Genomic DNA, 57,671 nt, shown 5'->3' with positions numbered 1-57,671 from the left:
CTCCACTGGTACTACATTAATCAATTCAATTGGCCCGCCATTGAAGCCGCCAAACATCATGATATGGGTGTATTTATCATTAGCCCATCAGATAAAGGTGGTATGCTTTATAAGCCTCCACAAAAGTTATTAGACTTGTGCTATCCTCTTAGCCCGATGGTATTTAACGATCTGTTTTGTTTGAGCCATACTCAAGTACATACTCTCAGTTTGGGTGCATCTAAACCATCAGATTTTGACGAACACTTGAAGGTTATAGAACTTTTAGAGCAAGCAGATGAAATTTTACCGCCAATTTTAAACCGTTTAGAGAAAGCAGCGATCGCCACATTAGGACAAGACTGGTATCGTACCTGGCACACTGGTTTACCCGCTTATAAAGAAACCCCTGGTGAGATTAATATTCCAGTTATTTTGTGGTTGCGAAATTTAGCGATCGCTTTTGATATGTATGAATATGCCAAAAGGCGTTACAACCATTTAAATACTGCCGATCCTTGGTTTCCTGGTTTGACAGCAGAAAAAGTTAGACAATTCGATCTAAGTGATTGTCTGCGTCATAGTCCACATGCTGATAAAATACCAGCATTATTAGAAGATGCCCATAGGTTGTTATCTCAATCTAGTTAAGGATATATTGCGGAGTAGTTTCACGATGTCGGATTATAAGTTATTAAGAAATGATAAAAAATATACTTTAATTCGTCATCGTTGGCTAGTAATTTTGCTAGCTTTTGTAACTGCGATCGCAATAAGTATCTATCATCAAATTACCTTAAAAACCAACGTAATACCAACATCTGAAATTATCGTCCCTTTCCCAACTGAACCCACAACTTTCAATCCGGCTTTAATCGTAGAATCGGCTTATATTTTAAACTATACTTATGAAGGGCTAGTTAAAGAAAATGCTCGTGGAGAAATTGAACCCGATCTAGCCAAATCTTGGCAAACTTCCCAAGATAATAAAAAAGTAATTTACACCCTCAGAAAAGGGCTAAAATGGTCAGATGGGAAACCACTAACGGCTGAAGATGTCGTTTTTACCTACAATGAAATTTACCGTAATCCAGACATTCCTACTTACGCTAAAGACTTCTTCATGATTGGTAAAAATCGTACCTTCCCTACTGTGCGAAAGCTTAATAATCTGCGAGTTGAATTTACATTACCTGAACCATTTGCTCCATTTGTTCGGGCTACAAAACTAGAAATTTTACCAGCCCATGTTTTTCGGGAAAGCATCAAAACAAAAGAGCAGGATGGCATACCTAAATTTATGTCTACTTGGGGAACTGATACTCCCCCAAAAAATATTATTGTCAACGGCCCTTATACAATAGAATCTTATACTCCGAGCCAGCGAATAATTTTCCGCAAAAATCCTTATTACTGGCGTAAAGATATTCAAGGCAATTCGCAACCTTATATCGAGCGTGTGATTGGGCAAATTATTCCTAATCAAGATACTTCTTTGATCCAATTTCGTTCTGGAGGATTGGATTACATCAACGTCAATACTGATTATTTTTCATTATTAAAACATGAAGAAAGCAAAGGAAAGTTTACTATCTATAATGGCGGTCTTTTTGTTGGATCAACTGCTATTACTTTTAATCTCAATCAAGGCAGTAGGAATGGTCAACCACTGGTCGATCCCATAAAGTCTCGTTGGTTCAATACAGTGGAATTTAGACAAGCAGTTGCCTATGGAATCGATCGCCAACAAATACTCAACAATATCTATAAAGGATTGGGTAAACTGCAAAATTCGCCGATTGCTGTACAGAGCAAGTATTATTCTCCTGTGCAAACTGTCTATGAATACAATCTTCAAAAAGCGAAAAAATTACTTCTAAAAGCAGGCTTTAAATACAACAATCAAGGTCAGCTATTAGACGAGCAAGGAAATATTGTCCGCTTTAGCCTAATGACTAATAGTACCAATAATGCCTTGCAGGCGATGGGAGTACACATAAAACAAAATTTGAGTAACCTTGGCATAACTGTTGATTTTAATCCCGTAGCTGCTAGCATTTTCATCAACAAACTGACTCAAACTTTTGATTGGGAGTGTCAATTACTTGAGGTTGCTGTCGGTCAAGAACCAAATGATTGGGCTAATGTTTGGTTGCCTGAAGCTGGTTGGCACTTTTTTAATCAAGAATCCCAAGCAGGACAAATGCCGATAATAGGGCGACAGGTTGCAGATTGGGAACGAAAAATTGGTAATTTATACATTCAGGCAGCCTCTGAGGTGGATGAATCAAAGCGTAAAGCCATGTACGTAGAAACTCAACAAATTACTCAGGAGTATCTGCCATTTATTTATCTAGTTAACCCTTTCTCAATGGTAGCAGTACGAAATCGTATCCAAGGTATTGAACACTCTCCCCTACTAGGGACATTTTGGAACACTTACAACTTGAAACTGACTGAGATTAACTAAAGAGGATATCGTTTGTATGCAAATTCCTATCATTGATTTCAATCCTTTTCTTATAGGTGACTCAACCGCAAAAGAAGCTGTTGCTACACAAATTTCTCTTGCTATTCATGAGGTCGGATGTTTCTATCTGAAAAATTATGGTATTTCTCAGACTCTAATCGCTCAAGTCTTTTCACAAACCGAGTCCTTTTTTGCACTACCGGAGGATGAAAAAGAACAAGTATCTTTCTTTCCAGATCGGAATCTTCGCGGATATCATAATTTTAAAAAGAGTGAAGATAAACATAACGCCAATGAGCTAATGACTGAAGGCTTTCATTTTGGAAAGGAAATTACTCTCGATGAAGTTGGTGCAATCGAAGATCCTTTTTTTGAACCGAATAAATGGCCTAAAAATCCAATTCAGTTTCGTGAAGTGATGATGGAATTTTTCACGGGTTGTCACGAAAGCGCCCTGAAAGTATTTCAAGCTTTGGCTATTTCCCTGAGAATTCCAGAAGATTACTTTACAAATTTATATTCAGAACAAAACCACGGCATAGTTTGGCATCACTACCCATCTATATATCAGCCTCCAGAACTAGGAAAAGTTTATCTGGCAGAACATACTGACATCGGGACGCTGACATTTTTATTTCAAGATTCAGAAGGGTTAGAAGTATATACAAATACTGGAGAATGGGTTGTAGCGCCCTTCATTCCTGATGCAATTATAGTATTGGTTGCAGATTTAATGCAGCGATGGACAAACGATAAATTTCGCGCTACACCACATCGAGTTATAGTTCCAACTCAATCTCACAGTGCTAAACAAAGATACTCATGCGCCTTTTTTACAGGCCCTAATTACGATGCTCAAATTAACTCTATTAAGACTTGCTTAGACATAGATGAAGTTCCTAAGTATCCACCAATTCTTGCACAGGAATATTTCAAGCAGCCAAAATGATAGTTACTAATTCGTAGTTCGTAATTCGTAATTTTTAATTAATAGACACTTCAAAAAGGCTTGATATGGGCTGTTTTATATTTGCTAATCTCTTCCTCAGACAATACATCCTTTGCTAATTAGGTATTAGTGCAATAAATGGACAAATTACAAATTTTAGCAAAGTCAAATCCTCCAACTTGGTTAAAAATTCTGGTAATCAGCCTAATTGGGTTGGGCATTTTCTTTCGCTTTACCCATTTAGGGCAAAAAGTGTATTGGTATGATGAAATTGCTACATCGCTGGCAATATCTGGTCATACGCTAGCTGAGGTTAAACAAGAAGTTTTTAGCAATTGGAGCAATAATCAAGGCATAATTCCTGCCATCACTTTAGACAAATATCAACACATTAACCCAGATCGATCTGTGGTTGATACAGTTCGCTACTTAATAACTTCAGACCCGCAGCATCCACCTTTGTATTATGTAATGGTGAGATTGTGGGCGCAAGTCTTTGGGGATTTTCCGGCGGGAGTCAGGAGTTTATCAGCAGTCATCAGTCTGTTGATATTTCCTAGTGTGTATTGGTTGTGTTTAGAGTTATTTGAATCACCACTAGTAGGGTGGGTGGGAATGGCTGTAATGGGGATTTCTCCCTTGCAGGTTTTCTTTGCCCAAGATGCACGAGAATACGGTCTGTGGATGGCGATCATCTTAGTATCAAGTGCTGCTTTGTTGCGAGCCATTCGCCGAGAAAGTTTCTTTACCTGGGCTGTGTATGCTCTCACCCTAGCCTTAGGATTCTACACCCATTTATTAACAGTAATGGTTGCGATCGCTCATGGTATTTATATAGTTATTAGGCAAAAGTTTCGCTTTCAAAAAACCCTGCGTAATTATTTACTGAGTTCAATAGCAGCTTGCTTAATGTTTTTACCCTGGCTAACGGTGCTTATTACCAAAGCTGACACAGCAACAAATCTTTTGTCATGGATAACATTTAAAACAGATAGTCCTTTTGACCTGATTGGAATTTGGCTCAGTCGGATTAGCCGAATATTTTTTGATTTTAATTTGGCTTCTGATGATGCTTGGGTCAATAATTTAAGTTATGAAAGTCCTTTATTTTATAGTATTTTTACAATAATATTTAGTTTATTTTTAATTATTTATATTATTATTTTTTTGACCAAATCTTTATCAACTAACACTAGTTTATTTATTGCTTTATTAGGCGGATTTCCAGGTTTAACATTGCTTTTATATGACCTAGCTTTTGGGGGAATTCGCTCTATTCATTTTCGCTATCAGATACCGTTATATCTCAGCATTCAAATTGCTGTAGTCTATATTTTAGCTTTCCATCTTTTTCTAGCTAAGAGTTGGCAGAAAAACTGTTGGCAACTCATTTTGGTGGGATTACTTATCTCTGGGCTAGTTTCTGATGTCAGATTTTTTCAGGCTGAAACTTGGTGGCCACAAATAGGTGGCAAGAATTTACTAGCAATGAGTAAACGTATTAACCAATCTAATAATAATGTTTTATTAATAAGTAATAAAAATGATTATAACTTGGGAGTCATCCTCACATTAAGTCATAGTTTAGAACCAAAAATTTCCTTACTTCCCATACAAAACAACCAATTACCAATAATGCCTCAAGATTATAAATCTATCTTTTTTGTTGACGACCTAGAAAATAGTTTAGCTCATCAACTCCAGCAAGATAAAACTAACTCACTTAAATTAGTCTACCCACTTGAAGGATTTTGGCAACTCGACAAAGATCAGAAAACATAAAAAACATTAAAAAATTAGAAGTTGAATGAAGCAATATCTTGACTATTTCAATATTAATTATCTGAGAGGTAAAATCCACTTTTATCTCAATTCCGCACTTTTTAGTCGGTTTATCCGCTTTGCTGTAGTCGGTTTTAGTGGAGTATTTGTAGACTTAGGAGCATTCTATTGCTTTCATAGCTCGTTATGTTTGGCGTTAACTCCGAGTGCAATGCTTTCCACAGAAATAGCAATTATTAATAACTTTCTGTGGAATGATTTATGGACATTTGGTGATGTGTCTTTTGAGCAAAAAAACAGTCAAAAGTTGCAACGCTTTGTCAAGTTTAATCTCATTTGTTTAATTGGACTTATTTTCAATAGCCTAATTGTAAATTTGCTATTTTATCAATTTCAAGTGAATGAATACATAGCTAAATTGGTAGCGATCGCTTGTGTGACACTTTGGAATTTCTGGCTCAACCTGAAGATGAACTGGCAATTAACAAAAACAGATGTAGTTGTAGATATTTAAGAAAAAATCATGTTAAGACCATTAGTGATGTTTGGCTATAGCTTAATTTTTATTATTACTATATTTTTTTCTTCTGGATGCTTGAATCTAATTTTACCCTATTACAAGACTATCCAAAACCTTGGTGAAATCAGTGTTAAATGGCAATATTTGACTGAACACAAAGATGATTATGACGCTATTTTTCTAGGGCCAAGTACTACGTACTTTGGGGTAATCCCGAAATTGTTTGATAAATACATGACAACAGAGGGTAAAAGTGTAAAATCTTTCAACTTTGGTATTGCAGGTGCAAATGTATCAGAACTAGATTTTTACTTACAAAAAATTCTGGCTTTAGAACCAGCAAACTTAAAGTGGATATTTCTAGATTGTTCAGTTGACCTATTTACAAACATTGGTTCTACTTCCGCTCAAGAAATATATTGGCATACTCCTCAGAAAACGTTAGAAAATTTCCAATTAATTTTGGAATCATCAATTGATAGTTGGAAAGTAAAAGTTCCATATATATACGCTAACTTTCAAAGTTTTATTTACCGATGGCTAGGGATTGGTCAGCTTTCTACTTTGTGGCAGGAGAGAATATTAAATTTAGATTTATCAAATGCAGATCCATTAGCAAAAGTATCTGAGGATAGGCTCATACAAGAATCTGGATATTACGCAATAGATTGGCAAAAAAAAGCTGATAAATGGAAGACTATATTCCGAACAAATGGGTTGAATACTTATCAAAAACATCTCAAAGATGAACAAATAAAATTAGCCACTTTAAATTCAGAAAGTGTATTTAGTAATACATCTATAATATATGGAGCGAAAATGGTGAAAAATATTGCTTCCCGAATTGAACAACAGCAAATTAACAACAAGAAAATTGAAGCTGTCTTTTTTATTCCGCCACTCCTAGAGACTGATTCCAACCCATCTGCTCTTTACAAAGCATATCAATCAGGATATATCGATACCCTTTTTGCTTTTAATAATCCTAAGAAGTTTAGTAATTTATATGAAGTGGATCGCAGAATTGATAGCGCCCATCTCAATTATCAAGGCGCTCAAGAATTCACACTTTTATTGGCATCAAAATTTGCTCAATACTTAAATAATTTATGATATTTACAGAATTTCGGTTTCTATTTTTCTTTCTGATTGTTTTCTGCATCTATTGGGCTTTGGAGAAACACAATCATCGGAAATTCTGGCTACTAGTCTGTAGTTATATTTTCTATAGTGCTTGGGATTGGCGATTCCTTTTTTTGCTCTTGCTATCGACAGTCATTGATTACTTTGTCGGTTTAATGCTGTCTAGACCACAAATTAATGATTTGCAAAACGATCGCTCCGTATCAGAACCAGTAATCTCAACAAGTGATATAGTAGAGAAGAGAAAAGCTACAAGTTTTGGAAATTGGGATGCTTTGCTGAATAAGCCAATCAATCAGCAACAGCGCCAAGCATGGTTGGTACTTAGTTTAGTAGCAAATCTAGGAATATTAGGGTTTTTTAAGTACTATAACTTCTTCACTGAGTCTGCTGCAAACTTATTAGCTTTTTTGGGTTTACCTATAAGCCTTACAACCCTTAAAATTATTCTGCCAGCAGGCATTAGTTTTTACACGTTTCAAACTCTGAGTTATTCCCTTGATACGTATTTAGGTAAACTAAAACCTGTTAAAAGTTTTTGGGATTTTTCTCTATTTGTAACTTTTTTCCCTCAACTGGTTGCAGGGCCAATTGTCCGTGCATCCACCTTTTTACCTCAACTGCTAACCCCAAAAAATTTAAGCGAGATTGATTTTCGAGGATGTTTAATGCTTTTTTTCGTAGGGTATTTTAAGAAAGCCTGCATTTCTGATAATCTTTCGCCTTTAGTAGAACAGTATTTTACGAATCCAGAAAACTATACTTTCTTGAGTTGTTGGATTGCTGTTATTTCTTTCGTCATCCAGATATACTGCGATTTTTCTGGTTATTCTGATATGGCGATCGCTTCAGCCGGTTTACTTGGATACAAACTACCTTTAAACTTTAATTTTCCCTACCTTTCCGGTAATATCACTGATTTATGGCAACGTTGGCACATAACTCTCTACAGTTGGTTGCGAGACTATGTTTATATTCCTTTAATGAGAAAGCGGCCAAAAGCTGAACGCACAGAACTGTTTGGCTATAGAAATCTTCTCATTTTGATGCTTTTATCAGGACTGTGGCATGGGGCTGCTTGGCATTTTGTAGTTTGGGGTGGATTAAATGGAATCGCCTTAGTTGTTCACAAGCAATGGTCATCTCGGATTGCTCCCTATAAGGAATTAGTACCATTGAGAAAGATGCTAGGTATCCCCCTAACATTGTATTGGTTTTGTGCCTCTGCAATCTTCTTTCGGAGTAACGATCTCAGCAGTGCTGTAAAAATAGAAAAATCCTTTTTATTCTTTAATTCTCTTGGTTATGAAAACCTAAATTTCCAAATTGCATGGATTTTTCTACCTTTAATTATCCTCCACTGGGCGGCTTATAAGGGTTGGTTTGCCGATTGGTGGCGTAAAATTCCTAGTTTGAGTTTTGCTGTTTTATTTGGGGTGTTGGTTTCAACAATATTTCGGCTGACAGCAATTAGTCCTCAACCCTTTGTATACTTTCAGTTTTAGTGTGCGATCGCTCAACTTTTATAAAAAATATCTTTTAAATTACGCCATCGATTAGAGAGATATGACAACAATTTACTTACACATTGGAATGCCCAAGACCGGAACAACTTGTTTACAAAAAGCATTGTTTAACAATAGGGATAAATTTTTAGAAACCGGTTATTTGTATCCTATGTCTGGTATAAAACATAATGCCAGAGAAATAGTTAACCGTTACTGTCATAATACTTTAGCCCATTTTTTAATGGGTTTGGAAGACAAGGATAATACACTTTCAATGTCAATTTGGGAAGAACTGAAAACAGAAATAGACTTTATTAACCCTAAAAATGTGATAATTTCCGCAGAAGCTTTTACTTCTTTTGAAATCTTTTATCAACCTGAAACACTTGCAAAAATAAAAGATTTGTTAAAAGAATACGAAATTAAGGTAGTTATATATCTAAGAAAACAAGATGATTTTTTAGAATTCTCTTACTGTTACATGGTCAAATTAGGAGCATGTAGCGTAGGAATTAAAGAGTTAATAAATAATTTAAATGAAAGAGTTTTAGCTAGATTTATAAAGTTAGATGATAGTTATTGGTCAAACTATCAAAAATTTTTGAGCTTTTTATCTGATAATAAAACAATATGTAAATTAGTATCAATGCTGCCAAATGTTTTAATTGATGATCTACTTCTCTTGCCGAAAGAAAAAGAAGATATTATGAGACAATTTCAAGAATCAAATAGTCAAATAGCTTATAAGTATTTAGGGCAAAAAGATGGAGTATTATTTGGCGATTCTTCCTAGTTATATAAATAAATCTGATTTCATAACTTGAGTGTAGGAAATTAAATATCATATGGCGAACAATAAAAATTGGATAAAGAGGCGTACCTATCTTTTCAAAAATAAAATAATAGCCTTATATGAGCAAACTGCAAATAATTAAAAATAAAAATATTGAATCTATTTACCCTCTTTCTCCTATGCAGAAGGGTATGCTTTTTCATACTCTGCACGAGCCAGAATCAGGAGTATATCTTGAGCAGTTCTGTCTCACGCTCTCTGGAAATCTAGATATTACAGTACTTCAGCAGGCTTGTGTGCGAGTAGTGAAGCGTCACCCAGTTTTGCGTACTCTTGTTGTTTGGGAAAAGCAGGAAAAGCCTCTCCAGGTAGTATGTAAGCAAGTAGAGTTACCTTGGCAGAACTATGATTGGCGTTCCTTATCTGCAAAAGAACAACAAGAGCGCCTAGAAACTTTCTTACAAGCAGATCGAGTCCAAGGCTTTGTTCTTGACAAAGCTCCACTCATGCGCTTCACGTTAATTCGAGTTGCTGATGATACTTACGAATTTATCTGGAGCTTTCATCACTTGCTGATTGATGGCTGGAGTTGGCCGATTCTCTGCAAAGAGGTTTTTACTTTTTACAATGCTTTACTTAAAGGCAAATATTTATATTTAAATACTCCTCGTCCTTACCAAAATTACATAAATTGGTTACAACAACAAGATTTGAGAGCAGCAGAAGCTTTTTGGCGGCAACAACTCCAAGGATTTACTAGTCCTACCCGTTTGCTACTAAATCGGGGTGAGGTGCAAAATTCTCCACAACTAAAAACCTACCACGAACAGCACTACTGTTTATCGTTGCCCATAACTGCTGCTTTACAGTCCCAAGCACAGCAATATCATCTAACAGTTTCAACTTTCGTACAAGCAGCTTGGGCAATTTTACTCAGTCGCTACACTGATGAGTCTGAGGTAGTATTTGGCGCAACTGTGTCCGGTCGTCCTCCCACTTTATCGGGGGTGGAATCTATGGTGGGACTATTCATTAATACTCTACCAGTAAGGGTGAAAGTCCCAACAGCGACTCCTTTATGGCAATGGCTGAGGCAATTGCAGACTCAACAGGTAGAGCGATCGCAATATTCTTGGTGTCCGTTAGTCAAAATTCAGGCTATTAGTGAAATTCCCCCAGAATTACCTTTGTTTGAAAGCATCGTGGTGTTTGAGAACTATCCACAAGATACGTTTTTATCAAATCCAGGTAGCAGCATCCAGATTACTAAACGGCGAGTCATTGAACAAACTAATTATCCGCTCACAGTCATCGCTGTACCGGGACAAGAGTTATCCCTACGCATTCTTTATGATGGTAGCCGCTTTGATGGGGAAACGATTCACCGGATGATGGGGCATCTTGTGACTTTATTAGAGGGTATGGGCGCTAATATCGAGCAGACAGTAAGCGAGATACCTATGCTAACTGCTGTCGAGCAGCAACAACTTTTGGTATGGAATGATACCCAAACAGATTCTCCTCACAAATGTATTGCTCAGTTGTTTGAAGAACAGGTGGAACGGACACCGGATGCAGTAGCAGTCTCTTTCCAATCCCAACAACTGACTTACCAGCAGTTAAATTGTCAGGCTAACAAGTTAGCGCACCATCTCCAAAAACTTGGGGTAAAACCAGAAATGCGGGTAGGGATTTGCGTTGAGCGTTCTTTGTTGATGGTAGTAGGACTTTTGGCAATCCTCAAAGCTGGTGGTGCTTATGTACCTTTAGATCCGCGATCGCCCCAAGAACGCTTAAATTATATGTTGAGTGATTCTCAAGCGTCGGTGTTACTTACAGATTCATCCAATGCCTTATCCCAGCTACCATTAACAGTAGTTTGTTTAGATAAATCAGATTTCTGCCAAAACAGCGAGGAGAATCCTGTTAGTAAAGTAACACCAGAGAACTTGGCTTATGTTATTTATACTTCAGGCTCAACCGGCAAACCCAAAGGTGTAGCCATGAGTCACCGTTCTTTGGCGAACCTTTTACATTGGCAAATAGAAGAAAGTGCTTTTAGTTGTGCCAAAACTTTGCAATTTGCTTCTATCAGTTTCGATGTCTCTTTTCAGGAAATTTTCTCTACTTGGTGTAACGGCGGAACCTTAGTTTTAATCACCGAAGAAGTACAAAAGGATGCGTTCGGATTATTACAATTAATTGCTAAAGAAAAGGTAGAAAGACTGTTTTTGCCCTTCGTCGCCCTTCAGCAATTAGCTCATGCCGCTTCTATTTCTCAATCCTATCCTGCATCTTTGCGTCAAATTATCACGGCAGGAGAACAGTTACAAGTTACTCCTGTTTTAGTCAACTTTTTTAGAGAGCTTCCTGATTGTACGCTGCAAAATCAGTACGGCCCGACGGAGAGCCATGTAGTAACAAGTTTTACTCTAAACAATGCTGTCAGCAATTGGTCGCCACTTCCGCCCATTGGTCGGGCGATCGCAAATACGCAAATCTACATTCTTGACCGCAATCTGCAACCATTACCGATTGGAGTTCCCGGAGAACTGTATATTGGCGGCGTGGCGATCGCCAGAAGTTATATTAATTCCCCGGAATTGACTGCTGAGAAATTCATTACCAAGGATGGAAGTCGTTTGTATAAAACAGGCGATCGCGCTTGCTATTTACCTGATGGCAACATCGAATTTCTCGGTCGTATTGACAATCAAGTAAAGGTGCGGGGCTTTCGCATTGAACTAGGAGAAATTGAAACCGTACTCGCCGCGCACCCACAGGTAAGAGAAGCAGTAGTTATTGCAAGAGTTGAGCGATCGGGGAACAAGTGTCTAGTCGCCTACATTGTCCCCAAACAGCACCTAGATACCAGCGAACTGCTTTGTTACCTCAAACAAAAGCTACCAGAATATATGCTGCCTTCCGCTTTTGTCAAGTTGCTGGATGCTCTACCTTTAACCAGCAGTGGCAAAACAGACCGCCGCGCTTTACCAATACCTATGAGTAGGGAACGTAACATCTCTACAGACTTGATCCCACCCCGTACTGCGAGTGAAGAGGTTCTGGCAGGAATCTGGAGCGATGTTTTAGAGTTGGAACAAGTTGGTATCCATGACAACTTTTTTGCATTAGGAGGGCATTCTTTATCAGCAATGCAAGTCATTGCTCGGTTGCGAGAAACCTTCAAGATGGAGTTACCCATAAGCTGTCTGTTTGATTACCCGACAATAGTCGAACTAGATCGGCAGATTTCAGAATACCGCCAAAAAGAGGCAGGGGAGCGGGGGAGCAGGGGAGCAGGGGAGCGGGGGAGAAATAATCATTCTTTCTTATCCCCTTTTTCCCCTTTGCCTTATTGTCAAAATGAGTTGACTCTATCTCTCAAACCAGTACCTCGGAATACAAAAGAGTTGCCAATCTCTTTGACTCAGCTTGAGTTTTGGATATTAGCTCAATTAAATCCGGGCATTCCCGTCTACAATATTCCCCTGGCTTATCGCTTGACGGGTTTACTCAACGTAAATGCCTTGGTGCAAAGCCTCGTGGAAATTGTCCGTCGTCACGAAGCTTTGCGAACTACTTTTACTATTACGGATAGACAAGTTGTTCAGAAAATTATTCAGGAGCCTATCCTACCATTTTCAGTGATAGATTTGCGAAAACTTTCTGAATCTAAAACTGAGCGAAAGGCTCTGGCTCAAAGATTTGTAACTGAGGAAAAAAACCAGCCTTTCGATTTAGAACAAAGCCCATTGTTACGCATTAAACTGCTGCGGCTCTCTGATGCCGAGCATTTACTCATAGTAACTATCCATCATCTGGTTTTTGATGGTTGGTCTGTGGGTGTGTTTTTACAGGAGCTAACAAAATTATACGCAGCATTTTGTCATGGTCAGCCCTCACCACTTCCCGATTTACCCATTCAATATGCTGACTTTGCCCATTGGCAACAGCAGTGGGTTGCTCGTCCGGCTTTCGTGTCTGAGCTTGACTACTGGAAACAGCAACTAAGTAATAGTACACTTTTACTAAAGTTACCTAGCGATCGCCCGCGCTTACCAGTGCGAACTTTTCAAGGTGCAAGTCAAACTTTCATTATTTCTAAAAGCCTAACAAATGCTCTTAAACATTTGAGCCAACAGCACAATGTAACTCTATTCGTGACTCTACTAACAGCCTTCAAAATAGTGCTGTTCTATTACACCGGACAGTCAGATATTATCGTGGGCGCTCCTTTTGCCAATCGCCAGCAAGTAGAAACGAAAGGACTTATTGGATGCTTTATTAACACATTGCCAATACGTACATATCTGGATGGCGATCCAAGTTTGAGAGAATTGCTCGATCGGGTACGTGGATGTTTTTTAGCAGCCTGCGATCGCCAGCAAATTCCCTTCGTGAAGTTAGTAGAAGCACTACAGCCAAAACGAGAACCAAGCCACTCTTTGCTATATCAAGTGATGTTTAACTTCTTGCCTCCATCAGATTTAAAACTGACAAATTTAACTGTTCATCCCTGGTCAATTGAAAGTAAAACAGCAGAATTTGATTGGGATATTTATCTTCAACAAACAACATTAGGAAGTATTGAAGGAAAATGGTGCTACAAAATAGATTTGTTTGATGCTACTACTATTAGCCGTGTGGTAACTCAGTTTTTAGTGCTGCTTGAGGTACTAATTAATAATCCCGAATGCCGCCTGAGTGACCTTGGTTTACTATTTCAAAAGTATAATTCTCAATGCCGTGCGTAATTCGTAATTCGTAATTCGTAATTCGTAATTAAAAGATTTGAACAGTAAAAAGCTAGAAAATACCTGATTATGATGTCAAACGTACAAATGATAGAAAAAACAAGACTGACTGCTTTGCGGGAAATGCAACTGTTTATCATTGTTTGGATAGGACAGTTGATCGCCTTGATTGGTTCCAGTACCACTGCCTTTGCCTTAGATATCTGGGTTTATAATCGCACTGGCTCAGTCACCCAGTTTGCTTTAATTTCCCTGTTTAATACTTTACCGCTAATCTTAATTTCCCCGATAGCTGGGCCTTTGGTAGATAGGTGGGATCGCCGCAAGACGATGATTTTCGCTGATGTCTTGGCGTGTTTGGGAACAATTGCGATCGGCGTTTTATTTGTCATGGGTCGGTTGGAAGTTTGGCATATTTACTTAGCCAATACCTTCACTGCTGTTTTCATGGCTTTTCACATGCCAGCTTATACAGCATCAACAGTCTTACTTGTGCCAAAACAGCACCTCAATCGTGCTAACGGTCTGATGAGTCTGATGTATGGCATTTCCATAATCATTGCACCAACTCTCGGAGGTATTCTACTAAGCATTGTTCATTTCCAAGGGATTATTTTGCTTCACGTAACCAGTGTGTCGATCGCTGTTGTCTCCCTGATGCTGGTTCGGTTCCCGCAAGTCAACACAAGTGTTGTTACAACTGCAAAAAGTTCATTTCTCAGTGAAGCAACTTACGGATTTACATATTTGACCGCTCGACCCGGACTGCTGGGACTAATTTTATTCTCAGCTTCCAGTCTTTATCTTGTGGGAGGTATTAATGTCATTACTGTTCCGCTAGTGTTGAATTTCGTTTCAGTAAGCATTCTAGGAACTATTCTTTCACTATTTGGCATTGCTATTCTAGCAGGCGGCTTGCTCGTGAGTATCTGGGGAGGACTAGAACGCAACATCTATGCAATATACGGGTGTATGCTGTTAAATGGTGTATTTATTATCGCCGCCGGTTTGCAACCCTCTCTTGTCATCTTCACTGCTAGCATTTTCTTATTCTCTTTGACACAACCGATCGTTTCCAGTTCTACGCAAGCTGTCATGCAAAAAAAAGTAGAACCTAGTGTGCAAGGTAGAGTTTTTGCGATCAAAGGCGCGATTGAAGCGGCTGCTTTACCTCTAGGCTACATCACGATTGGGCCTTTAGCTGAGAAGGTTTTTGAACCCTTAATGGCTACTGATGGTTATTTGGCGGGAAGCATCGGACAAATCATCGGTGTTGGGTCTGGTCGTGGTATGGGACTTCTACTGATTATTATGGGAGTCTTGACCATTTTAGAAACCTCTATTGCCTACTTGTACCCTCGCCTACGGTTTGTGGAAGATGAACTCCCTAATGTTAGTAATGCAGTTGCGATCGCTACTGATACACCTTCTAGCAAGAATGATGCAGTTTCTTTGGTATCCTAAATTTAGCGTTGCATAGTGAAAGTTGATTAAAAGTTCTACTAGTTTCAAATTATTCTTTGATGTTTTAAATTAGCTATTTTTTTAAATAGCTAATTGTTAATTGAGTTCATAATTTATATCTATATTCAAAATTTATGATATATATTCAATCCTGTTATAACTTACCTAATATCTCTTTAAAACCTCTTGAATTTATGTCATTTGCAGTTAGTTTTTTATAATTTTGCGTAAATCCTGCTTATGTTGTTTAATCATTGAATTTTTCTATATTTCAATCCCAAAAATATGTTCAGTTTATTTTAGAATATGCAAACTAAAGTTTCTCGCGATCGCTCCTTAATGAACGATCCTTCTCCTTCGGATTTTAATAAATTTTGGCAGAGCGTCAGAGCGATCGCTGGCCCTTACTGGTATCCAACCAAGTCAGGGGAAAGAGCATTTTCAGACGTGATTCGGATATGGGGGATGCTCATTCTCCTGATTTTATTAATAATCGCACTAGTGGGTGTAACGGCTTTTAATAGCTTTGTTACTCGCTATATAACCGATGTAATTGAAGAGAAAGATTATCCTAACTTTATTAAGACGATAGTAGTTTTCAGCGCTGCTCTGATCTGCATAACACTATTAAGCGGATTTTCTAAACTTGTTAGAAAAAAAATTGCTCTTGATTGGTACAAATGGTTAAATAATCATACATTATCAAAATATTTTAGCAATCGTGCCTATTATAGAATCAACTTTAGATCCGATGTTGATAATCCAGATCAACGAATATCTCAAGAAATAGAACCCATTACCAGTAATGCTCTCTCGTTTTCAGCTATTTTTCTAGAAAAAGTGCTGGAAATGACGACTTTTTTAGTAATCATTTGGTCAATTTCCCAATTTATTGCAACTGTTCTGGTTGTTTATACGATCGTAGGCAATTTGATTGCTGTTTATTTGGGTCAACAATTGAATAAAATTAATCAAGAGGAATTAGAACTGAAAGCAGAATACAATTATTGTCTGACTCATGTTCGTAATCATGCCGAATCAATAGCTTTTTTCCAGGGAGAAAATCAAGAATCTAATATAATTCAACGAAGATTTATTAATCTCCTAAAAAATATCGAACGCAAGATTAATTGGGAGAACAATCAAGAACTATTTGACGGAGCATATAAATCTGCTATCCAAATATTCCCATATTTGGTACTCGCACCTATATATATGAGCGGTCAAGCTGATTTTGGAGAAGTTGTTCAAGCCAGTATAGCTTGTAATTCGTTTGCCAATGCTATGGCAACATTAATTAGAGAATTTGGGAATTCCGGACGATTTTCTAGTTATGTTGAGCGTTTATCTGAATTTTCAGATGCCTTAGAAGCTGTTACCAAACAACCAGAGAACGTTAGTACGATTAAAACAATAGAAGAAAACCATCTTGCTTTTGAGCATGTCACCTTACAAACGCCAAACTATGAGCAGGTGATTGTTGAAGATTTGTCAGTGTCTATTCAACCAGGTGAAGGTTTATTAATTATTGGCCCTAGTGGTCGAGGTAAAAGTTCTCTATTGAGAGCGATCGCTGGTTTGTGGAATGCGGGAACTGGTCGCCTGGTGCGACCTCCCCTAGAAGAAGTTTTATTTTTACCCCAACGTCCTTACATAATCTTAGGAACTTTGCGCGAACAGTTAATATATCCTAATACAAATCGTCAAATGACCGACCCAGAACTCAAAGACATTTTACAACAAGTAAATCTGCAAAACTTGTTAAATCGAGTTGAAGGCTTTGATACAGAAGTTCCTTGGGAGAATATATTATCGCTGGGAGAACAACAACGTCTGGCTTTTGCACGATTATTAGTTACTAACCCTAGCTTCACGATATTAGATGAAGCAACTAGCGCTTTGGATTTGAATAATGAAGGCAATTTATATCAACAGTTGCAAGAAACAAAAACAACTTTTATCAGTGTTGGACACCGAGAAAGTCTATTTAATTATCATCAATGGGTTTTGGAACTTTCACAAGATTCCAGTTGGCAACTTTTGACTGTGCAAGATTATCGGCTGCAAAAAGCAAAAGAAATTGTCACTAATAGTTCCGTAAATCCTGAAACTACAATAGATATTTTACCCGATAATCAATCACAAAACCAACCAGAAATATCGATAGAGATAGACACAATTGTAGGACTTTCTCATAAAGAAATGCAGACATTAACAAACTCTCCCATTAATACTATCAGAAGTAAAGCTAGCCTTGGTAAATCCATTACTACCAAAGATGGTTTTACCTATCGCTATGACAAAAACCCCAAGGTGTTGAAATGGGTAATAACTTAAGAACTATTAATGTTTGTGAAAATTAAGGTCATGTTAACTAAACAGCAAAGACAACTAATTACTTATAAAAGTATTTCCATCTACGAGCGAACTTATCAATTACCAATTCTCAAAAATCACGGTATAGAAACGGTTCAAAAAGAAATTAGAGAACGTCAAAGATTAATTAAAGAAGGTGTTCGATATCATCATAAACTTGGAGGAATAATTAAGCGAAAAGAAAAAATTAGTCAGGGAGAGATTTTTGATGAAATTCAATTATTTATTAAAGACTACAATCAGATTATTGTCTTTCTAAACAGTTATAAAGATAGTTATCACAATTTTTTGTTAAACTTAATTAATGATTTGAAGGAATTATTCAAACAGAAATATTTGACAATAAAAAATTTAGAAGATGAAAGAAGCAAGATAGAACTAAAGAATTATAAAAATCCCCAAATACTTAATGAACTAAGATGGGAGAAAGAAGAAAACTTTAAAGCAGTTTTATTATTAAGTAATGCTTATTTTTTGATGTTAGAAAAAATTAGCTTGCTTAGTGAAGGAATTAAAAAACTTGCGGAAGATTTAAAAAAACAAAAAGAAATTGTTCAGCAAATAGTTGAAGATTTAGATACCTATCAAGAGCTTTATGAGTATCAAAGTAAAGCCTATAAAATTCGTCAAGAAATAGCAAAAATTGCCCAGACAGCAATCAATTTTGAGAATTCTTTACAAGATTACTTTAGTCCTTTTCAATCTTTAATCGATGAATTCGTAAAAATAGATGAATATTTTTACGCAACTGTCGGAGATATTAAAAATTTAGGGGATAATATTTTAAAGTATCAGTCAAATTTATTTAACCTTGAAGAAGCCAAGATAATTTCTGAAATTTTTCTCGATTTTATGGTGACAAGTTATGATAAAAAAACTAGATTAAAAGATGCTTTTATTCAATCTAAATTATTAGATTGGCAAATTTGTAATTTAGATTCGAGCGAAAATTTTGTCTTTTTAGACAAGGGTATTGATTTAATAGCTAACTATATATCTAAGCAACTTACCGATCAAAGAAAAATGCTAGGAATAGCAGAAGTAGATTTTGTCTCTACAGTTTCTCTATCTAATGTTGAAGAAACAGGATTGATGGAACTGACTGATAACAATCTTACATTGACAAAAGAATTTTTCAGCAATAAAGATATTGATTATACACAATTGCGATATCTCCTATCGCAGCATAAGTGGAAAGAAGCTGACATTGAAACAGCTAAATTAATGCTAAAAGCCATGAAGAAGAATTATTGGAATGAAGTTTATAAGGAAGATATTGATAATTTTTGTTGTCAAGACATCCATACCATTGATGAACTTTGGGAACAATATAGTTATGGTTATTTCGGTTTCAGTGTTCAGCAAACTATCTGGAGTGAAATGGGTGGTCAAGTAGATTATGAAACAGAAAAGAGACTAGGCGATCGCCTTGGTTGGCGAAAAGAGGGAAACTGGTTAGACTATGAGCAACTAACTTTTAAATTGTCCCCGATGACACCGATGGGACACTTACCAGCCAAATGGTTACACTACGATCAACATAGCTCTGACTTATCTCTATCATCTACAGAACACCTTTCAATGGGAGCCTGGCGGGTAAAATCTTGGTTAGTTTGGCAGATGCACTTATTCTTTTCTCGTACAAAAATTTGTAGTTCTCTAAAGATAATTTGAGAGGATGTTTAGTAATTCTAAGAGGATGTCTGAAAACTTTTTGGTGTTGTATTTGAGACTTGTAGATCCCCCTAAATCCCCCGATAAATTGGGAGACTTTGATTCCGGTTCCCCCCTTTTTAAGGGGGGCTAGGGGGGATCAAGCGAAATATTTAATACTTCTCAGACATCCTCTAAAATTACAGCAGTTTGCATCTAAATGAAGTACATCTTTTACCCCCCTTAATCCCTCCGCTGTATTGGGGGGAAATTCCCAATCTAGTTCCCTCCTCTTTCCAAGGGGAGGTTAGGGAGGGGTATTTTTGTACTTCATTAACTTGCAATCTGCTGTAATTCAAAAGCAGCAACAACTTCTAGTTGTGCTGTCATTGTTGATTTTATTCACTTGGTTTATTAAAAACTTCTAAAATCTGTCGGCAAATCTGCTTGAGCTTTTCCTCGATTTCACCAGAAGGCGAAGATGCGCCGACAACACTCCAGTTTTCTACCGTAGAAAGTCGCCACGCCTCACCACGATGATCGAATCCCGCCACCTCCACGCCGATCGCACGCCGGGAATTATTGATGGGATCTTGATAAAATCGGATTTGAATTAAAATACTGCGACTTCGCCAAGATTTGCTAATACCAGGAAAGTGAAAGCCAATATCTATAGAATCTGGATCGACTAACTCCCTAGTTTCCGGGTCATTTTTCCAGGGTTTGAGATCGGATTTGGCATCAGGAAACTCAAATTTGAACAAATTAACTACCGTGGCAATGTTGCTGGCGAGTTCAAGGTTCGTTGCCTGTTCAGCTGCGTTCACTAAAAAACACTCCTATATTGCGTCGCCATCTTCAAGGATGTGAAGACATAAAAACCGCCAGAAGGCTTATATTATTGGTGTTTCAGCTTATCAAGACCTTTGAGATTTAGCAACTCTAAATCATATTTTCCTAACAATCCTCGTTACTAACAGAAGCCAAAAATCGCTTCTTGTTGGGACTGCCTAACACCTATTAAGTAATTGTACTTAAAAATTACTCCAAAGCAGATGAAACTCTGTTCTTTGAAGAAAATATCAAGATTTTCTGCAAAATCCTTGGCTGACAAGAACGATTAACTCCGCTAGCGATCTAAAATGACACTGTTAATCGGTAAACCAAAAGCAATTAAGTTCAATATATGGTGCGTCAACGCTCGATTTTTTCATTTTTCCTAGTATTATTGGCCACATTCCTGATTAGTTGTGGTGGCCCTGGTGTTGCGGTAGCACCTCCGACTTACACAGCAGTACAACTTGAAAAAATTCAGGCTTATGTTCCTGAAATTCAGGCTGTGCGCGATCGCTCACAAGAGTTAACAACCCTGATTAAAAGAGGTGATTGGATCAATGTGCGTAACTTTATACATGGGCCCATGACAGAAGCAAGGCTGAACCTGACTTATGTCACTTCCAACCTTCTACCCAATGACCAACCCAAAGCACGTCAAATAACACGAGATTTGTTTAATGACTTGGTTAAGCTTGATAAAGCTACTAGTGCAGGCAATCCTCTAGTTGCCTTGAATCAATCCCAAGATGCTTTTGCAGAGATTGACAAATTCTTCGACTTGCTTCCTAATACCAGCAGTGAAGCAGAGGCAAGTTAAGCCCAAGGTAAGATGAGCAAAGGGGGATGAGGAGGATGAGGGAGAGAAAAAATTTCTCCCCCTATTCCCTCATCTCCCACATCTCTCGATTTTTGCCTCAAAACAGCAATGAGTCATGTAGTTATTATCGGTTGTGGTGTAGTTGGGGCTGCGATCGCTTACGAACTGAGTTTAGTAAAAGGGCTGAAAATCACAGTTTGCGATCGCCAACCACCAGCACAAGCTTCCACGGGCGCTGCACTTGGCGTTTTGATGGGCGCAATCAGCCAAAAAATCAAGGGCAAGGCTTGGCAGATGCGGCAAACTAGCATCCAACGCTATGAAACCTTGATTCCTGAACTCGAAGCTTTAACAGGTCGCAAAATTCCTTTTAATCGTCAGGGAATTCTGATGCTTTTATCTGATTCCTCCCTAGAGGGGATGTCAGCATGGGAAAAGTTAGTAGAAATTCGCCACTCTCAAGGCTGGAATTTAGAAATTTGGGACACGGCTAAACTCCAGAATATCTGTCCTCAAATTAATAACGAAAAAATTACTGGCGCTGTCTATTCTTTGCAAGACCGCCAGATCGATCCAACTGCCCTGACATTGGCTTTAGTTGAAGCTGCCCAGCAAAATGGTGTAACTTTCAAATTTGGTGTGACTGTTTTGGATGCCCCAACCTCAACACCTGAATTTTGCCATCAACTAGAGACTACAGAAGGAAAAATAACCGCTGATTGGTTTGTAATTGCAGCAGGATTAGGTTCAACCCCACTAACAGCAAAATTAAATCAGATAATTGATATCCGCCCCGTACTTGGGCAAGCCTTGCAAATGCGTGTGGGGCATCCATTAGGAAATCCCGATTTCCAGCCAGCGATAACGGGTAATGATGTCCATATTGTTCCTGTGAGCGGTGGAGATTATTGGATAGGCGCAACAGTGGAATTTCCCAGCAATGGCGATGAGATACAACCAAATCAAGAACTGCTGAAATCTCTTAGAGAACAAGCGATCGCATTTTGTCCAGAATTAGCCACAGCAAATATTCTCCGCACTTGGTCGGGGTTACGTCCCCGCCCTGAAGGTCGCCCAGCCCCAGTTATTGGTAAGTTGCCAGGGTTTAGTAACGTCCTCCTAGCTACCGGACACTATCGCAACGGCGTTTTACTAGCACCCGCTACAGCTTATGCGATTCGTGAGATGATTATTTCTCAGGGAATGGGGACTGGGGAGTAGGGGAGAAATCAATTCAAAATTCAAAATTCAAAATTCAAAATTCAAAATTCAAACATTTTAGAACTTCTGCCTCCTGCCTCCTCTTTTCCAATGACAAATGACAAATGACAAATGACCAATGACAAATGACAAATGACAAATGACAAATGACAAATGCCCAATATAGGAAAATAGCGTGTCAATAAAAGAACATAAAATCAATGTAGATTCACTGGAATGGTTTTATCGGGAATCTTTACCAATCGGCAGAAGTGACTTAGCGCCTGTGTTATTGCTACACGGCTTAGTTTCACAAAGTTACAGTTGGCGTCATATTATACCTGCTTTGGCGAATCAGGGGACAAGAGCGATCGCACCAGATTGGATTGGTTACGGCAATTCTTTCAAACCAGAAAAACGAGATTTTGCTTACACTCCCGATGCTTTTATCACAGCTTTAGAAGGATTTGTCAAAGCTTTAGAACTTGAACATTTTTCTTTAGTTGTCCAAGGTTTTTTAGGTTCTGTAGGACTACAATACGCTTTGCGTCATCCAGAACAAATTGCCAATTTAGCTATTTTAAATACACCAATTTCAACTGCTGCTAAATTACCCTGGAAAATTAAACAAATGGGTTTACCTTTAGCAGGTGAAGTCATGACCCAAGACCCCTTATTAGTCGATCGAACGCTAGAAGGCGGAAGCCGTTATCGCATAGGAGATAAGGATTTAGATGTTTATCGAAAACCATTTTTAACTGCTTCTTCGTCTGGTCGAAGTCTCTTAGCAAGTATTCGCAATTTACAGCTTGATTCAGCCATGACCGAAATCCAAACTGGCTTTAAAGAATGGCAACAACCAATTCTGATTCAATGGGGTATGATTGATCCTTGGCTACCTATAGACATTGCCGAAAACTTTGCCAATTCCGTACCAAATACCGAATTAATAAAACTTAATAACGTCGGACATTATCCTCAAGAACACTACCACGAGACGATTTTGCAAGACCTTTTACCCTTTGTGCGTCGTAAAGATGCTCATTGACAATATATAGCAATCCTATTTGATTTGTGAGAATTTTGGTGTTGACTGTCCTAAGTCAATTGGTCATTTGTTCTTGGTTTTGTCTTACGAATGATTTAGGATTGCTATAGCTTTGGCAAAAATGGATATTATAAAAATGAATGTCAGAATTCAGGAGTCAGAATTAATTAGTAGAGGATGCAAAATCATCATTGTAGCCCACTAAATAGAAGATTGAGTGGCAGAATTCAAATGTTATTTCTTGTTAAAAGTCCATCCTTTTTCAGGTGGAATATTCTGAATTCTGAATTCTGGCTCCTGACTACTTTGTTATTACCATTACAAGTAAAGGAAATTATGATTCATGGCTTATTCATGGTTTAAAGCCTTTCATATTGTCGGATTTGTAGTTTGGTTTGCTGGTTTATTCTACTTAGTACGTCTTTTTATCTATCACGTTGAAGCGAACGTTGAACCTGAACCAGCACGAACGATACTGAAAAATCAGTATCAAATTATGGAAAAGCGCCTTTACTCTATCATCACTAACCCAGGAATGTTTGTGACGATCGCAATGGCCATCGGTTTATTAACCACTGAACCGGACGTTTTAAAAGAGGGTTGGTTGCATATCAAACTGCTGTTTGTGGCGCTTTTAATTGGCTATCATCATTACTGCGCTCGGCTGATGAAGAAATTAGCAGTAGATGAATGTCGCTGGAATAGTCAGCAATTACGTGCTTTAAATGAAGCGCCTACAGTTATGTTAGTAGCGATCGTTTTGTTGGCTGTGTTTAAGAATAATTTACCTACAGATATGGCTGCTTGGGCTATTTTCGCCATGATTATTTTGATGGCAGTCACTATTCAACTTTACGCCAAAAAACGCAGGCAGGATAAAGAGAAATTGACGGCACAGATAGGGAAACCACAAGAACAAAGTTAGACAAACTAAGGTAGCACATCTGTGCTACCTTACTAAACGTTGCATCACAACAACAAATGCTACCAACTAACCATTACTTCATCCTGGAAACTTTACAGTAAATCATCCCCAGGAATCACGGTAGTGTAAAAAGTATATTTGCGATTAGCGACATAACGTCGGTCTTGTTTAATAATTGCCATAAACTCTCTATGTCCCTCACGGCTACGTCCCACTAAACAACCTGCACTAGCAAGGCGAATATCATTTCGGGGGAAATCAAAGCCGTAGTGTTGATTCACATAAAAATTATCACCTGTATCAAGTTTGTCGCCAGTCCGTTTAAAATCTTGGTTGAAATCTCTACAAACTGTTATATCTCCAACTTGCACTAATGCTTCATGAGGCTCGGCTGTACCGTGAGTACCCACAGCCCAAGCTTTGTATTGTCCAAACTGAATCCTAGCTGCTCCTTTGGGATTCATCGGATTGTAAGTGTAGTACTTCCCTGGTTCTGTAGTAGCTTCCCAGTGATCTACGATTTTGGGAACGCCATTTACTACTTCAATAACAATCCGGCGATCGTTAAATTGATTGGGTGTATCACTGTTGAGAGTCCAGTCTCCATTGATACCCTCTACATAAACAATGTTGTATTCTTTGGGATTGGTAAATACTTGATAACCTTTGGCTAACATATATTTCACAATCTTACTAGCGATGTCATTGCCTAGTTTTAAGGGGGGTTGAGGAAGATCGTCTATTTTGGTTTCGATTAGTTTCTTGGCTGTGACTGCTCCTAAAAAACCACTCTCTTCAGTCTTTATTAATTCTTGAAATTTTTTGAGAGATATCACAGAAACAGGGCCAAATTTACCATCAGCTGGAGGTTCCAGCAAACCTAAGCCGATTAACAATATCTGAATCTGACGAGCCAAGTCTGCATCTTCTGCGATCGCATCAAATGACCATTTCTCATCTTTTCCCAAGAAATCTTGTAGTTTCATTATGCACCTGCTTTCATTTACTTACTTCTAAGTATAAACATCATTTTTAAAATTGATGTTGTTTGAAACTATACTCTTGACTAAAAGATGATGTCACAATTTTTACTATTAATTTATGATTAAGCACACAAAAATTCACAGATATTACACTGAAGAAAAAACTATTTATTGGCGACATCTATTAAATTTTTTTCGGTAATATGGTTCGAGTTCAGAGGTTGAGCAATGTCTCCGACAGCTAGATTTACGCCCTTTTAACTAGACAATTTCACCTTCAATGTAGCTATCCCTCTCGTCCATTAATCAAAATCATTACCGTTTACGGATAAATCACACGACTTTTAACGAAGAATGTAAAACCTGTCCCTCTTCGCCTCAGAGAAGGACAGACTTTAATAAAAGTTCAAGACAGGAAGAGGTTTGATAACTAATTACTTGATTTGTGGATGAGCATTTTGTCCATCACAACAAACTAAGGTTAGGTGTAGCTGTGGTTTTAGTCTGGTAAGCATTTTTGATACCAACCCAGTTACTAGCAATTGGCATTCGCCAACCGGTTCCAAAGGCGCGATCGGTAATTTTTAAACCGGGGGGTGCTTGTCGCCGTTTAAATTCAGCCCGCGCCACCATTTGAATTACTCGGTTTACAATCACCGCATCGTGACCGGCTGCAACAATTTGTGCTGCTGATTGGTGGTTGTGAATCAGGCGTTGCAAAATATCGTCCAAAATTTCGTAAGGCGGTAGAGAGTCTCGATCGACTTGGCCTGGTTTGAGTTCGGCGCTGGGTGCTTTAGTCAAGACGTTTTGCGGAATGATTTCATTATGGCGATTTAACCAATGGCAAAGTGAATACACACGGGTTTTAGGTACATCTGCAATTACTGCTAAACCGCCATTCATATCGCCGTAGAGAGTACAGTAACCAACTGCCATTTCTGACTTGTTACCGGTAGATAAAAGCAGATAGCCAAATTTATTAGCGATCGCCATTAATAAATTACCGCGAATCCGAGATTGGATATTCTCTTCAGCCAGTCCAAACTCCGTACCCGCAAACAAATCATCTAAAGTGCGAGCGAAGCCTTGCATTAACTCGCCAATTGGTAAAAGATGAGTTTTAATTCCCAAATTTTCGGCTAATGCTTCAGCATCACTGATGGAATGCTCGGAACTGTAAGGGGAAGGCATGAGAACACCCAAGACATTTTCTTTACCAAGTGCAGCCGTGGCGATCGCAGCTACTATTGCCGAGTCAATCCCGCCACTTAACCCCAATACTACTTTAGAAAAGCGGCACTTACGAGCGTAATCTCGCACTCCCAAAACCAACGCTTGCCAAATTTCTTCATCTTCCGATTCATACATCGGTTCTACAGAACCCAACTGTAAATCGTGTTGCGCCTCGTCAAATTCTACTACTACTAAATCAGTGTCAAAACCACGAGCGCGACACATAATTTCACCTTGACGATTTAAGGCAAAACTATGTCCATCAAAAATTAAATCGTCATTTCCGCCAACCTGATTAGCGTAAATCATTGGTTGTTGAAAACGTATTGCACTATGCCTGAGCATGATTTCACGAAACTGTTGCTTACCAGCGGTGTAGGGAGAAGCAGACAAATTTACAATCAAATCTACACCCAAAATTGCTAAGTCAGCAATCGGATTTACTGCATAACTACGTTTGCCCCAGAATTCCTCATCGTTCCATAAATCTTCGCAAATAGTTACGCCAATATGGATATTATCGAGAGTGAAATAATTAGCTTGCAAGCCTTCTTCAAAATAACGGCGTTCATCAAAGACATCGTAAGTAGGCAAAAGTCGCTTGTGAAAAACTTGCTTGACTGTGCCATTTTCTAACAAAGCCATGCTGTTAAATAAACTTTTACCGCCACTAATATCTGCTTTGATATTCGATTCAACAGTTCCTACTAACACAGCTAAATTTGGTGGTAAATCCTCAGCCAAGTTTTGTAAAGTGATGCCCATCGCTTCCACAAAACTAGGATTTAATAATAAATCTCTTGGTGGATAGCCACACAGAGAAAGTTCTGGTGTCAGCAACAAACGCGCACCGCTAGATGCGGCTCGTTGTGCCGCTTCCAGGATTTTTTGGGCATTTAAAAGCAAATCACCAATTGTCGGATTAATTTGAGCGATCGCAATTTTCATATTATTTGTCATTGGTCATTGGTCATTTGTCATTTGTCAGGAGTCATAAGTTACTCTGGACTTCAGACTTTTAACTCTTGACTTGGGGTAGAGATTGGTTAAATAAACACTAAAGGTTTATCTTTTAAGGGAGCAAAAGCTTCGGCGTCAAACTTATACAAACTAGCTGGACGACCAGCACCTCGTGATACCTTAATTCCGGTATCGCATAAAAAACCTAACTTGAGTAGACGCGCTCTAAAATTAGAATAATCGGAAAAGTTATCACCTAAAACTGTGGCGTATAACTGATATAAATCATTCAAGGTGAACATTTCTGGCAAGACTTCAAAAGCCACCGGACTATACTCTAATTTATTTCGCAATCGCCTGTGCCCATAAGCCAAAATTTCGTTATGGTCAAAAGCTAATTGCGGCACTTGTTTGACCGGATACCAAGCGATGCCAGTCATGCGATCGGCAATCAATTCGGCTTCTTCAAATCGCACTAGGGCAAAGTAACTAACTGATAAATAACGCACACCATAACTATCAGTTGCTTCCCGTGGATCGCGATTTGGCCCGCCAAATGTATAGAGTTGTTCTAAATAGAGATTATTGACCTTAATTTTCTCCGCCATAATGCGATAAGCGGCATCTTCTAAAGACTCTCCTGGACGTACCAAAGTACCGGGAAGACTCCAATGATTTAAAAATGGTTCTTGCTGCCGCATTACTAGTAGAACTAACAGCCGATTTTGTACAGTATCTACAGAAAAAATTACATTATCAACACCAACCTTGAAATCGGCCAAAGGTTGTTGGTTTAACGGAGTTGGTATCTTTTTTGGTGAACGTCCTGGCATTCGTACAAATGCTCTCGATTAATATAGGCAACTACAGGGGCTGTGAGGGCTTGGGGATCTCTATGTTCGCGGTAGGCTGTTGAGGAAACATCTAGACCAGTCAGACTAGCGATCGCAATTTTCCCTCCCAGGTTTTGCACTACCTCTGAACTAGATTCATCTATTGCATATCCGGGTCGCGGTACAATCAGTAGTTGCACTTCCTGTAACAAATCTTCAATGCGATACCAACGTGGTAGCTGACTCAGTAAATCTGAACCAACGATCAATGTCAATTCAGCGTCTTTACCCCAAGTAAGCTTGGCTTTTTCCACTGTTTCCAGCGTTCTGAAACTACTCAATTCTTGTTCCAAAGCAATATTGTGCCGTGGCGCGTCTATATTTGCAATCAACAGTTGCAGCATTGCCGCCCGATGTTCTAAGGGTGTTTGATGAGACTTAAATGGATTATCTGCTGCCCAAACCGCTACCCAATCATAACGCTCAGACAACCAACTTAGAATTTCTTGATGTCCAGCAGTTGGCGGATCGGCACTAGTTCCAAACAAAGCAACTCTCATAGTAATTAGTAATTCGTAATTCGTAGTTCGTAATTAAGACAGACTGAAAGAGTACTTCTTACCTCTGTGTTCTTTGTGCCTCTGCGGTTCGTTTGTTAGTTTCTTCAGTCAACACCCGTAACCCCTCAGAAATCTCCACTTCTACAGCCACAGGACGATCCAAACGCCGTGTTTGTTGTGGCAAACTCGCAACTGAGGCGACGGTACGCTGACGAATTGTTGCCAACGACTCCAAAGGCTGTATCCGTTCACCTTCTTGCACTACCAACTGCAACAAAGGTTCTTCATCCAAAGCAATTTCATCTAAGAGTCCCAACCTGTCTGCTTTTACCTTACCTCCCGTAAACGAGCGAAAAATCTGCTTGCGTCCTGGATAAGTAACTTTACTACTCGATTGCTTCATGACTGGGATGCCATCAATGTCTACAAGTTTATAAACTCCATTGACAGGCGAACCTGTAACTAGTCGCGTTCCCAGTCCGTAACCATCAATTTGCGCTCCAGCAGCTTTTAATCTGGCAATTTCCCACTCATCCAAATCACCACTAGCAAAAATTGGCACACCGGGAAGGAGCGATCGCACCTGTTTTGATAAGGTAACTAAATCTCCTGAGTCTAATCTCACTCCTGTTAATTGCATTTCCCCGGAATTTACTTTTTCGGCCAAGCGCTGGGCAGCAGCAATGGTATCGTAAGTATCAATTAGTAATGGCGCACCCGGAAAATAGCGATGAAATGCACTAAAAGCTTGTTCTTCAGTGCCTTCTATTGCTGACAATGCCATCACTAAGGCGTGTGCCATCGTACCACTTGGCTGTTGTCCCAGTTGTAGCGCTGCTAACACATTGGAAGTGGAATCTAACCCACCTGCCAACGCCGCCCGTGCTGCCCATAAAGACCCTTGGGGACTAAATGCTCGTCTGGTGCCAAATTCTAAAAGTGTTGCTGATTCCCCTGCTACATCCCGCAACCGGGCTGCTTTTGTGGCAATCAAAGTCTGGTAATTAATCGTATTCAGCAGGTAAGTTTCTACTAGTTGCGCTTGCCAAAGGGGTGCTTCCACCCGCAACAGTGGTTGATTGGCAAACACCGCTGTCCCTTCTGGTACAGCCCAAACATCACCCGTGAACTTTCCCTCAGCTAAAAGTGACCAAAAGCGATCGCCTGCGTGAGCAAAAATTCCCGTTGCCTGTAATGCTGCAATTTGCGCCAAACTAAAGCGGATTTTGGCTAAATATTCCAATGCCTGCGTCAGCCCCATCGCAATTAAATAACCAAAACCCTCTGGCAACCGTCTGACAGACAATTCAAAGCTTGCCCGTCGTTTTTCTATACCTTCGCCTGTGTAACAAGCTGCCATCGTCAACTGGTAAAGGTCGGTCAGCAAGCTGTAGTCATCGGCAGAAAGGTTAAGTTCCGGGTTCTGCTGGCTTTGCTGTTTATATACATAGTCCAAATCTGGCAAAGTGGTCATGCAAGAGCTTCCTTACAAGATGCTTCTTTTATTTATGGTAATATTTACCATAAATAATGTCAACTCCCTGCAAGTATATTGTCTGAGATTGCCGTAGAACAGTAGATTTATCGGTAGCTTAATACTAATTTCATCAAATAATTAATATTTTTTAATAGTAATGGCTAGCAATAATGTTAATTAAATCGGGCGGCTAATCAAGGGAAATAATATCCTGTCAGAGAAAGTTTGTTTTGCTTCGCTCTTTTTCCAAATGGGTTGAAAGAAACAACTATGTTACAATTAGAATCGAAGAGAAAAATTTGACTTTTTGACAAGCTAAAGTATTGCAAAGTTATCTGAATAAACATTGCATATATTCTCAATATATTGAGAATATGAGCAAGGCTTGAGTATTAGGATTAGAGTATAAGCATCACTATTAAAGCGACTCAAAAAGAAGGAGTCCAATATTATGGATATTTCCAAAATCATTGCGAACATAACCCAGTATATTTCTGAAGCTGCAATGCGGATTTTTGGCCCTACGGATGATGCTTATCCTGCTGTTGGCGTACAACCTTTTACAGGTGAGCCTTACGACGAAGATAGAGATGATAATTGGTAGATGCCGATCCGGTATGTGAAAAATATTTATGAACAAAAAGATCCCCGACTTCTTCAATAAGTCGGAGGTCTGATTTTCTCGGTGGAGAAGCAATCAAATAGGATTGCTAGAGTTGCGTTGCGCTTGACATAAACTACTTAATAACAGATTGTCCAGCCGAAAATATTTGTTGTGCCGTTAGTTGCAAGTTGGGAAAGATTAAGGAGATAAGTCGATCGTTGTTTTGAAATAATTGTTTTTGATACTCATCCTCTCTTAGGTTGCAAATTGTCACCGTTGGCTGTTTGGGTTTACCAATATATTCTCTGCCACCGATACCTAAATAATCAACAATCCAATATTCAGGAATTCCTAACAGGGCGTAGTCTTCGGCTTTACGGGCATAATCGTTTTGCCAGTTTGTGCTGACAACTTCAGCAATCAGTTTTATTGAGTTTCCTGATGTAATTACAGGTTGTTGTTGCCATAATGGTTCATTAATTAATTGAGTTTGGTCTAACACAATCACATCGGGACGAAAAGCTGTTTCTGTTCCTAAGAGTTTGATTAGACAGCGATGGGGAATAAAGTAGCTTAGATCCTGACGATCGATTTCTACATTCAGCTTTCGCCCAATCAATGCAGATACTTGCTCGTGTGGCCCGGTTGGTTCCATCTCGATTAATTCACCATCAATTAGTTCATAGCGATCGCACTCACCGTAATGGCTAATAAATTCATCAACGGTTAGAACTTTTGAAGCTGATTGAACCATTGTGATTATTCCTTAGGAGTCAGAATTCAGAATTCAGGAGTCAGGAGAATATTGAATGAATAAATATGCCAATCATACTAGATTCCTTCTATATTCTAAATTCTGATTCATGATTCCTGAATTCTGACTTTAAACTTTTCGATCGCCGATTGCTAAGAGTTCCAGAATCGCTCCATTTGTCCAGCCGAAACCAACTTCGTTAGAACTATACCCAAAGCAGATTTCTTCAGAAACATTGGCAGAACAGCGTTCAACATCATATTTCTCAACTAAAGTATTGTGACGCTCGAATTCTTTAACTGCCATAGCTAAAAATTTGTTGGCAATGCGATCGCCTTCTGTATGATACCCATAGCGGTGAAGTCCAAGGACTGCAACTAATGTCAATGGTGCCCAGCCAAGGGGAGCATCCCACTGATTGCCGGTGACACGAGTACTGGTAAAAATTCCGCCTGGGGCTTCAAACAAAGAGAGATTTTCTACGACGCGTTTGGCTTGAGTTGGAGAAGCAATTCCCAGCCAGAGAGGATAGAACGTGGTAGCAAATTCGTAGCGGCGGCGTTTTCCATTCTGGAAATGATAGTCGAAATATAATCCTTGTTCTTCATCCCAGAGAAATTGATCGATCCGATCGCGGCGGATATCTGCGCGATTGCTCCATTTTTGTTCCAATTGTTCGTTCCCCAGAATATGCTTAATTTGCGCCATGTCTTGTTCCACCTGATACAAGAAACTATTGAGGCACACAGGAGCGTAGTGGAGAATATCAGCGCTGAAGGGGCCAAATCGGTTGGTGATATCAAAACCAGACTCGCGCATGGTGCGATCGCTTTTGTAAAATAGATTGGTCAGTTTGTCATTTTCGCGATCGTAGTAAAGATTGACATCGTAATCTTCAACCTCAAAGGTTTGGTAATATTCCTTGACGCGATCGTAGTGGCTTTTTCCCTCTTCATCTCGCTCGGAAAACAAAACTTCTGGCGCTGGCCCTTCCCCAAAGGCATAAAATCTGGATAAGCCGGTTGCAGCATTCAGGTGGGGCGGTACTACCCAGTAATAATAAAATTGCTCTAACAGAGGTACGGTTGCTTTTAACCACTCTTCATCTTGGGTGTGCTGGAATAACGCCAAGACCATCATACTCAGGACAGGGGGCTGCGATCGCGACAGCATATAAGTCCGGTTGGCGTTGAGAATAATGCCGTAATGTTGTACTTGGTACAACAATTGATCGACTTGGCTTTGTGCTAGCTCCAATTCTCCATCGTGCAAAAGTCCTAGCAATATAAAGTAGCTGTCCCAGCCATACATTTCGTTGAAGCGACCACCTGGTACGACATAAGGCCCTGGTAGGTATAGTAACCCATGCTCTTTAATTGCTTCTGCTTCTGCTGGCAAAGTGCGAATTTCTAGCTGTTGCATATCTTTTGGAGATAGCGATCGCTCCAACACAGTCTGAATGTTGGGACAATCTTCTGAAGGGGAAATGTAGACAATCCAGGGAGTTTCTCTTTTATGGTCTAGTTTGGTATCCTTGGCAGATTGTAATAAGTGTTCGTGCGATCGCGTTAAAGTTTTCCACGTTTTTTTGATGTGGAGGCGCACAGCTTCAATCTGCGCTGTGGTAAGTGTTGGGGTCATAATTACAGAATTGTTTTTTTAACGCAAAGGAACGCCAAGGGAAACGCAGAGGAACGCTGAGGTTTTACAGGGTTCTCTCTGCGTGGGACAAGATTTTTGTTTTTACTCGGCAGTGCTAATTAACAGGGCAACTGGGAAATGGGTAAGGGCTGTTGCGATTGATAGGGTTTCTGTAGTTTGTAAGGGTTGCTGAGTTAGGACGTTTTTCCAAGTGGGGGAAGTTCCAGGGGGTAGTTGCAGGTGCGTATCTTGCCAAACTGACTCGCCTAAAGGATTGTCTCCTGGCTGGATGAGGCTGGTTAAAAAGCGGGGCGCGATCGCGATCGCTGTTTGATTCCCCTCCCGCCGTGCAAAGGCGATAATATGATTGGCGTAGGTTCCCTGAACTTCTAACGGTAAATAATCGCCGTCCTGGAATAATGAGACATAGTTTGTTCTGGCTTGGAGTAATTGAGCCGTTAAAAACAGTTTAATTCTGCCGTCTGTTTTGTCGTTTAGTAACTCCTGAATTAGTCCCAAAATGTCTGTTTTTACCTGTTCGCGGATGGCGCTTAAGTAAGTACGTCGCTGTTCAAAATCCACGGGACGGCGATTATCTGGATCGACTAAACTCAGTTCCCAAAGTTCCGTTCCCTGGTATAAATCGGGTACGCCAGGTGCGGTAATCTTCAGTAAAGTTTGGGAAAGGGAATTGAATATCCCATACTCTGCAATTTGCTGTTGAAAGGGACGAAAGGCTTCTAGAAATTCCCCGGATATAGCAGGATCGAGTACTTTCTCTATGAAGGAGGTACAAGCTTCTTCATACTCGCTATCAGGTCGTAACCAGGCTGTATGCACCTTGGCTTCTCGTATTGCTTTTATTATATAGTCTTTCACCCGTTCCACGAAGGAGGCATGTTCGTGTTCGGCAAAGGGAAACGCCCCTACTAGGGTTTGATAGAGAAAATACTCGTCATTGCGATCGGGCATCGCAAACCCGTGGCGATCGCTCCGATGTCCTCGATTAATCGCACTCCAGGTATTTACCTGCTGATCCCATTCATTAGGGATTTCTGAGAGAACATTCAACCTGGCTCGCACATCTTCGCCGCGTTTGGTGTCGTGGGTGGCGGTGGTGTTCATTGTGTGAGGCCAGGTTGCTTGGTGCTGTTTGTTAAAGGCATGAAATTTGGCTAATTCGATGCCAAAATGTCCGGGATTTCCGCCGACTTCATTCAGCGACAGCAACCGATTGTAAACATATAATGTGGTGTCTTCTACGCCTTTTGCCATTAGCGGGCCGCTGTATTGCTGCATTCGCAAGACAAAATATATCCACTGTTCGCGTTCTGTTTGAGTCAGAGAATTATCAAACTCTAGCAGCATTAACTTTTCAATAAAATTCAGTTCGTTCTGCAACAGGGGCACTTGTTCTTTGGCTTGGCGAATTACTTCTTGAATGGTAGCGCGATCGCTTTCTCCAATTCCATCGGGCGTAATGTAGGTGCGGTAAATTGGGAACAGTGTCAAAACTTCGGCGATCGCTCTTTTTAATCCATTCAGTGTAAAATCATTGCCATAGCGATATTTGCTGGAAACGTTCTTTAACAAAAGAGCCAGATTGTCAATATCGCCTGCTAAATTCTTTTCTAAAATCAGGTGCTTTTTATCTTTTACTACCGATGCATAATCTGCTCTGGAACTGATAAAGTTTTGGTAAATTTTATCGAAGGCTGATTCATTTTCCGTTTGACAAAATACGCCATTTACATAATTTAAAAAGTCATATCCAGACGTACCTTCTATTTCCCAGTTTTCCGGCAACTCTTCGGTGAGTTCTAAAATCTTCTCGACGGTGATATAAACATCTCCCATCTTTTCTTGCAGTCTTTCGAGATACTGGATTGGGTTATAAAGTCCATCAATATGGTCAATCCGTAAACCAGTAAATTTGCCTTCTTCAACTAGTTTCTGAATTAGGCTGTGGGTATTATTAAAAACCCGCACTTCTTCAACCTTAACGGAAATCAGTTCATTGACAGTAAAGAAACGACGGTAATTCATTTCCTCCGCGCCAACTTTCCAGAAGGCGAGGCGGTAAAACTGGTCGTTCAGTAATTCATCTAGGAGGTTAAAGCTTTCTGAATTACCGGGTTCTCCGTTGAATGTTTGGAGATTTTCGTCAATAAACTCGCGGATGGTATCATTTGTGGTGTAGAGTTCCCAAAGCAATCCTTTAATAAATGCGATTTGGTCTTGTCGCTGTTTTCCGGCAACTTCTGAGGGCACACTTTTGAGAATGTAGAGAATCCCCAATAGTTTAATAAAATCGGGATGATTGCGTCCCAGTGTGCGCGTGAGTTTACCTAAATTATGGCTGATAAATTTTGTATAAGATTCTAGCCGCAGTGGCAGTTTTAAGCTGTAATAGTTGACGGTTAAACCGTTTTGTTCGTATTGCAGTTGAATGTGTCCGTTTTCCAGGGATGTACCATAGAAATCTCCCAGCAGAGGAGCGAGAATTCGCTCTTGGCGATCGCCAAAGGGAGCATTCCAAGAAAGATCGAAGTAGTCGGTATAGCTGGAATCTGGGCCGTGTTCCAATACGTCCATCAAGTAATCGTTTTCGCTGCTATAGGCCATGTGGTTGGGCACAATATCTTGTAACCAGCCCATACCAAGGGATTGAACTTCAGCAACTAATGCATCAAAGGACTCATTAGTTCCCAGTTCTGGGTTAAGTTGAGTCGCATCTACTATATCGTAGCCGTGCGTACTCCCGGATCTGGCTTTGAAAATGGGGGAAGCATATAAATCGGAAACACCTAAGTCTGCTAGATAAGCTGCGATCGCTTTGGCGTTGTCAAAGCCAAACTGAGGTGTAAACTGAATTCGATAAGTGGCGGTGGGAATTCGCATATTTTTTTAGTAGGAGTGGGGAGTAAGGGGGATAAGGAAGATGAGGTTTTGAGGTTAAACGCTGAACCTTTTAGAGGATGTTTGAAAAATCCTCTTCTCGGCAGCAAAAAGGTGTTACCCCCCTTAATCCCCCCTTGTAAAGGGGGGAAACAAGAAATCTAATCTAGTTCCCTCCCCTTTACAAGGGGAGGGTTAGGGTGGGGTAAATTTTAAGGGGGGTTAGGGGAGATCGATAAGTGCCTAAGATCGCAGCCAACCATTATTCAAACAACCTTTTAGCTCGAACATTAAGCCTTTATGCTCAAACATTAAGCCTTTATGCTCGAACCTTAAGCCTTTATGCTCGAACCTTAAGCCTTTATGCTCGAACCTTAAGCCTTTATGCTCAAACATTAAGCCTTTATGCTCGAACCTTAAGCCTTTTTGCTCGAACCTTAAGCCTTTATGCTCAAACATTAAGCCTTTTTGCTCGAACCTTGAGGTTATAAGACTGAAACTTTAAGTTCTAACTATCTCCCTCATCCTTTTTCATAGAGTACTAAACTAGTAGGTTGCAATTTCACTTCTTGACCCGCAGACAGATGTTCAGCAGCTTCAGAACCATGCCCAGACCATGAGGTATCAGCAGAGTCTAACAATTTATTAGCATTTTGCTCAAACGGCAAAGTTACTGTCACTGCCGACGAATTGAAATTCATCACAAATATTATTTCACTCGATTCGCACCAACGCCGCACGATGACTATCTCTTTCTCTTCATCGCTAGTTGCTTCGATGAAATTGCGGTCTTGGTTGAGAAGTGCTGGATGTGTCTTCCGTAAATTAATTAACTGACGATACCAATCCCAGAGAACTTTGTGATTTCCTTGATTGCGTAATTCCCAATTAAGTTTAGACTTGAGGAAAGTTTCTGATGATTCTGGATCTGGGGGATCGTCTGCGAAGTGAAATGCTTCAAACTCTTGTTTGCGTCCGGCTCGAACTGCTTGAATTAAATCTGGATCGGAGTGACTGACAAAGTAAATAAAGGGTGCAGTTTCGCCGTATTCCTCTCCCATGAACAACAGGGGTAAGTTGGGCGATAGCAGCACAGCCCCAGCACCTAATTTCAATCCCTCAAAAGAGATTTTCTGGCCGAGGCGTTCTCCTTTCATTTGATTGCCGATTTGATCGTGATTCTGAATACAGACTGTAAACTGTGACAAAGGGCGATCGCGGCAAGATAAGCCATGAAATCGTTTGCGATCGGGCGAGTATTTCCAATCGTAGACAAAAGTATCGCTATAAGCTTTTGCTAGATCGGCACATTTCCCAAAATCTTGATAATATCCTTGGCGATCGCCTGTCAACAGTGTATGCAATGCGTGGTGAAAATCATCACTCCACTGAGCATCGAGTCCATATCCACCCAATTCTGCTGGACGAATTATTCGCGGATTATTCAAGTCACTTTCGGCTATCAAATGGCGTTTCCATCTTTGTCCTTGTTGTGAGAAATGATGAACTGCTTCCGCCAATTCCCATAAAAAATGCTTGGCTCCCAAGTCATAAATTGCTTGAATAGCATCCAGCCGCAATGCATCAATGTGGAATTCGCCCAACCAGTAAAGCGCATTTTCGATAAAATAATTTCGCACACCCTGACTATGGGCATCATCGAAATTCATTGCTTCGCCCCACGGCGTTTTATAGGTTTTAGTAAAGTAGGGCGCGAACTGACTCATATAATTGCCTTCCGGCCCAAAGTGGTTATACACCACATCCAGCACAACGGCGATATTATTTTGATGGCAAGCATTTACCAGTTGCTTGAGTTCGGCTGGACTACCATAGGAATTTTGGACAGCATAAGGATAAACGCCATCATAGCCCCAGTTGCGGTATGCCAGAGATGCTTCAATATGAGTGTCTCCCGGAACCTGGGAGATCGGCATGATTTCAATGGCGTTAATTCCCAGTTCTCTCAGTTCTGGTAAACGGGGAATAATGGCGGTGAAACTTCCTTCCGGCGTGAATGTCCCAACGTGAACTTCATAGAAAATCATCGACTCTACAGGAATGCCCGCCCATCCTTCATCAGTCCACTCAAAGTCATGATCGACAATTTGCGACGGCCCATGTACCCCTTCCGGTTGATACTGCGACGCCGGATCGGCAAAGTTGTCTTGGCCATTCAAGACATACCGATAAAGCGTACCCGGATACACATCGTTGACTTTCGTGTGCCAGTATCCCTCAGATTGAGGCTTGAGGGGAATTAACTGCTGTTCTGGCGTCAAAATTTTTACCGTGACGCTATCTAATAGCGGAGACCAAACTGTAAATTCACACTCTCCGTTACCTAAGTATTGAGCACCAATTTTCACGCAGTATCCTCCCGTCAGATTCTTTGTTGTGCCAAATTATGGTATGGCGCGATCGCAAATGTCATTGATTGCACAATGTTTACAAAGACGCCAGATAGCATAATGGTTGGTCTAGCAGACATTTTGCTAGCATCTGGAGGGGGATTTTTGACTAAAATAAACTCTGTCTAATGACCAAAGGGGCAGAAGGCAGGAGGCAGGGGGCAGAAGCATTGGTGTCAACTTCACGTGAAAGCTCTATAATCACCTGATATTAAATCCACTCGTTTACCATCACTATCCGCGTCACCCCACCCCGGTTTTGTCTAAAGCCAAAACCGCCCCTCCCCTTGCCAAGGGGAGGGGTTGGGGTGGGGTAAAGCGTATGTGGGGCAAGCATTTGAGCTTAAGTTGGCTTGCAGCTACCATCTACACAGTACGATGATTGATATGTATTAGAACGTTTACCAAAGATTGCGTAGCGGTTATCGCGGATTTGCTCGTAAAAGCGATCGCCTGCCCATTTCATCCCCGGTAATGCTCGATAAGCGTCTACAAATATACTTCCTGCTGGCAATAACCGCCCAATTTCTTCTGCTGCATTACTGCCTTGCCAACGTCTTTGAGGGGCATTGCCATCAATTAAAATCATTCCCTGTTCGCAATCTTGGGCTGAAATTCCCCACTGTAAAATTGTCTGCTCATCTTGCATGGGACTGTAGCGAAACAGCTTTCCTTGGTCTAAAGTTTCTAGCAATTGCACCAGGGTAACGCAGAGATTACAATTCCCGTCGTAGATTACGAAGTAATTCATAAAAATAATGGCTCTTTAACAATTGAATTATCGGATGTATAGCAGGAGGCAGGTGGCAGGTGGTCACTGAGCGTAGTCGTTGGCGCAGCCTCTCGTAGAGAAGTGAGGCAGGAGGCAGGAGGTAAAAACCTTGCTATTCCTGAGATTTACGCTTGTCATTATGTCCTAATCTACCTGGCAACTGCTATATCTAAAACACAACTTTGGTATTCTAGCTTAGAAAACCATAGCGATCGCTCTTGCCTCACCGAACCAGTCTCCAGTTTAAATATGCATAATGTCGTCTAGCTTTAGTTGTAAATTTGGCAAGACACCAGAAGAAATAGTATCTCCTAAGCGATATTGTCGTTGCTGGTACACACCATTAACTAACTGACAAATCGTAAATGTTGGTTGTTTAGGATTGCCGATAAACTGCAAACCACCCAAGCCAAGAAAGTCCACAATCCAATATTCTGGGATGTTAAGAAAAGCGTATTCTTCTACCTTTCTTGCATAATCATCTTGCCAATTAGTACTTACAACTTCAGCAACAAGGCAGGTCGATGTATTAACATTGCAGGTCGATGCATTAAGTCAAACATCACTCCCAGTTTCCAGTTATCATGCCCTTGGAATGGTAAATGCCATAGTTTTTTCATTAATGAGAAAATATTCATGAGATACAAACTCTTGGGCAAAAGCGGGTTAAGAGTCTCTGAACTCTCCTTGGGAACCATGACCTTTGGTGAAGATTGGGGTTGGGGTGCATCTGTTGACGAAAGTCGGAAAATCTTCGATAGCTATGCAGAAGCAGGGGGAAATTTCATTGACACCGCCAACGGTTATACCGATGGTAGCAGTGAAAAAATTGTCGGCGAGTTGATTGCTAAAGAACGCGAACGCTTTGTAGTTGCGACAAAATATTCCTTTCCCTTGCGGATGAACGATCAAAAGGGTGACCCTAACGCCAGTGGAAACCATCGCAAGAATTTAATTCAGTCTTTGGAAGGTAGTCTGAAACGGCTGAATACCGATTACATTGATTTATTCTGGTTGCACGCTTGGGATTTCACAACACCAATTGAAGAAGTCTTGCGATCGCTTGATGATGTAGTGCGTCAAGGTAAAGTACTTTACATCGGCATTTCTGACACACCCGCTTGGATCGTTTCCCAAGCAAATACCATCGCCCATTATCAAGGATGGACGCAGTTTGTCGCTTTGCAAATTGAGTATAGTTTGATTCAGCGAACACCAGAACGGGATTTGCTACCGCTAGCTAAAGCCTTCGATTTAGCAGTAACACCGTGGTCGCCCTTGGGTGGTGGTGTGTTGACAGGTAAATATAATCGGTCTTCTCAAGGAGGCGCTGAACAAGGGCGACTCGAAACTTTAGGCGGAGGGATTTCTGAAAAGAATTTAGCGATCGCTGAAGTTGTTAGTCAAGTTGCGGCAGAAATTGGTCATACACCTTCACAGGTAGCATTAGCTTGGTTACGCGCTCAAAGTGGTGTGATTATTCCGATTATTGGCGCACGTAAATTAACGCAGTTTCAAGATAACTTAGCTTCAATAGAAGTCACACTTTCGCCAGAACATCTGCAACGGTTAGATGAAATCAGTCAAATTGAATTGGGTTTTCCCCATGACTTTTTGTACAATGACGTAATTCGCGATCGCCTTTTTGGTGGTACTTTTAATACTATAAAAAACCACCGTATTTGACTAATAGTCATAAAGTTTAACATATTCAGGCATTAATTCAATCGGTCGTCAGAGAGTTTCGCCAAGCCAAACAATTCTGTAGAGTTAGATGTAAAAGGCATTAACAACGTAGAATCATGAGCGACAACACCATTGCATCACGTTTGTACCCTACCCGTATTGATATTCCCGCCGAAGCGCGAGTGCAAATCGTGGTACTTCTCAACCAAACCTTGGCAGCTACTTCGGATTTGAAAACCCAAGCAAAGCAAGCGCACTGGAACGTTAAAGGAACTGACTTTTACCAGCTACACCTATTATTTGATGAACTTGCTGGGGAATTAGAAGGATACATCGATATGGTCGCTGAACGCGTTACAGCTTTAGGCGGATACGCTTTTGGAACAGCCCGCGCCGCAGCTAGTAATTCAATTTTGCCAGAATATCCCTTAGATATTTTGGATGGTAAAGACCATGTAACAGCCTTGTCAGATCGTTATGCATCCTATGGTAAACATCTCCGGGAAGCGATCGATAAAACTGATGAATTAGGCGACCTCGATACTGCTGACCTTTACACCGAAATTTCTCGCACCATTGACAAACGACTCTGGTTCTTAGAAGCTCATTTGCAAATAGCAGAAATCAAAGGAGAAAATGGCAAAGCGGGTGCTACTCAACCTCAAAAAGTTCCTGCTTTTAGATAAGCACTTTTGAGAATCCGCTTTTTCAAATCTAATAGTATCTTTTTGGTAAGTACGTCACTTTTAAGTGCGTACTTTTCTTTTTATATGTATATGCTTTACTATTTAAATAGTTCAAAACTAGGTAAGAAAAGTTCAAAACTAAAAATTATATTCGATAAAGCGCTACACATTTACTTAACCATATTTGATTAGCGATCGCTAACAACAAGATTTGGTTTTTTTAAGCTTACCAACTAATTAACAGCGAGGTAAATCTATGTCTCAAAATACAATTACCCACTTAATTCACGATCGCAATGCCCGTGGTCATGCAAAAATGGGCTGGCTCGATAGCTATCACACATTTTCCTTCGGTAGTTTTTACGATCCCAACCGCATGGGATTTCGCTCTCTGCGCGTAATTAACGACGATCGCATCGCCCCTGGTGCTGGATTCCCTACCCACAGTCATCGTGACATGGAAATCCTCACTTATGTCTTAGAAGGTGCTGTAGAGCATAAAGACAGCTTGGGTACTGGCTCGGTAATTCGCCCCGGTGATGCCCAAATTATGAGCGCTGGAACTGGAATCAGCCACAGTGAATTTAATCCCTCACCAACTGAACCACTCCATTTACTACAAATCTGGATTCTTCCCGATCGAGAAGGAATAACGCCAAGATATGAACAAAAAGCTTTTCCTATCGAAGAAAAGCGCGGTAAACTCCGCTTAATTGCTGCTAGGGATGGGCGCGATGGTGCTGTGACAATTCACCAAGATGTTGATTTATACACATCTGTTTTAGAGGATGGTGATGTTGTTAATTATCAAGTCAAAAGCGATCGCTATGCCTGGTTACAAGTAGCCAAAGGCATAGTTAACCTAAATGGTGAAGAACTCAGAGCCGGTGATGGTGTACAAATCAACGGCGAAGAACAGCTAGAAATTAGCACCAATATCGGCGGCGAAATCTTGCTTTTCGATTTAGGCTAATATTGCAGCTAAAAGGGCACTTAGAAACCACTTCTAAACAAACAAAACTTGCTTTTGCAGGTTATAACAAGGGGCTTAAGCCCCTTGTTTTGTTTTAGTCCGCGCAGACGGACTTCGCCTGTGTAAAATGAGACTGTTGGAATATATCCAAATCACGGCTATACTTTCTCATAAAACCACCAAAATACTTGGGGGCAATGGCCAAAAAGTTCTTAGTTTGGGAAAGATATATCAGACTTTAATAACTATTAGAGGTGGCTGTAATGCCGACGATTCATTTTGTGGATGGTGAAAAAGGCGGAGTAGGAAAGTCTCTCTTTGCCAGGACAATGATTCAGTATTGTCTGGATAAGAGAATCCCATTTGTACCAGTGGAGACAGATAGATCGAATCCAGATGTCGCAGGGGTATATAAGGAGATATGTAAATATGCAGTGTTTAGTGAGAATGAACGACAGGCAAATAAGGCAGATAGAATATTTGAGTGGGCAATAGAGAAGCCAGTAATTGTGAATTTATCTGCACAATCGCATAGAGCAGTACAAGGGTGGATTGAATCTAATCAATTACTTGAATTAGGAAGTTCGCAGGGAGTTCTGTTTTGCAAATGGTTTGTATCGACAGGAGGATACGACAGCATCAACCTGTTTGCTCAGTCAGTGAATACTTACGGTGATAAAATCCCTCATATTCTGGTGAGGAATTTAGGGCTGTGTGATGATTGGGAGCATCTAGAGTCAGACTCCAACTATCAGAACATAGTAAATAAATATCAGATAAAAGTTATAGATTTTCCGAAGTTAGCATACAGAGAAAGAAACATAATTGACCAAAATCGCCTGACTTTTGCAGAGGCTAGAGAATATAAAGAATTTGGGATAATTGGAAAACAGAGAATAGTGAATTTTCTGAAGCTTGCTTATGGTGCTTTTGAGAAAGTAGGTATCTGGTATGAAAAAGTTGAGTAGGAGTCATTAGTCATTTGTCATTTGTCATTGGTCATTTGTCATTGGTCATTAGACCTCTTACATAAGTCGAATAGATCCCCCTTAATCAATCCCACCTTATAAAGGGGGGAAACTTAAAATCTTGCCCCCTCCCCTTTATAAGGGGAGGGTTGGGGAGGGGTGATTTAAGGATTTTTGCAAGAGGTCTATTAGTCATTAGTCATTAATACTCATGACTTTGAACAAATAGCAGGAGATTGAATGGAGGTACGATGGCGCACCCACCCGCTGTAAGCGATCGCTTGGCAAATTTGACTACAATTCTTAGAAAGAGTAGCAAAAACCTAAATGTCTAAAAAGTCCGATTCTCAGTTTCAAAATCTCTTTAGTTCACCCAAATCAACCAACTGGGACGAAAGATTAGCCCAAATAGCCTATCGCTTTAACCGAGAATATCAACGTGAAACCTTTGAACTCCCAGCAGAAGTACAGGCGATGCCGATATTTAGCGAGTGGATTGCTGGGAGTTTCTCAGGAAGAATTGCTTCCCCTTTTTGGGAAATTGCTAAACCTCAAAAAAATCAACACTGTATAGATATTGGCTGTGGGATCAGCTTTTTAATCTATCCTTGGCGGGATTGGCAAGCGTTTTTTCATGGGCAAGAAATCAGTAATGTGGCACGCGATACCCTGAATTCTCGCGGGCCGCAGTTGAATTCTAAGCTGTTCAAAGGGGTTGAGTTGGGAGCAGCTCATCAGTTAAATTATCCATCAGAGCAATTTGATTTAGCGATCGCCACCGGATTTAGCTGCTATTTTCCCCTCGAATATTGGGATGCCGTACTACTAGAAGTGAAGCGGGTGTTAAAACCAGGTGGACATTTTGTGTTTGACGTTCTCAATCCAGAACAGCCTCTAGCAGAAGATTGGGCAGTTCTAGAAACCTATTTAGGGGCTGAGGTGTTTTTAGAGCCTTTGGCTAAGTGGGAAAAAACGATTAAGGCCGCTGGTGCTAAAGTCGTAACGCATAAATCAGGGGAATTATTCGAGTTATACAAAGTGCGGTTTTAAAAATACTATTACTCAGGGATAACTGGACTCATTGGATCTAAAGAAGTTGTAAAAACAAAATAGATTACCCCAGTTCCGAGAATCATCACAGCGAGACTGAACAGCAACACCCATCGGTCTGTTGGTTCGTAAGTATCTTCTTCGATATCACGACGGACAGCAAAATAATGTACTGTTGACAGCCACACCGTGATTAAACCCACCAGCGAGAAGACTAAACCTAACTTCCAGCCGTTGCCAGGACGGGGTACTAAAGGTACATGGAAGGCACGCAGACGCACAATGACGACACCAAAACCTAAAAGAGCGATTCCTGTCCGCATCCAAGCGAGGTAGGTACGCTCATTTGCCAAGTGATCTCGGATTCTAGACGGATTCAGTCGTCCTGGCTTTTTTTTATCTTTTTCTTCTTCTGTAGGTTTCAATTTTAACTGCATCAATAACACCCTTATCCCCAAAGCGGCTCCGATCAAAAAAATGCGAAGGTAGTAGAAAATCTCTTTCCAGATGACTTGCACCCAGCACAATAGTTGCGCTACTGAAATATGCCTGTTGTGATTGTACATTTTTTCCAAAATTAATTTTAATGCAGATATCAAAATAAAACAAGCCTAAAATTGAGGATAGATAAATTCAAAAAAAAAGAGCCAAGATCAGAGAGATGTTTCACCAGTGTTTGTCCTGTTCTTCTCTGATTTTGGCTGTCACCCTATTTAAATTCAGAACAATCATTCAAAAATAGACTATGCAGTTCTATTTCAAGACTGATTGCTAGGCGCATTAGGAACTCGTGTATTTATTAGATCCTGCGATATATCTGGGATAAACCAGTTAGCCTTTTTGCTGTTAACAACTTTTACAGTCGGGACATTCAATTCAATCGCAGCAGTATCTGGATTCCTCTTAATTACCAGCTGAGTTCCATCAAGGATCTTCAGAGCCGCCGCTCCTGTCAATTCTTCACCTTGTCCATTAGGACTAGAGGTGAAATTTTCTACCTGGACATCATTCGGTAGATAGATGCCATCACAATCCCAGTTATTTTTAGTGGACTGACCATCAGCTAGAAAATATAGACCATTTTCGTATACGGCATCTTCATCTTCTTCATCATTTGGTCTTTTACCGTATACCGCTATGGTATTACCTGTTTGGTTGTTGCATTGACCCCAATTGATTCCCGTCTCTAAAGCATATTTTTGCAGTGTTAATTCCTCGGTTCTTTTTTGAATTTCTTCTGGTGTCAGACCTTCAACTTGAGTTTGGGCATCTTTTGTCTGAGAGAGTTGCTTAAGAGCTTTAGTGACTTCGATGTAATCAGGGTTTTTGCTAAATTTTGGTCTATCAGCAAAAGAAGGTTGAGCAAAGGCTAGATTAGCGACAATCATTAAGACAATTAGCAGAGATTTCCAGATTTTCATGTTTTGATTCCTGTTGATGGGTAAGATATTTTGCCGTTGAGAATTTGTTTTGCTCAGAAAATTGATGATGCACCTCTTTATTAGACACTTAATTTTTCTTGTTTTTCACTTGACGGCTGAGTATTGAAACCTAAAACTAATGAAAATATATAACTAGAAACTACAGATAAAAGAGTCCAAGTAACATTTTCGGTGACAATAAATACGCCCAAACCAATCAAGATACAAGGGACAAAAGTATTGCCATTTTCAGTTAAAAAGTTGGCGATCGCAGGCAAGTAGGTTAACTTGTAAGCGGTATAACACCATACACTCACTAGAGTAAAGAATACACCTATAATCACCAGCAGACTGTCTAATTCTGAGTTGGCAAACAAGGGCACATAGACGCTAATATTATCACTGCCATTAGCAAAGGCGATCGCGGCTACATTGCAAGTTTGTGGAGAAATAAAACTCCTAACTATAGAGGGACAAGACGGCTCGGTTTCTTCTTCAGCTTCCTCAGATGAATCCTCTTCGCGTTTTAGTAAACTGCTCACACCAATGATTATTGGCATAAAACCTAGTAGTCTAATCCAGTCCTGCGGTATGATTAGTCCACCGAAGAAACCGGGAAGGCTAGCAACGATCAATGCTGCAAAACCGAGATACTGACCAGCAAGGATGTGACGACTGCGAAACGTTTTACTTATTTGTGAAAAAAACAACGTCAGAATGACAATATCATCGATGTTGGTGGCAGTGAATGCGGTAATCCCTGTGGTAATTGCAGTTACTAAATCGTTCATTTGTGGATGTCCTTATGTTCGTGCTTGGTAATTAGGCATGGGGCATTGGTCACTTACAAAGGACAAATGACAAATGACCAATGACCAATGACAAATGACTAAGTAAAAAGCTTTGATTTATACTTTAGTCAAACTAACCGATAGAATCAAATGCTTTTATTTGTCAAAATGATAAATGAAAGTGATTAAAATTTTGACATTAAGTCTTAGGGATACGATAAATGGCTGGAATGACGCTTGAGCAGCTAAAAATATTTCTGGCTGTGGCGCAGAACTTACACTTCACTCGCGCAGCAGAGGAGCTTTATATTACACAACCTGCTGTCAGTGCAGCGATCCACAACTTAGAGCAAGAATATGGTGTGAAACTATTCCATCGGATTGGTCGCCATATCGAGATTGCTGAGGCGGGTAAATTACTGCAAGTGGAAGCGCAGAAAATTCTCGATCAAGTTTCCTTGACAGAAAGAGGATTGCGAGAATTGAACAATCTGCAACGGGGTGAATTGAAATTAGGGTCGAGTCTGACAATTGGTAACTACTGGCTACCAAGTAAAATTAGTGAGTTTAAGAGCCAATATCCTGGTATCCAGATTGACTGTACCCTTGCCAATGCAGAAACGATTTGTGTCGGTACAGCGATGGGACAGTTTGATTTAGGTTTGGTGGAAGGTGATGTGAAGCCAGCGCTTCAGAATACTCTGGAGTACGAAATAGTAGCGAGCGATCGCTTACAAATTGTAGTTGGTCAAAAACACCCTTGGTTTGAGTGGGGAGAAATTGATTTAAGCCAATTAACTCAAACTCCTTGGGTGATGCGGGTGCCAGAATCTGGAACCCAACAAAGGTTTGAAGAAGCGTTGCAAAATTGGGGGATCAACCTCAGCGAACTGAATGTAATTTTAGTGTTCGCCAGTGGTGAGATGGCAAAAGCCGCAATTGAAAATGGAGTAGGCGCAACTGGAATTTCTGAGTTGATGGTAAAAAAAGAAATCCAGCTAGGAACTCTGCGGGCAATTCGAGTTATTGATAATAGAGAAGTCAACAGTGCGATGACTAAGGCAGGCTATGCCTACGCAGAAATAGTTCGACCTTTTTTCAAAATCAAGCATCGTCAGCGTTTTCAAACTGCTCTTTCCAAAGTCTTTGAACAAATGTTGATATCGTCTATGGATGGTTCACATCAACATGTATCAGTTATTTAAAGGAGATTGGGCATTGGGCATGGGGAAAGAGGAGCCAGGAGGCAGAAGTTCTACAATGTTTGAATGCGTGAATTTTGAATTTTGAATTTTGAATTTTGAATTGATTTCTCCCCTGCCCCTCTGCCCCCAATCCCCTTCACACCTTCCGCATATTTTTACTGATAGGGTCAAAACCTCTAGAAAACCGCGTACTTTCATCATAGTAAGCGCCAGTCAGATTAGCTCCATACAACTTGGCATAGTTGAGTTTTGCTCCCCGAAGATTTGCTTCATTCAGATTGGCACCGCTCAAATTAGCTCTGGTCAAATTCGCTTTGGCTAAATTAGTTCTACTCAAATCTGCTCCCCAGAGTTTAGCTTTAGCTAAGTTAGCTCCACTCAAGTCAGATCCCCATAAATTAATTCCCGGCAAATCGGCTCCAATCAGCTTGTCCCGACTCAAGTTGACGGCTGGAAAATATCTTTCTCCTGCGGCAAAACGCCTTTTTAATTCTTCAGCATTCATGCGTTGCGTTCACCTTCTTTAGCAATACAGAAGTTATTTGTTCCCATTCCTGGCTTAGTTCTCCTGAAAATACTGGTTGACCACTGCGTTGATACCAGAAATGGGCATTGTTCAAATCGCCTTCTTTGCGGTGCAGGTAAGCATGAACCCAGGCACTGTCAACATCGCTGGCATCTGTAACTATTTCATGAGCTTTGTTCCAATCACCTTTGTTGTCATACCACATTGCTTGCAGCCCTTTTGGTAGTGTCTGAGGACATGGGCGCTGCTTTTCGATCAATCGCAGAAATTCCTCTGTATTCACGATCGCCACCTAACAAGAATCAAACTTCTATCTCTAAGATACTCCTCAGCTTCAGGGGAGCAGGGGAGCAGGGGAGCAGGGGGAGAATAACTCCTAACTCATTACTCATTACTCATTACTCATTACTCATTACTCATTACTCATTACTCACCACTCCTAACGCCCCATGCCCAATGCCCTTCATCTCTACTTAACTGGAATAACTTCAAACTGGAAAGTACCGATCAAACGGTTATCAATATAGACTTCTATTCTATGCTTACCAACTGGATCGCCAGGGGCAATTGTCCAAAAATTCTCAATTACACCTTCTGAAGCCGACTGCGTGCGTCGTGTTACAGATGTCTTGCCGTCTGCTGATATTGAAAAATCTTCACCATTATCTGTACCCCAAGTTTCTGGAGGTTTTGGTAAATACAAGACTTCACGCCATTTCACTTCACCTTGGTAGTTTTTGAGTTGAATCCGCCACCCGTAGGTATTTCCTTCCTGAAGTGGCACTCTTTTTGTCTGGAAAATGGTAACGTTTCCTTTGGAGTCAACTCTCTTCAGACCAAACTCGGTGTTACTGACAGTAATCTGTTTTGCATTCGTTGACGGCAGAGATGATATGGCATTTTCTACCAAAACAGAAGTAGCGTTGATTGGCTTAGAACCGATGACCCCAGATATTAGCCAAAAAACAGCTAGCACAGCAGTAATAGTCCAAATTCTCATTAGTATGGTTTTCCTATCAGACTTTTGGTACTTATTCAAGTAATCTGCCATGTTTTCCGGGTCAAGGTTAGCGATGGTTAGACAAAGACGAGATTGCTTTCAGAAATTTGGCGGATTTAATCAACCTACTGACTTTGGTCAACATCCAATTTAAAATCAGTAAATCATAATCTTGGCGAAAGGCAAACCATTGCGCCGTCGTTTTTCCATCTGCGCTCGCATCTACTCCATACCCATTCCTCACCGTTTTACTCTACAAGACACTTCACGGACGGGATAGTGTGGCATGGATATAGTATTCTAAATCCTGAATTCAGAATTCTGACTCCTTCTTTATTTCCCCCTTTTCTAATCACACTTTGCACATGAGATACCAAGTTGGCGGTAGCCTCCACAGTGACGATCCCACTTATGTTGTGCGTCAAGCAGACGAAAAACTTTATACCAGTTTAAAAGGTGGCGATTTTTGCTACGTCTTCAACTCTCGCCAAATGGGTAAATCATCCCTACTACAGCGAATAAGTCGTCGTCTCAAGTCAGAAGGCTATAAATGTGTTTACTTAGACGTGACGCAATTGGGTAGCGAGGATACCACATCAGCACAATGGTATAAAGGAATCATTGTCAGCATATTCTACGGGTTAAATCTGGCGGAACACGTCAACTTTAAGCAATGGTGGAATATGCAAACAGGTCTTTCTCCTGTACAAAAGCTACACCAGTTTGTTGAAGAAATATTGCTGCCAAATGTTAAGAGCGATTCTGAAGAAGGCGGCGAAGCTAAAGGCATTTTCATTTTAATTGATGAAATTGATAGTTTGCTGAGTTTGAATTTTCCGGTCAGTGACTTTTTTGCCTGGATTCGTCATTGCTACAATCAGCAAGCACACGACCCAAATTTTCAACGCCTGGGATTTGCATTGTTTGGAGTCGCCAGTCCATCTGATTTAATTGCTGACAAACGTCGGACACCTTTTAACATTGGAACAGCTATTGAGTTATACGGCTTTCGATTGCATGAAGCTAGCCCATTGCTAAATGGGTTAAAAGGAGCAATTGAGCGACCAGAAGTTGTGCTGCAAGAGGTGATCTATTGGACAGGGGGACAACCGTTTCTAACTCAAAAACTCTGTCAATTAATTCTCCAAACTGCCTTAAAGACATCAGAGCGGAAAATTTTCCTACCCCCAAAAACTGAGGCCTATTGGGTAGAAGAATTGGTGCGATCGCAGATTATCCAACACTGGGAATCACAAGATGAACCCGAACACCTGCGCACGATTCGCGATCGCTTACTTTTCAACCAACAACAAAGTGGACGGTTGCTGAGTCTTTATCAGCAGGTATTGCAAACCCAGGAAATAGAGGACGAGGGGAAATGGGGATGGGAGGACGCAAATAATGAAGACACTAGCGACTCTTGGCGTTCCCAGTCTTTGCGTCCTTTTTTATCTCCCGTGGCTACCGATGATAGCCGAGAACAGACAGAGCTTTTACTATCAGGATTGGTCGAGAAGTACAACGGCTATCTTAGAATTAAAAATCCCATCTACCGACATATTTTCAATACTGAATGGGTGTTAAAGCAGTTAGACAATTTGCGCCCTTATTCACAGCCATTCAATGCTTGGGTAGCATCGAGCTTTCAAGATGAGTCACGCTTGCTACGGGGTAATGCCTTACAAGAGGTTTTGGACTGGACTCAGCGTAAAAGTCTCAGTGATTTGGACTATCGATTTTTAGCAGCTAGCCAAGAATTGGAACGTCGGGAAGTCCAGCAAAAAATGGAAGTAGAACGGCTCAAAGAAACTGAAGCGCGATTGGCAAGCGAACAAAAGAGCGCTCGGCTTCAGCGACGACTCCTATTAGGAGTAAGTTTGGCCCTACTAGCAGTTATTGTCTTGGGGTTCACAACACTCTACGCCGATCGACAAGCATCACTGAGTGAGGTACGGGCGATCGCAGCTGCTTCCAATGGTAGTTTTAATTCCAATCAACGCTTAGATGCATTGGTACAAGCAATCCGAGCCAGACAGGAATTTCAACGGCTCGATCTGCAAAATTTGGCAGATGCCAATGCTCTGGATCTCCAAACCCGCAAAGTATTAGAACAAGCTGTCTACGGTGCTGATGAATTCAATCACTTATCGGGGCATCAAGGGATTGTCTTAGGCGTTGATTTTAGCTCTGATGGTCAGTGGATTGTCTCATCTAGCATCGATCGCACAGTCAAGCTATGGAAGCGGGATGGAACACTGGTAAGAACGCTACCACATACTGCAACCATACAAAGCGTCCGCTTCAGCCCGGATAGCCGCCGGATAGTCGCTGCCGGCATTGATGGCACTATCCGTCTCTGGACGATCGATGGTAAATTGTCAACCATCTTCAAAGGGCACAAATCTGCGGTGTGGCGAGTTGCCTTTAGCCCAGATGGACAAACGATCGCTTCTGCCAGTGGCGATTTTAGCGTCAAGCTTTGGCAACTAAATGGCACTTTAATCAGAACTCTTAAACATCAGCGTGGTGTGTGGGGAATTGCCTTCAGCCCCGATGGCCAAACTCTCGCTTCTTCTATGGTAGGCGGCAAGAATCAGCTTTGGCGATTAGATGGAACGCTGCTCAAAACATTCACAGCTGGAAACGCAACTATTTGGAGTGTTGCTTTTAGCCCTGATGGACAAACTTTAGTGTCTGGCGGTGCAGATAAGATGGTGCGACTGTGGAATCGAGAAGGCACTCTCCTGAGAACTTTTAAAGGGCATACTGCTGAAATATTTGGTGTAGCCTTTAGCCCTGATGGGCAGACTATTGCTTCCGGCGGTTCTGATAAAACCGTTAAACTCTGGCGAATAGATGGTACTTTATTAAGAACTTTGCAGGGGCATACCTCAAATATTCAAACCATCGCCTTCAGTCCTGATGGAGAAACTCTCGCCTCTGCCAGTCACGACAATACCATCAAACTCTGGAGAGTCCACTCACCCTTAATAAAGCTACTCAATGGCCATCAAGAAATGGTCTGGCGGGTGGCATTTAGCCCTGATGGGCAACGGCTAGCTTCCGTTGCTGGCAAAGAAGTCAAACTCTGGAGACGCGATGGTTCTCTCGCCAAAACCATTGTTGAAAAAGATTCTCGAATGCTTAGTCTTGACTTTAGCCCCGATGGTCGAACTTTAGCGATCGTTGGTTCTAAAGGTGTTGTAAGACTGTGGCAACTAGACAGCAATCAGCGAACCATTCTGGAAGCGCCAGGTATCGGTCTTTTGGGTGTTAGCTACAGTCCTGATGGCAACCGATTAGTGACTGTGGGTTTTGATTACAAGCTGAGACTCTGGCAACGCGGCTCCAATGGAGAGTTTCAACTCCAGCAAATTATTCAGGCGCATACAGGGCGAATTTGGGACATTGTTTATAGTCCAGATGGGCAGTTTATCGCCTCTGCTAGTGCTGATGGCACTATCAAACTGTGGACTTCAAAAAATAGCGATGGCTCCGCCAACGCCAAGGGCGAACGCCTGTTAGAAAAACCCGATCGCACCTTAGAAGGGCATAAGAGTGAAGTTTTTGGGGTTGCCATTAGCCCGAATAGTCAATTGATTGCCTCTACAGGTGGGGATGGTAGTCTGCGACTTTGGAAACGTGATGGCACTCTGGTGAGGAGCTTTGATGGTAAAAGTATTGGCTTAACCAGGGTAGCATTCAGTCCAGATGGTCAAATGCTAGCAGCCGCAAGTTTTGACAATACGATCAAAGTCTGGAAAATTGATGGTACTTTACTCGTCACCCTGAATGGACATACTTCTAATGTGAGCAGTGTTGCCTTTAGCCCTGATGGTAAAACCTTTGCCTCTGGCGGAGATGACCAACTTGTAATTCTGTGGGATTTAGAAGAAATTCTCCATCTCAACCTACTGAAATACAGTTGTGATTGGGTACGGGATTATTTAAAGACTAATATAACAGTAGAAAAGAGCGATCGCTCTCTTTGCAATTACAGTCTTTTTCATTGATTTGAAGCATAATCCCTTGTTAAGGCGGCTCAATACCTGTGAATGAAATTCTCAAGCTGCCCTTGCGGTCAGAATTTCTAAATCTTGAAGCAATTCCAACAACCAAAACTCGTTTAATATAATCACTGACGAAATTTGCACGGCAATTTAATTTGAACAATTAGTTTATTTAGCAGAATCTTTGATTAACAATAATTAAAAAACATCAAAAATTCTATGCTTAAACTACTCAGATACATTAGTATTTTTCTCATTACTGCCTGTTTACTACTTGCTTGTAATACTTCAGTACCAACTGAAGTAAAACGCCCTCCATTGAAAGTGATATTTGGATCTTTTGTTGGAGAGCTTCCAGGCATCATTGCTCAAAAAAAAGGATTCTTCAAAGCCCAAGGGGTAGATGTGGAACTAATTCATACACAATACGCCCAATTGGAACAAGCAAACTTTAATGCGGGTAAGTATGATGGGATTACGTCGTCCTTGGGAAATTTTATCATCTTGAGTGCCGCAAATCCAGATATACAAGGCGCGATCGTTATAGATGAATCAATAGGAGCAGATGTGGTAGTAGCCCAATCAAAAATTAAAACTGTAGCTGACTTGAAAGGGAAAAAGCTGGGTGCAAATCTAGGCGGTTTTAGCGAAGTTTTCGTGACTGAAATGTTGAAAACTGCCAATTTAACTAGTGATGATGTGAACTTAGTTCAATTAGAGGCTTCAGAAATTCCTCAACGCCTGAAAAATAATACTATTCAAGCCGGACACACTTGGCAACCCTATCTCTCTGAAACGATAAAATTAGGGGGAAATATCCTATTTACTAGCAAACAAACCCCTGGCTTTATTTTAGATTTGATTATCTTTCGTGGTGAGACAATCCGCGATCGCCCCGAAGACATTCGTGCATTTGTGCAGGGATGGCTGCAAGCTTCGACCTACTGGAAAGCAAATGTTGAAGAAGGAAAAGCGATCGTCAGCAAAGCGTTAAAAATTCCGATAAATACTCTCTCTCTAGAGGGAATAAACCTAACTGATTTAGGTGAAAATCAAAAATATTTTCAATCTAATAACCCTAAGTCCATTGACAAAACTGCCAAGATATATGCAGACTTTTTTATTCGCTCTGGAAACATTACGCGTATTCCTGAGCTAAAAAGTTTGTTCAATTCTTCCTTCTTGAATCCCCCCTAGTTTGAAGCTATGCAGCACTCTTTTTTGGGCGGTATCCGTACAAAGTTGATCGCCTCGTTTCTCGTTGTTGCTTTGATTCCATTGCTGTTATTGGCATTTATCAACAAACAGACAACTGAAAAAGCACTAACTGACAACGCCCGACAAGCCCTATCTGCGGCGGCTAACGAAACCGCTAACAGAATAGATGCCTTTATTGATGGAAATCTCAATGCCGTGCGTGTAGAGGCGATTTTACCAGGTTTGGCACGCTACCTCAGCCTAACTCCAAAACAGCGAGACGGCAGCCCCGAAATGCAATTGGCGACAGAAACATTAATGCGTCTCAGTCGCAAAGATATGCTCAATATTCTCTCTTATGCTTTGCTCGACTTAAACGGTAAAAATGTATTGGATACACGTACACTGAATATTGGCAAAGACGAATCAGTTCAAGATTATTTTAAAAAACCGCTACAAACTGGTTTCTCCTTTGTTTCTAGCATGAAGCGATCGCCGACAATTCCCAATCTTATTACCCTCTTTTTTAGTAGTCCGGTTCGCAATGCCAAGGGAGATATATTGGGTATATTGCGTGTTTCATATAATGCGACTGTTGTTCAGCAGTTAGTAACTCGACAAACCGAACGGGCTGGGGAAAAATCTTTTGCGATTCTTTTAGATGACAATAATATTTATCTCGCACATAGCACTGCACCGGAACTGCTTTTTAAATCAATTGTGCCTCTACCTGATGATGTTGTAACTCAACTGCAACAGGAAGGTCGTTTGCCTAATTCTTCTTTCAAAGAATTGGCAACTAATGAATCCAAACTTAAACAAGCATTGGATAATAAACAGTCGTATTTAATTGCATCCTTGTCAGCAACAGGCGATCGCGTTAATCTAATTGCGATCGCTCGTTTGCAATATAAACCTTGGTCTGTGTTGTTTGCCCGACCCCTTGCCGTTGCTTTAGCACCTGTAGAAAAGCAAATTCGTAACACAATTTTTCTATTTGCATTTATCGCTGGAGTAGTGACAATCATCGCTTTTGCTATTGGACAAGTGCTAACAAAGCCAATAATTCACCTTACCAATATAGTTTTCCAGTTTACCGCGGGTAACTTAGATATCCGTGCCAAAAATAAATCAAAAGACGAAATAGGTCAACTGTCAAAATCGTTTAACAACATGGCACTTCAGTTACAAACATCTTTGGAAACTTTAGAACAACGGGTACAGGAGAGAACAGCAGAGTTAGCCATTGCTAAAGACAAAGCCGAAGTCGCAAATCAAGCTAAAAGTTTATTTATTGCGAATATGAGTCATGAGTTGCGATCGCCCCTCAATGCTATTCTAGGTTTTTCTCAGTTAATGTTACGCGCGAAAAACTTGCCTGCCGAGCATTATGAAAATGCCGGGATCATTTATCACAGTGGTGATTATTTACTAACGCTCATCAATAATATTCTCGATTTATCAAAAATAGAGGCGGGTAAAACTACTCTTAATCCTAGAGATTTCGATTTATATCGCTTGCTAGATGACTTAGAAGATATGCTACATTTACAGGCAAGCAATCAAGGCTTAAATTTAATATTTCAACGTAGTGAAAATGTCCCATGTTATATTTGCACAGATGAGTTAAAACTCCGGCAAGTATTAATTAATTTGATTACTAATGCCATTAAGTTTACTCAAAAAGGAACAATTAGTTTAACAGTAAATAATACTAGTGAAGAAATTACAGATATTTTAACTCTTGATTTTGAAGTCTGTGATACAGGAGTGGGAATTGCAGCCGCAGAATTACCCAAACTTTTTAATGCTTTTTCTCAAGCACAAGCTGGAAAAGAATCTCAAGAAGGAACGGGTTTAGGTTTAGCAATTAGTCACAAGTTTATTCAGTTAATGGGAGGAGATATTTCTGTTGAAAGTAAATTAGGAGTCGGGACAACTTTTAAATTTTATATTCAAGCAAAGTTAGGTCAACCAACCAATAACAATACTTTAGAAGTACATCCAAAAGTATTAGAACTTGCACCAGGACAACCTATATATAAACTATTAATAGTAGATGATAAACCTATTAATCGCCAATTATTAATTAAACTCTTACAACCGTTAGGGTTTGAGATGAAAGAAGCTAGTAATGGCAAAGAAGCGATCGCTATTTGGAATGAATGGGAACCCCACCTGATTTGGATGGATATGCGAATGCCTGTCATGGACGGTTACGAAGCTACAAAATATATCAAGTCCACTACCAAAGGGAATGCTACAGCTATAATTGCTCTGACAGCAAGTGTTTTAGAAGAAGAAAAAGCGATCGTTCTTTCAGCCGGATGTGATGACTTTCTCCGCAAACCTTTTGCAGAACATACAATTTTTGACACACTAGCCAAACATCTTGGTGTCAAATATATATTTGCTGAAAATAATTCTTCAAATTTGGAATATACAGAAAAAAATACTTTAACATCCCAAAATTTAATTTGTATGTCTCAAGAATGGATTAATCAATTCTATGAAGCTGCATTAGAAGCAAATACTAATCGTGTCATAGAATTAATTAGAGATATTCCTAAAACAGAAACTTTTTTAATTCAATCTTTAACAAAACTTGCTCGTCAATTTGAATTTGAGGAATTAGTTGATTTAGCCGAACCCCTGAGAAGCAATGAATCTTAATTCTGATAAAGAAAATAAAGGTAATATTCTCCTAGTAGATGACAATCCCAAAAATTTACATTTATTAAGTGATTCTCTGGTCAAACTCGGCTATACTGTTCGCAGTGTCACAAGTGGACGGATGGCACTAAAAAC

Annotated in this window: 45 protein-coding genes and 1 pseudogene (2 of these 46 cut by a window edge); 27 read left to right on the top strand and 19 right to left on the bottom strand. The window is 40.3% G+C overall.

Features of this window, described 5'->3' with window-relative positions:
* The 12 genes from RMZ95_RS13880 to RMZ95_RS13825 form a co-directional block, all read left to right on the top strand.
* Nucleotides 1–630, top strand: the 3' portion of a protein-coding gene (locus RMZ95_RS13880; protein ID WP_322683070.1) for an aldo/keto reductase. 534 nt of this gene lie to the left of the window's left edge; the window shows 630 of its 1,164 coding nt (coding positions 535–1,164); its start codon lies beyond the left edge, outside the window; its stop codon occupies nt 628–630.
* Nucleotides 631–655: 25 nt separating this feature from the next.
* The gene (locus RMZ95_RS13875) at nt 656–2,449 is read left to right on the top strand and encodes an ABC transporter substrate-binding protein (protein WP_322683053.1); all 1,794 of its coding nucleotides are present in this window, start codon (nt 656–658) and stop codon (nt 2,447–2,449) included.
* Nucleotides 2,450–2,465: 16 nt separating this feature from the next.
* Entirely contained in the window at nt 2,466–3,398 is a 933-nt protein-coding gene (locus tag RMZ95_RS13870; RefSeq protein WP_322683052.1) for an isopenicillin N synthase family dioxygenase, read from the top strand.
* Between the two features lie 138 nt (nt 3,399–3,536).
* Complete coding sequence (locus RMZ95_RS13865) at nt 3,537–5,180, top strand: glycosyltransferase family 39 protein (RefSeq protein WP_322683051.1); 1,644 nt, start codon at nt 3,537–3,539, stop codon at nt 5,178–5,180.
* Between the two features lie 25 nt (nt 5,181–5,205).
* The gene (locus RMZ95_RS13860; RefSeq protein WP_322683050.1) at nt 5,206–5,694 is read left to right on the top strand and encodes a GtrA family protein; all 489 of its coding nucleotides are present in this window, start codon (nt 5,206–5,208) and stop codon (nt 5,692–5,694) included.
* Between the two features lie 9 nt (nt 5,695–5,703).
* Nucleotides 5,704–6,813 carry a hypothetical protein gene (locus RMZ95_RS13855; RefSeq protein ID WP_322683049.1) on the top strand — a complete coding sequence of 370 codons (1,110 nt, stop codon included), beginning with the start codon at nt 5,704–5,706 and terminating at the stop codon, nt 6,811–6,813.
* Nucleotides 6,810–8,348, top strand: a complete 1,539-nt coding sequence (locus tag RMZ95_RS13850) for an MBOAT family O-acyltransferase (protein ID WP_322683048.1) — start codon at nt 6,810–6,812, stop codon at nt 8,346–8,348. The genes RMZ95_RS13855 and RMZ95_RS13850 overlap by 4 nt, the downstream gene beginning before the upstream one ends.
* A 61-nt stretch (nt 8,349–8,409) precedes the next feature.
* Nucleotides 8,410–9,144 carry a hypothetical protein gene (locus tag RMZ95_RS13845; RefSeq protein ID WP_322683047.1) on the top strand — a complete coding sequence of 245 codons (735 nt, stop codon included), beginning with the start codon at nt 8,410–8,412 and terminating at the stop codon, nt 9,142–9,144.
* A 119-nt stretch (nt 9,145–9,263) separates the two neighbouring features.
* Entirely contained in the window at nt 9,264–13,901 is a 4,638-nt protein-coding gene (locus RMZ95_RS13840; RefSeq protein WP_322683046.1) for a non-ribosomal peptide synthetase, read from the top strand.
* 69 nt (nt 13,902–13,970) lie between these two features.
* Entirely contained in the window at nt 13,971–15,365 is a 1,395-nt protein-coding gene (locus RMZ95_RS13835; RefSeq protein WP_322683045.1) for an MFS transporter, read from the top strand.
* A 306-nt stretch (nt 15,366–15,671) separates the two neighbouring features.
* Nucleotides 15,672–17,702 carry an ABC transporter ATP-binding protein/permease gene (locus tag RMZ95_RS13830; protein WP_322683044.1) on the top strand — a complete coding sequence of 677 codons (2,031 nt, stop codon included), beginning with the start codon at nt 15,672–15,674 and terminating at the stop codon, nt 17,700–17,702.
* Between the two features lie 30 nt (nt 17,703–17,732).
* On the top strand, nt 17,733–19,415 hold the full coding sequence (locus tag RMZ95_RS13825; protein ID WP_322683043.1) for a GUN4 domain-containing protein: 1,683 nt from the start codon (nt 17,733–17,735) through the stop codon (nt 19,413–19,415).
* Nucleotides 19,416–19,792: 377 nt separating this feature from the next.
* On the opposite strand, the gene RMZ95_RS13820 is transcribed toward RMZ95_RS13825, so the two are convergent.
* Nucleotides 19,793–20,221, bottom strand: coding sequence for a hypothetical protein (locus RMZ95_RS13820; RefSeq protein WP_322673944.1), 429 nt, complete (start codon nt 20,219–20,221; stop codon nt 19,793–19,795).
* A 359-nt stretch (nt 20,222–20,580) separates the two neighbouring features.
* On the opposite strand from RMZ95_RS13820, the gene psbQ reads away from it, so the two are divergent.
* From psbQ to hemJ, 4 genes are all read left to right on the top strand, one after another.
* Entirely contained in the window at nt 20,581–21,048 is a 468-nt protein-coding gene (gene psbQ, locus RMZ95_RS13815) for a photosystem II protein PsbQ (RefSeq protein ID WP_322673945.1), read from the top strand.
* A 108-nt stretch (nt 21,049–21,156) separates the two neighbouring features.
* Nucleotides 21,157–22,269 (top strand): FAD-dependent oxidoreductase, encoded by a 1,113-nt coding sequence (locus RMZ95_RS13810; RefSeq protein ID WP_322683042.1) that lies wholly within the window; start codon nt 21,157–21,159, stop codon nt 22,267–22,269.
* Nucleotides 22,270–22,444: 175 nt separating this feature from the next.
* Nucleotides 22,445–23,296, top strand: coding sequence for an alpha/beta fold hydrolase (locus RMZ95_RS13805; protein WP_322683041.1), 852 nt, complete (start codon nt 22,445–22,447; stop codon nt 23,294–23,296).
* 343 nt (nt 23,297–23,639) lie between these two features.
* Entirely contained in the window at nt 23,640–24,221 is a 582-nt protein-coding gene (gene hemJ / locus RMZ95_RS13800; protein WP_322683040.1) for a protoporphyrinogen oxidase HemJ, read from the top strand.
* 92 nt (nt 24,222–24,313) lie between these two features.
* Here the strand turns inward: hemJ and RMZ95_RS13795 are convergent, their stop codons facing one another.
* From RMZ95_RS13795 to RMZ95_RS13775, 5 genes are all read right to left on the bottom strand, one after another.
* Nucleotides 24,314–25,207, bottom strand: a complete 894-nt coding sequence (locus tag RMZ95_RS13795) for a peptidoglycan-binding protein (RefSeq protein ID WP_322673949.1) — start codon at nt 25,205–25,207, stop codon at nt 24,314–24,316.
* 462 nt (nt 25,208–25,669) lie between these two features.
* The gene (locus RMZ95_RS13790; RefSeq protein ID WP_322683069.1) at nt 25,670–27,388 is read right to left on the bottom strand and encodes an NAD+ synthase; all 1,719 of its coding nucleotides are present in this window, start codon (nt 27,386–27,388) and stop codon (nt 25,670–25,672) included.
* A gap of 98 nt (nt 27,389–27,486) precedes the next feature.
* Nucleotides 27,487–28,233, bottom strand: coding sequence for an NUDIX hydrolase (locus RMZ95_RS13785; protein WP_163929288.1), 747 nt, complete (start codon nt 28,231–28,233; stop codon nt 27,487–27,489).
* Entirely contained in the window at nt 28,194–28,793 is a 600-nt protein-coding gene (locus RMZ95_RS13780) for a nicotinate-nucleotide adenylyltransferase (RefSeq protein ID WP_322683039.1), read from the bottom strand. Before RMZ95_RS13780 ends, RMZ95_RS13785 begins: the two co-directional genes overlap by 40 nt.
* A 58-nt stretch (nt 28,794–28,851) precedes the next feature.
* Nucleotides 28,852–30,267, bottom strand: a complete 1,416-nt coding sequence (locus RMZ95_RS13775) for a nicotinate phosphoribosyltransferase (protein WP_322683038.1) — start codon at nt 30,265–30,267, stop codon at nt 28,852–28,854.
* Between the two features lie 454 nt (nt 30,268–30,721).
* Here RMZ95_RS13775 and RMZ95_RS13770 point away from each other — a divergent pair, with 454 nt between their 5' ends.
* Nucleotides 30,722–30,874 (top strand): hypothetical protein, encoded by a 153-nt coding sequence (locus RMZ95_RS13770; protein WP_194041182.1) that lies wholly within the window; start codon nt 30,722–30,724, stop codon nt 30,872–30,874.
* Between the two features lie 133 nt (nt 30,875–31,007).
* Here RMZ95_RS13770 and RMZ95_RS13765 read toward each other — a convergent pair whose 3' ends face one another.
* From RMZ95_RS13765 to RMZ95_RS13735, 7 genes and pseudogenes are all read right to left on the bottom strand, one after another.
* Nucleotides 31,008–31,628, bottom strand: coding sequence for a Uma2 family endonuclease (locus RMZ95_RS13765; protein WP_322683037.1), 621 nt, complete (start codon nt 31,626–31,628; stop codon nt 31,008–31,010).
* Between the two features lie 129 nt (nt 31,629–31,757).
* A complete protein-coding gene (locus tag RMZ95_RS13760; protein ID WP_322683036.1) occupies nt 31,758–33,269 on the bottom strand; it encodes a trehalase family glycosidase in 1,512 nt (503 codons plus the stop codon).
* A 102-nt stretch (nt 33,270–33,371) separates the two neighbouring features.
* Complete coding sequence (gene treY, locus RMZ95_RS13755; protein ID WP_322683035.1) at nt 33,372–36,170, bottom strand: malto-oligosyltrehalose synthase; 2,799 nt, start codon at nt 36,168–36,170, stop codon at nt 33,372–33,374.
* A gap of 518 nt (nt 36,171–36,688) precedes the next feature.
* A complete protein-coding gene (gene treZ, locus RMZ95_RS13750) occupies nt 36,689–38,536 on the bottom strand; it encodes a malto-oligosyltrehalose trehalohydrolase (RefSeq protein WP_322683034.1) in 1,848 nt (615 codons plus the stop codon).
* A 385-nt stretch (nt 38,537–38,921) separates the two neighbouring features.
* Nucleotides 38,922–39,329: a thiol-disulfide oxidoreductase DCC family protein gene (locus tag RMZ95_RS13745; protein ID WP_322683033.1), complete on the bottom strand. Its 408-nt coding sequence runs from the start codon at nt 39,327–39,329 to the stop codon at nt 38,922–38,924.
* 264 nt (nt 39,330–39,593) lie between these two features.
* Nucleotides 39,594–39,881, bottom strand: a pseudogene (locus RMZ95_RS13740) (Uma2 family endonuclease); the annotation flags it as partial.
* Nucleotides 39,848–39,988, bottom strand: coding sequence for a hypothetical protein (locus RMZ95_RS13735; protein WP_322683032.1), 141 nt, complete (start codon nt 39,986–39,988; stop codon nt 39,848–39,850). The pseudogene RMZ95_RS13740 and the gene RMZ95_RS13735, both read right to left, overlap by 34 nt.
* Here RMZ95_RS13735 and RMZ95_RS13730 point away from each other — a divergent pair.
* The 5 genes from RMZ95_RS13730 to RMZ95_RS13710 all read left to right on the top strand — a co-directional run bounded on the left by RMZ95_RS13730 (nt 39,987) and on the right by RMZ95_RS13710 (nt 44,713).
* Nucleotides 39,987–41,036, top strand: coding sequence for an aldo/keto reductase (locus RMZ95_RS13730; protein ID WP_322683031.1), 1,050 nt, complete (start codon nt 39,987–39,989; stop codon nt 41,034–41,036). The genes RMZ95_RS13735 and RMZ95_RS13730 overlap by 2 nt on opposite strands.
* 116 nt (nt 41,037–41,152) lie before the next feature.
* On the top strand, nt 41,153–41,722 hold the full coding sequence (dps, locus tag RMZ95_RS13725) for a DNA starvation/stationary phase protection protein Dps (RefSeq protein WP_322683030.1): 570 nt from the start codon (nt 41,153–41,155) through the stop codon (nt 41,720–41,722).
* A gap of 256 nt (nt 41,723–41,978) precedes the next feature.
* The gene (locus RMZ95_RS13720) at nt 41,979–42,695 is read left to right on the top strand and encodes a pirin family protein (RefSeq protein ID WP_322683029.1); all 717 of its coding nucleotides are present in this window, start codon (nt 41,979–41,981) and stop codon (nt 42,693–42,695) included.
* A 263-nt stretch (nt 42,696–42,958) separates the two neighbouring features.
* Nucleotides 42,959–43,663: a mobilization protein gene (locus tag RMZ95_RS13715; RefSeq protein WP_322670984.1), complete on the top strand. Its 705-nt coding sequence runs from the start codon at nt 42,959–42,961 to the stop codon at nt 43,661–43,663.
* Nucleotides 43,664–43,990: 327 nt separating this feature from the next.
* The gene (locus tag RMZ95_RS13710; RefSeq protein WP_322670983.1) at nt 43,991–44,713 is read left to right on the top strand and encodes a class I SAM-dependent methyltransferase; all 723 of its coding nucleotides are present in this window, start codon (nt 43,991–43,993) and stop codon (nt 44,711–44,713) included.
* Between the two features lie 8 nt (nt 44,714–44,721).
* Here the strand turns inward: RMZ95_RS13710 and RMZ95_RS13705 are convergent, their stop codons facing one another.
* The 3 genes from RMZ95_RS13705 to RMZ95_RS13695 all read right to left on the bottom strand — a co-directional run bounded on the left by RMZ95_RS13705 (nt 44,722) and on the right by RMZ95_RS13695 (nt 46,925).
* Nucleotides 44,722–45,150, bottom strand: a complete 429-nt coding sequence (locus RMZ95_RS13705) for a DUF202 domain-containing protein (protein WP_322661105.1) — start codon at nt 45,148–45,150, stop codon at nt 44,722–44,724.
* Nucleotides 45,151–45,471: 321 nt separating this feature from the next.
* The gene (locus RMZ95_RS13700) at nt 45,472–46,134 is read right to left on the bottom strand and encodes a hypothetical protein (protein ID WP_322670982.1); all 663 of its coding nucleotides are present in this window, start codon (nt 46,132–46,134) and stop codon (nt 45,472–45,474) included.
* An 80-nt stretch (nt 46,135–46,214) separates the two neighbouring features.
* A complete protein-coding gene (locus RMZ95_RS13695) occupies nt 46,215–46,925 on the bottom strand; it encodes a cadmium resistance transporter (protein WP_322683028.1) in 711 nt (236 codons plus the stop codon).
* A gap of 221 nt (nt 46,926–47,146) precedes the next feature.
* On the opposite strand from RMZ95_RS13695, the gene RMZ95_RS13690 reads away from it, so the two are divergent.
* Nucleotides 47,147–48,130, top strand: a complete 984-nt coding sequence (locus tag RMZ95_RS13690) for a LysR substrate-binding domain-containing protein (protein WP_322670980.1) — start codon at nt 47,147–47,149, stop codon at nt 48,128–48,130.
* Between the two features lie 136 nt (nt 48,131–48,266).
* Here the strand turns inward: RMZ95_RS13690 and RMZ95_RS13685 are convergent, their stop codons facing one another.
* From RMZ95_RS13685 to RMZ95_RS13675, 3 genes are all read right to left on the bottom strand, one after another.
* Nucleotides 48,267–48,635, bottom strand: coding sequence for a pentapeptide repeat-containing protein (locus RMZ95_RS13685; protein WP_322670979.1), 369 nt, complete (start codon nt 48,633–48,635; stop codon nt 48,267–48,269).
* Nucleotides 48,625–48,939 (bottom strand): hypothetical protein, encoded by a 315-nt coding sequence (locus RMZ95_RS13680; RefSeq protein WP_322683027.1) that lies wholly within the window; start codon nt 48,937–48,939, stop codon nt 48,625–48,627. The genes RMZ95_RS13685 and RMZ95_RS13680 overlap by 11 nt, the downstream gene beginning before the upstream one ends.
* A 186-nt stretch (nt 48,940–49,125) precedes the next feature.
* Nucleotides 49,126–49,656, bottom strand: a complete 531-nt coding sequence (locus RMZ95_RS13675; RefSeq protein WP_322670977.1) for a hypothetical protein — start codon at nt 49,654–49,656, stop codon at nt 49,126–49,128.
* Nucleotides 49,657–50,021: 365 nt separating this feature from the next.
* Here RMZ95_RS13675 and RMZ95_RS13670 point away from each other — a divergent pair, with 365 nt between their 5' ends.
* The 4 genes from RMZ95_RS13670 to RMZ95_RS13655 all read left to right on the top strand — a co-directional run.
* The gene (locus RMZ95_RS13670; protein ID WP_322683026.1) at nt 50,022–53,669 is read left to right on the top strand and encodes an AAA-like domain-containing protein; all 3,648 of its coding nucleotides are present in this window, start codon (nt 50,022–50,024) and stop codon (nt 53,667–53,669) included.
* A gap of 216 nt (nt 53,670–53,885) precedes the next feature.
* The gene (locus tag RMZ95_RS13665; RefSeq protein ID WP_322683025.1) at nt 53,886–54,863 is read left to right on the top strand and encodes an ABC transporter substrate-binding protein; all 978 of its coding nucleotides are present in this window, start codon (nt 53,886–53,888) and stop codon (nt 54,861–54,863) included.
* Between the two features lie 9 nt (nt 54,864–54,872).
* Nucleotides 54,873–57,536, top strand: coding sequence for a hybrid sensor histidine kinase/response regulator (locus RMZ95_RS13660; protein WP_322683024.1), 2,664 nt, complete (start codon nt 54,873–54,875; stop codon nt 57,534–57,536).
* On the top strand, nt 57,526–57,671 hold the 5' portion of the coding sequence (locus RMZ95_RS13655) for a diguanylate cyclase domain-containing protein (RefSeq protein WP_322683023.1). It continues 1,222 nt past the right edge of the window; 146 of the gene's 1,368 nt are visible here — the first part of the coding sequence; its start codon is at nt 57,526–57,528; its stop codon lies beyond the right edge, outside the window. Before RMZ95_RS13660 ends, RMZ95_RS13655 begins: the two co-directional genes overlap by 11 nt.

The sequence above is a fragment of the Nostoc sp. DedQUE07 genome (genome assembly GCF_034530975.2).
Classification (GTDB): Bacteria; Cyanobacteriota; Cyanobacteriia; order Cyanobacteriales; family Nostocaceae; genus Nostoc.
This window is presented reverse-complemented; position numbering and strand designations above follow the sequence as displayed.

Excerpts from the sequence above, each read along its gene's own strand:
- RMZ95_RS13875 (WP_322683053.1), top strand. The coding sequence starts at position 656 with ATGTCGGATTATAAGTTATTAAGAAATGATAAAAAATATACTTTAATT.
- RMZ95_RS13870 (WP_322683052.1), top strand. The coding sequence starts at position 2,466 with ATGCAAATTCCTATCATTGATTTCAATCCTTTTCTTATAGGTGACTCA.
- RMZ95_RS13865 (WP_322683051.1), top strand. The coding sequence starts at position 3,537 with ATGGACAAATTACAAATTTTAGCAAAGTCAAATCCTCCAACTTGGTTA.
- RMZ95_RS13860 (WP_322683050.1), top strand. The coding sequence starts at position 5,206 with ATGAAGCAATATCTTGACTATTTCAATATTAATTATCTGAGAGGTAAA.
- RMZ95_RS13855 (WP_322683049.1), top strand. The coding sequence starts at position 5,704 with ATGTTAAGACCATTAGTGATGTTTGGCTATAGCTTAATTTTTATTATT.
- RMZ95_RS13850 (WP_322683048.1), top strand. The coding sequence starts at position 6,810 with ATGATATTTACAGAATTTCGGTTTCTATTTTTCTTTCTGATTGTTTTC.
- RMZ95_RS13845 (WP_322683047.1), top strand. The coding sequence starts at position 8,410 with ATGACAACAATTTACTTACACATTGGAATGCCCAAGACCGGAACAACT.
- RMZ95_RS13840 (WP_322683046.1), top strand. The coding sequence starts at position 9,264 with ATGAGCAAACTGCAAATAATTAAAAATAAAAATATTGAATCTATTTAC.
- RMZ95_RS13835 (WP_322683045.1), top strand. The coding sequence starts at position 13,971 with ATGATGTCAAACGTACAAATGATAGAAAAAACAAGACTGACTGCTTTG.
- RMZ95_RS13830 (WP_322683044.1), top strand. The coding sequence starts at position 15,672 with ATGCAAACTAAAGTTTCTCGCGATCGCTCCTTAATGAACGATCCTTCT.
- RMZ95_RS13825 (WP_322683043.1), top strand. The coding sequence starts at position 17,733 with ATGTTAACTAAACAGCAAAGACAACTAATTACTTATAAAAGTATTTCC.
- psbQ (WP_322673945.1), top strand. The coding sequence starts at position 20,581 with ATGGTGCGTCAACGCTCGATTTTTTCATTTTTCCTAGTATTATTGGCC.
- RMZ95_RS13810 (WP_322683042.1), top strand. The coding sequence starts at position 21,157 with ATGAGTCATGTAGTTATTATCGGTTGTGGTGTAGTTGGGGCTGCGATC.
- hemJ (WP_322683040.1), top strand. The coding sequence starts at position 23,640 with ATGGCTTATTCATGGTTTAAAGCCTTTCATATTGTCGGATTTGTAGTT.
- RMZ95_RS13795 (WP_322673949.1), bottom strand. The coding sequence starts at position 25,207 with ATGAAACTACAAGATTTCTTGGGAAAAGATGAGAAATGGTCATTTGAT.
- RMZ95_RS13790 (WP_322683069.1), bottom strand. The coding sequence starts at position 27,388 with ATGAAAATTGCGATCGCTCAAATTAATCCGACAATTGGTGATTTGCTT.
- RMZ95_RS13785 (WP_163929288.1), bottom strand. The coding sequence starts at position 28,233 with ATGCCAGGACGTTCACCAAAAAAGATACCAACTCCGTTAAACCAACAA.
- RMZ95_RS13780 (WP_322683039.1), bottom strand. The coding sequence starts at position 28,793 with ATGAGAGTTGCTTTGTTTGGAACTAGTGCCGATCCGCCAACTGCTGGA.
- RMZ95_RS13775 (WP_322683038.1), bottom strand. The coding sequence starts at position 30,267 with ATGACCACTTTGCCAGATTTGGACTATGTATATAAACAGCAAAGCCAG.
- RMZ95_RS13770 (WP_194041182.1), top strand. The coding sequence starts at position 30,722 with ATGGATATTTCCAAAATCATTGCGAACATAACCCAGTATATTTCTGAA.
- RMZ95_RS13765 (WP_322683037.1), bottom strand. The coding sequence starts at position 31,628 with ATGGTTCAATCAGCTTCAAAAGTTCTAACCGTTGATGAATTTATTAGC.
- RMZ95_RS13760 (WP_322683036.1), bottom strand. The coding sequence starts at position 33,269 with ATGACCCCAACACTTACCACAGCGCAGATTGAAGCTGTGCGCCTCCAC.
- treY (WP_322683035.1), bottom strand. The coding sequence starts at position 36,170 with ATGCGAATTCCCACCGCCACTTATCGAATTCAGTTTACACCTCAGTTT.
- RMZ95_RS13745 (WP_322683033.1), bottom strand. The coding sequence starts at position 39,329 with ATGAATTACTTCGTAATCTACGACGGGAATTGTAATCTCTGCGTTACC.
- RMZ95_RS13730 (WP_322683031.1), top strand. The coding sequence starts at position 39,987 with ATGAGATACAAACTCTTGGGCAAAAGCGGGTTAAGAGTCTCTGAACTC.
- RMZ95_RS13735 (WP_322683032.1), bottom strand. The coding sequence starts at position 39,988 with ATGAATATTTTCTCATTAATGAAAAAACTATGGCATTTACCATTCCAA.
- dps (WP_322683030.1), top strand. The coding sequence starts at position 41,153 with ATGAGCGACAACACCATTGCATCACGTTTGTACCCTACCCGTATTGAT.
- RMZ95_RS13720 (WP_322683029.1), top strand. The coding sequence starts at position 41,979 with ATGTCTCAAAATACAATTACCCACTTAATTCACGATCGCAATGCCCGT.
- RMZ95_RS13715 (WP_322670984.1), top strand. The coding sequence starts at position 42,959 with ATGCCGACGATTCATTTTGTGGATGGTGAAAAAGGCGGAGTAGGAAAG.
- RMZ95_RS13710 (WP_322670983.1), top strand. The coding sequence starts at position 43,991 with ATGTCTAAAAAGTCCGATTCTCAGTTTCAAAATCTCTTTAGTTCACCC.
- RMZ95_RS13705 (WP_322661105.1), bottom strand. The coding sequence starts at position 45,150 with ATGCAGTTAAAATTGAAACCTACAGAAGAAGAAAAAGATAAAAAAAAG.
- RMZ95_RS13700 (WP_322670982.1), bottom strand. The coding sequence starts at position 46,134 with ATGAAAATCTGGAAATCTCTGCTAATTGTCTTAATGATTGTCGCTAAT.
- RMZ95_RS13695 (WP_322683028.1), bottom strand. The coding sequence starts at position 46,925 with ATGAACGATTTAGTAACTGCAATTACCACAGGGATTACCGCATTCACT.
- RMZ95_RS13690 (WP_322670980.1), top strand. The coding sequence starts at position 47,147 with ATGGCTGGAATGACGCTTGAGCAGCTAAAAATATTTCTGGCTGTGGCG.
- RMZ95_RS13685 (WP_322670979.1), bottom strand. The coding sequence starts at position 48,635 with ATGAATGCTGAAGAATTAAAAAGGCGTTTTGCCGCAGGAGAAAGATAT.
- RMZ95_RS13675 (WP_322670977.1), bottom strand. The coding sequence starts at position 49,656 with ATGAGAATTTGGACTATTACTGCTGTGCTAGCTGTTTTTTGGCTAATA.
- RMZ95_RS13670 (WP_322683026.1), top strand. The coding sequence starts at position 50,022 with ATGAGATACCAAGTTGGCGGTAGCCTCCACAGTGACGATCCCACTTAT.
- RMZ95_RS13665 (WP_322683025.1), top strand. The coding sequence starts at position 53,886 with ATGCTTAAACTACTCAGATACATTAGTATTTTTCTCATTACTGCCTGT.
- RMZ95_RS13660 (WP_322683024.1), top strand. The coding sequence starts at position 54,873 with ATGCAGCACTCTTTTTTGGGCGGTATCCGTACAAAGTTGATCGCCTCG.